The organism is Vibrio sp. Evd11 (assembly GCF_900382755.1).
In the GTDB taxonomy this organism is placed as follows: domain Bacteria; phylum Pseudomonadota; class Gammaproteobacteria; order Enterobacterales; family Vibrionaceae; genus Vibrio; species Vibrio lentus.
Window position 1 is genome coordinate 1 of the sequence record NZ_OSDX01000023.1, and the last position, 57,671, is coordinate 57,671.

Consider the following 57,671-nt stretch of genomic DNA (forward strand, 5'->3'; position numbering starts at 1 on the left):
CCGGACTTTCAGTCCGTAATACTAACCCACCTACTTTAGTAGGTGGTTGTTAAGTGATTTCTGAAGATGGTGAGAATTTAAGAACACGAAATACGCCAATAGCTTTTCAGGCTAAAGGGAAGTTTTGGGTTAATAATCATGCCCATATTTTTTCAGAAAAAGAAGACGGCATTCTTGATTATCTAGAGTATTACTTTTCTGTTCTTAATCTCGGTGCTTACATCACTGGCGCTGTTCAGCCAAAACTTAACAAAGCTAACTTAGATAAGATTGAAATTCCAATTCCCCCACTTGAGGAACGATTAAAGCTAAATTGTGTTCTCAACAGTCTCAGGGACAAAGGCAGACTCAATCATCGAATCAACCAAACCCTAGAGCAAATGGCACAAACGCTTTTCAAATCTTGGTTTGTCGATTTTGACCCAGTCAAAGCCAAAATGAATGGTGCACAGCCAAAAGGGATGGATGCGCCTTTTCTTTCAAAAGAAGTTGCCTCGCTTTTCCCAGAAAAGCTCGTTGAGTCTGAGTTAGGTTTGATTCCAGAGGGTTGGGAACCTAAGCAGCTCAAAGAGGTACTTGAATTAGCCTACGGTAAAGCTCTTAAGAAAACTGATCGCGTTGCTGGCGATGTTCCAGTATATGGTTCAGGAGGACTAACGGGATACCATAATCAAAGCCTCATTGAAGGTCCCGGAATCATTGTTGGCCGTAAAGGTACTGTTGGTTCGGTGTACTGGGAACCAAAAGCATTTTACCCAATTGATACAGTCTTCTACGTTAAACCGAAAACAGGTTATTCACTGAAATACTGTCACTTAGTAGTGCAAAATCTTGGGTTGAAAGACATGAACACGGACGCTGCCGTGCCGGGTTTGAATCGAAACAATGCATATCGTCTCGATGTGATTACGCCTAGTGAGCCTGTACTCAAAAAGTTTGAAGAAATGATGCAGTCTTTCCAGTCAAAGGTTGATTCCAATAATGCACAAAATGCAAGCTTGGAGTCTTTGCGTGACACGCTTCTACCTAAATTGCTTTCCGGCGAAATCGACTTAGAAAATGTGCAAGTAAAAGAAGTGAAAGCAATCGTGGAGTAACCTTTCGTCATTCCAGAAAGTGAGGAACGAACTTATCAGGAATCTCGTTTTTGGTGGTGGTGAAAAGCGAGATCTCAGACACCTCGTCCCTCGGTTCTGAGATGACGAAGGCGGGAATTAGATTAAACTGAAATAGGACAAGTTAAAGCGCAGGTGGAGGCACAATACAATGAACGCAACTAATACTCGTGAAATAAACATTTCTGAACTTACTGCATTGTGTGAAACAAGCACTTTGCAAAAAGGCATCCTGCTTTCGCGTTGTGATGCAGTGCGCAAGCTTAACCTAATGGGTAACACCGCGACCGCTCAGGTAAAAGGCAGTCACAATTATCAAGTGAGTCTCGATTTCACGGGCGAGCTCACTGGCACTTGCACTTGCCCTGCGGCGCAATATCAAATGCTGTGTAAACATGGCGTGGCGGTTGCCCTTTGCCTTCAAGATCAAGAGCAATCGTTAAACCAAAACACTGAACGAGAAACCATAAAAAAGTATCTTCAAAGCCTTGATGAAGAAGCCATGTTAGAGATGCTACTCGGATACCTAGAAGAAGATGAGTATGTATGGAATGCACTGCTGACTAAAATTGAAATACGCGAAAAGCCAGCCGCGTATGGCGAGCTGAAAAAGTTGGTCACTCAAGCCTTACCACGTGAACAGCTATGGGATTGGCGAGAAAGTTATGGCTATTTCAACTCAGCAGAAATTCAATTGAGCATGGTCACTGAATCAATGCAAAGCCTTAACGTTGAGCAGCAGTGGAAATTAATTAACTACCTTACTGAACGGTTGAATAAGGTACTAGAGCAAATTGATGACTCCAATGGCGATCGTTATGGCATTGAAAGCATGATTAACGAACACATGCCAAAAACGCTAGCAAATCTAAATTGGAGTGAGCAAGAGAAAGCGCAGTGGATGTTTAAGCGCTTAACCCATAACGAGTTTGATGTATTCCCTGCGATTGAAGAAAATTTTGAATCGGTTTGGAAATCTAACACTCACTTTCTAACCTTATGCCGCCAAGCGATAGATAAAGCTTCGCAAGATGAGAGTGGCTGGAACTTACGCGCATGGGCCGCTCCGTTAATGAAACACAGCTCAAGTTGGCGTGAAGTGGTGGAAATTAAGCAAAAAATAGCACGAACGTGTGGAAACCACCTTGAAATTGTTGATATTTTTCTCGACGAGAAAGAGCCATTAGAAGCTGAGTTCTGGCTAGCTAAGGCGAAAAAAATGGCGAGCGATTATGAACTTCGTGCGTGTGAACAAGCTCAGTTCCGTCTTTATGTTGAACTAGGTGAAATCCATTCTGCATGGATATTAGCCAACCGTATATTAGAGCAATCACCAAGCTTTCAATATTATCAACAGCTAGCGAAGTTTAAAGCCAATTACCAAATTGATGATGTTGAGTTTATTTGGCGTATCGAGCAGCTATTTATCAACGCCTATCAACAACCAGATTGTTACAACCTAGTTTCTGAACGTACGGATGCCTTGGTGCTGTTCTATATTGATAATCAGCAATTAGACAAAGCGTGCGAATGGGTTGCCGAACATAAAATATCGATACAAGGGCTTGTTTCGCTTGCTGACCATATCGTTGATGATAAACCTGGAAATACGCTGGATTATTACCTGCGAGCAGTCTCATTTTATATCGAAGAGACCAAAAATTCGGCTTACGATCAAGCGATAGAGCTACTTAAGCGTTTAGAAAATATGCTGAAAGCGCATCCTATTCAGTTAGCGAAATTTTATCGTCAGGTCGCAGAGCTTGCCATCACGTACAAGCGTAAACGCAATATGCTAGCTCTAATTCAGCAATATTATTCAAAATATATCTAATTCCACAGAAATGACGATGGTGGAATTCTCAGTTAATGAGATTAAGCAAATCTGAGGTGACGAATCAAAGACACCTCAGATGACAGAACAAAACCGATTTGCACCAAAATAAAATTCAAATAACTCAATCTAGAAAATAATAAACAACGTCAAACAGCAGTAGGAAAAGGCGATGAGCTTAAAATTTACTGAAGCCAAACTCGAACAGGCCATTATTGAGCTATTGGGTGAGCAAGGCTACCCACACGCAGTGGGTGAACAAATAGCGCGTGAAGACAAAGAACAAGTACTCATCTTAGATGACTTACGCAGCTACCTTGCCAAACAGTACCGAGGCGATGGTATCACCGAGATCGAAATCGACACCATTGTCCGTATGATCTCAACGTTGCCTGCCAGTGATTTGTACCATAGCAATAAAACCTTCTGCCAATGGCTAACCAATGGCTTCTTGTTTAAGCGTGAAGACCGCTCAAAGAAAGACCTCTATATTGAGTTAATCGATACAAGACATTTGGCACAAGCCTTACGCTTGATGTTTGTGCCGTTGCTAGAGAATAAATCTAAACCTGATAATACTGATAGAGAAGTTGCTGAAGGTAAGGTTACGTACCTAGAAACAAATCGGTTAAAAGCGACTGACACCAATATCTATAAAATCGTTAACCAGCTAGAGATTGAAGGTGTCGATGAACAAGTTCGAATCCCTGATGGCATCCTTTATGTGAACGGCTTGCCGCTGGTGGTGTTTGAATTCAAAAGTGCTGTGCGAGAGAAAGACGCGACCATCTTTGATGCTTGGAAGCAAATCTGCATTCGTTATCGCCGTGATATTCCTAAGCTGTTCGTCTACAACGCAATATGTATCATCAGTGATGGTGTGAACAACAAAATGGGCAACCTGTTTGCGCCGTATGAGTTCTTCTACGCATGGCGCAAAGTAACGGGTAACGAGTCTACCGAAAAAGAGGGTATTAATTCCCTCTACACCATGATTGCCGGGTTGTTTAACCAAACTCGATTACTTGATGTAGTGAAGAACTTTGTCTTCTTCCCTGATACCTCTAAGAAAGAGATAAAAGTCTGTTGTCGTTACCCGCAGTACTACGCAGCGCGTAAGCTTTACTACAACATCGACAAAGAACGTAAGCCATACGGTAGTGGTAAAGGCGGTACTTACTTTGGTGCAACAGGGTGTGGTAAGAGCTTTACCATGCAGTTTCTATCTCGCCTATTGATGAAAAGCATCGATTTTGAAAGCCCGACCATTGTGCTTATTACAGACCGCAACGATCTTGATGACCAGCTTTCTAAACAGTTCTGTAATGCTTCTGATTACATTGGTGATGAGATGGTGGTGCCAGTTAAAAGCCGTCAAGATTTAAGAGACAAGCTACAAGGCATCAAGAGTGGTGGTGTGTTCCTGACTACCATCCACAAGTTCACCGAAGACATCGAATTGCTTTCAGAGCGTACTAATATCATCTGTATTTCCGATGAAGCGCACCGTTCACAGGTCAACCTCGATAAGAAAGTGGTGATCAAATATCAAGATGGTGTAGCCGTCGATGTGAAAGAGACATACGGCTTTGCTAAGTATCTGCACGACTCTCTACCAAGCGCGACTTACGTTGGTTTCACCGGAACACCGATTGATGCCACCCTTGATGTATTCGGTGATGCAGTAGACAGCTACACCATGACAGAATCTGTTAATGATGAAATTACGGTTCGTATTGTTTATGAAGGCCGAGCAGCCAAAGTCATTCTTGATAACAGTAAGCTTGAAGAGGTAGAGAAATACTACCAAGCGTGCGCAGAAGCGGGCACTAATGAACATCAGATAGAAGAGAGCAAGAAAGCTTCTGCCAATATGAACGCGATTCTTGGCGACCCTGACCGTGTTGAAGCTTTGGCGAAAGACTTTGTTGAACATTATGAAGGGCGAGTTAAAGAAGGTTCCACGATCAAGGGCAAGGCGATGTTTGTCTGTGCGAGTCGTGAAATTGCGTTTGATTTTTATAAGCAAGTCAAAATCTTAAAGCCAGAATGGTTCGAGGAAAAGCTATCGATTGATGGTGCTCTTTCTGAAGGGGCGGAGCTGACTGAAAAAGACAAAGAAGAGTTAAAGCCGCTTGCGATGGTGCAAATGGTGATGACGCGCGGTAAAGACGATGACCCTGATCAGTACAGCCTGCTAGGGACAAAGGAATATCGAAAATCGCTCGACCAGCAGTTTAAGAGTCCTAAGTCGAATTTCAAAATAGCTATAGTGGTCGATATGTGGCTAACAGGTTTTGACGTTCCTGAATTGGATACTATCTACATCGATAAGCCGTTGCAGAAACACAACCTGATTCAAACCATCTCACGTGTTAACCGTAAGTTTGAAGGCAAGGCAAAAGGGCTGGTTGTCGATTACATTGGTATCAAGTCGCGAATGAATCAAGCCTTAGCGATGTATTCAAAGGCTGATGAGACTAACTTTGAAGATATTCGTTTTTCTGTCATTGAGGTGAAGAACAACCTCGATCTATTAAGACAGATGTTCCACAAGTTCGATACGTCCGGTTATTACACAGGAGAGCCGTGTAAGCAGCTAGAGTGCCTTAATCAGTCGGCAGAATACATTCTTCAAACCAAGAAAGGCGAAACCCGATTCATGGCTTTAGTCGGCCGTATGAAGGCGGCTTATGATGTTTGTTGTGGTAGTGAATTGTTATCTCAGCAAGATCGCGACCAAATTCACTTCTATATCGCAGTACGCTCTATCATTTTTAAGCTAACCAAAGGTGATGCACCAGACACGGCACAAATGAATAAGCGCGTTCGTGAGTTAGTGGCAGAAGCACTTCGTGCCGATGGAGTAGAAGAGATCTTTACCATTGGTGATGAGCACGCCGAAGCTATCGATATTTTTGACGAAGATTACTTAGCTCGCATCAACAAGATTAAGCTGCCTAACACCAAAATTCAGCTACTTCAGAAGCTACTAGAGAAGGCGATAAGCGATTTCAAGAAGGTCAACCAGCTACAAGGGATGAACTTCTCTAAGCGCTTCCAATCGCTGGTGGAGCAGTATAACGAACGTCGTGAAAATGATGTGTTGAATGGTGAGGAGTTCGATACCTTTTCTCAAGAAATGACGGACATTATCTTTGATATCGTGAAAGAAATGGGCTCGTTTGAAGACCTAGGCATCGACCTAGAAGAGAAAGCGTTCCTCGATATCTTGAACCACATGCGCAAGAAGTACGATTTCACTTACGACGATGACAAGATGCTCGAACTGGCGAAGGAGATGAAAACTACCGTAGACAATGTCGCCCAATATCCAGATTGGGCAGGGCGCGATGATATCAAAGCCAAGTTGAAAGTGGATTTAATCTTACTGCTACACAAATACGGCTTCCCACCAGTAGCCAATGATGATGTTTACAAAGGCGTGCTAGAGCAGGCTGAGAATTATAAGAAGAATGTGTAGTCGCATTAAATTTGATGATATTTGATTTTTATCAATGAGTATTTCAGCCAAAACAACCGCTTTAGCTGAAATACTCGAATATCGCTCTAACCTCGAATGATCATTTGCTCACGCTCTGGGCCTACTGACACCATCACAATTGGCACGCCCATTAGTTCTTCGATGCGAGTCACGTAATCTTGTGCCGCTTGAGGAAGGTTCTCAAACGTACGGCAGCCAGTGATGTCTTCATCCCAACCTGCCATATCTTCATATATAGGTTTTAGTTCAGCCGTTTGTGGCCAAATTGGGTTTTCAGTGTGCTCACCTGAGTAAGCCGTACAAATCTTAAGTTCAGATAAACCAGACAGGCAATCAATCTTAGTCAGTGCGATTTCTGTTGCTGCTTGTAGGTCAACGCCATTACGAGTTGCTACCGCATCAAAGTAACCCATATCACGTGGGCGACCTGTTGTTGCACCGTATTCGTTAGAGCTTTCGCGGAAGCTGTCTTGTTCTTCCATTGCAGTCACTAGCGTGCCAGTACCTACTGATGAGCTGAATGCTTTAGCAACGGCAATTACTCGTTCAGGGCGCAGGGCAGGTAAGCCACTACCGATACCCGCGTATGCGGCGGTTACATTTGAAGAAGTTGTCCAAGGGTATTCACCGTAAACAAGGTCACGACCTGCGCCTAATTGAGCTTCGAACAGTAAGTTCGCATCTTGCGATTGCAGTGCTTTAAGCGGCTCAGTTACGTTGCAAATGAACGGGCGCCAAGCTTTAGTCACTTCAAGCAGCCATTCTGTCATTTCAGAAGCAGTCTGAGAGAAGTCGCATTGTGGGTACAGCGCTTTAAGTTGAGGCATCTTCCAATCAAGCAGGAATTGAATGCGCTGCTCTAAAATCTCAGGCTGATTTAACCAACCCACAAGAATGCCTTTCTTCATTACACGGTCGCCGTACGCTGGTGCGATGCCTTGACGTGTTGAACCGTAAGCACCATCGCCTAAACGTTCTTCTTCAAGCGTGTCTTCAAGCGCGTGTAAAGGTAGACACAATGTTGCACGGTCTGATATCGCCATCTTCACTTTGATGTCAGCCGCTTGTACTTCTGCGATCTCTTGAGTTAGCGCAGCAGGGCTGATCACCATGCCAGGACCAAGAACCGCTGTACAATCAGGATTAAAAATACCACTCGGTAGTTGGTGTAGTTTGAATGTACCGAAGTCGTTTACTACGGTATGGCCAGCATTGTTTCCGCCTTGAAAGCGAATGCTAGCAGAAGCTTGGTCTGCTAAAAAATCAACGATACGGCCTTTGCCTTCGTCGCCCCAGTTTGCGCCTACAACAACAATAGATGGCATAATTTTTCTCCTGACTGATTGAGAAATCATGTTAGTCCTGCAAAATAAATAAGAGAAATTAATTATCTTTATTATCTTGATAAGTATTTCATATATCTTTAAAGTCTTAACCTACAAGCGAGATTCCCTATCACGTTCGTTCCTCACTGTAGGGAATGACGGGTTGGGGTAGTCCCTCACTGTAGGAAATGACGAGGTGGGCGTAATTCGTAGTAGAGAGTAACGCGATTGTCGCTCATTACAGTTGGAAGTGACATGAGAGAGGGGACATGATGCTCGATATAAATTTGTTGAAGACGTTTGTGACGCTTGCGGAGTACAAGCATTTTGGGAAAGCGGCCAATGCGCTTCATATGACGCAACCGAACGTGAGTTTGCATCTAAAGCAGTTAGAACAACTTACACGTATCAAGTTAATAGAGCGAAGCCCATTTCAATTGACTCAGGCGGGCGAAAGGTTATTGGAAACGAGCCAAAGAACGTTGCTCGAACTGCAGATTTGTCAGGCCGATCTCAATGCGATTAACGACCTTAAAATAGGGACGTTAACCATTGCTGTGAGTGACATCATTTCCCGGTTCTTGTTGATTCGACCGTTCCAGAAGTTTAAAGCGGAGTACCCGGGTATCGACTTAACATTGTTGAATACCACGTCATCTCAGGCATCGAGTTTAGTTAAAAATGCTCAAGCGGATATTGGCTTCGTTATCGCAAAAGAACAACACAATGAATCTCTCTATTTTACCAAGCTTCAAGAGCTTTCATGGTGTGCGTTAGGTGATGGTTTGGATAGGCAAGACTCTGATCATTCAACAGAAAGTGATGTACATGAAGACGGTGTAGATACAGAACTCACTTTGATTCTACTGGGCCACGATACAAGAACCCGTGACTTCATTGATGAAGGTTTACCAAGTTTGAATCTACCCAACCACAGGGTAATGGAAGTAGGGAGTGTGGATGCGCAAATTGACTGGGCAGAAGCGGGATTTGGGGTTGCCATCATTCCTGAGTTTGCGATATCCACCAAGCAGCACCTGAATTCAAAGGTTACGCCATTGACCAATTTCTCTAGCACCAGTCTTGGCTATATTGTGAGACAGAACCAAGTCTTGTCCAAAGCGACCAAGCAGTTATTAGGTTGGGTGAATGATGAGATTACACTGCTACAACGTCAGTAATGCTGAATAACTTGAATGCTTAACGAGTCGTTGTGAAACGATAACAGATAAACCCTAAAATGGATCGACTTGAATAGAGTTGGTCCATTTTTTATTACGGCATTTAAACTTAAGTCCGAAAGTATCAATAGAGGGTTCCTGTTTAAAAACTACAAGTTGAAGTTTGTAATATGGAGTCCAATTCTTGCAGGTTATATGAGCCAAAAAAATGTCATTAAAATCATTAAGATCAATGAAAACCAAAAGTTTTTAATTCCAATGCCTATCTGTCTTGGTTTGGGGTGATATATGGCCCGTCAAATATCTGTCTCTCAGTTTTATACTCTAACTAATGTGCATGTAGCTAAATTGTGTTATTGATTAATTTATCGTTAATGACAATGGCTTTTCCTTGTTTGAATGTAATAGTGGTGTCATTGTCGATGAGCAAGAAAGTTGCAAAAATCGAGCCCATTAATGATAAAAAAATCATAACAATAACCAGATCGTACGAGCCGTATATCCACGCTTTGATGCGATCAATTAGATACTTATAGTTAATTTAGTAAAGACGAGCCACGTATATGAATATAAAGAAAAAGCTCTATTCGCTGGGGATGTTCTCCATCTTCGGCATGATTTCATTGTTGTTTACCACATCACAATTTGCAGACACCACCGCTCAAATGAGCGAAGCCAAACAAATCACTAAAGAACTTGAAGTTCGACTACTCAACCTTCGCCGTAACGAAAAGGATTTCTTATTACGTAGTGATATGAAATACCTCGACAAGTTTGATACAAACTACAACAAGTTTTTAGCGTCTGAATCTGAGCTCAATGCTGTGCTTAATGAGTTAGGTTTAGCGAACAGTACACATTTGCGTCAAGATATCGAAACTTACTACACAAGCTTTGTTAACTTGGTAAAAGCCAGTGAAGTCTATGGGTTAGCACGAGACAAAGGTTTACTGGGGCAGTTTTATTCAGCACTCGATAACATAAACGCTAGCGCCAGTGCCGAACAAAAAATCGAGCTGTACTTATTTAATGACCTGATTGAAAAGGGCGAGTTCGACCCAAGTGTTCTGTCTATTACTTCTAACGCGGGAAGCTCAACTGCTTTGATAGACGCAGCTCGCCAAGTGGTTGAACAGAAAAGAGTGATTGGCTTGAAGCATAACGAAGGTCTACTTGGGCAGGCTCGTTCGGGTTCTCACGCTATCGAGACTCAATTTAAAGAGTTCTCAACCGTATTAGACCAAGAAACCCAGCAAGAGATGGACAAACTATCGCTGATCAACAACATTCTTTGCGTCACGTTACTTGTGTCGATCATTCTGTTCAGCTGGTTAATTGTCCGCTCTATTATCGGCAAGATTGAGTCATTGCTCTCGGTGATTCGTAATATCGTTGATTCTAACGATGTGTCAATTCGTTCACACATTGATGGCAAAGATGAGCTCAGCACACTAGGCCAATATTTCAACCAGTTGCTTGACCAACTGGAAGGCTTAATCGCGGCGTCTCAATCTAAGTCACTGCAACTGACACAAAGTACGTCGAACATGCATGATGAGCTTGAATCGGTCATCAAACAGTTTGAAGTGCAAGCTGACCACACTTCGACTATGACTACTTCAGTGCAAGAGATGGTACTCACAATCGGTGAAATCTCAGAAAGTACATCGGTTGCAGCTGAGGGCGTTCATCAAGCCAAAGTGAATGCCGATAAAGGCCGTGAAGTGGTGGTTGATACGATCAGCAACATTACTCAGTTGTCTGAACGCCTATCAAGCAGCCAAGATTCGATCAGATCGCTGAATCATCATGTGGATCAAATCGGTGATGCAGTAAACATCATCCAAGGCATAGCAGAACAAACCAACTTATTGGCATTGAACGCAGCGATTGAAGCGGCGCGAGCAGGTGAACAAGGCCGTGGCTTCGCGGTTGTTGCTGATGAAGTACGTGCATTGGCAAGCCGAACGCATCAATCTACCACTGAAATCACCAGCGTTGTGACGGCAATTCAAAGCCAAATGAACGCTTCGATGACCGAGATTGGCGAGTGCAATCAGCAAGGTCATCTAACACTAAAAGATTCGGAAGAGCTTGATGCTAGCCTGCAACTTATCTTAAGCGACATGGAAAGTATCCAAGGTAACTCTGAGCGTATCGCATCAGCGATTGAAGAGCAGGGTGCTGTAATGGCGCAAGTCAGCGACTCAATAACTGAGTTGAACACTATCTCGAACGACAATAACGCTTCGGCGCAGCATTGTTTAGTTGAAGTGGATAAGGTTGCCGAGCAAGCGAACGATATGGACCAAGCGGTAGCGCAGTTCAAGACGTCATAAGATTTCTAGAGCAAGCTATAAACCAAATACGTGAACTATTTGAAACCCAAGGCGTGAGTTCTTAGAAACCAAAGGCGTGAATTATTCGCGCCTTTTTTGTGCCTGAAGGATAGGCAAGTGCCTGAATCGATAGAAATAAGAATAAGGCATTACAAAATAGACTTAAGTATCTGTGGAATAAAACTTAAATGATGACAGACTAACGATGAACGAACGCATTGACGTGAGCCAGATCTTTGGCGCGTTTCAAATAAACGTTAAATCTTACGGAAGAGGAATAGCATGCACTACGACGTATTCAATGGAGACGCAGACGGCATCATTGCGTTGTTACAACTGCGATTAAGTGAACCGAGAAAAAGCGTGCTCGTCACCGGTGTAAAGCGTGATATTAAGTTGGTTTCTCGAGTCGCGAGTCAAATCATAGAGCCGAGCAATTCAAATGATGTCTCTTCCGTTACCGTTCTTGATGTGTCGATGGAGAAGAACCTGCCAGCATTGCACTCACTGTTAGATGCCAACATCGATGTGTTTTATTGCGATCACCATCGGACAGGGGACGTGCCAACCTCTGAGCATTTAGATACTCTGATTGATACCGCAGCAGAGAGCTGCACGAGTTTACTGATTAACCAGAAGCTAAATGGTGCACACGTAGCTTGGGCAATCGCGGCGGCCTTTGGTGATAATTTAAAAGTAGTGGCCGCACAGTTAGCTGATGAAAATGGATTCGAACAATCACAAATTGAGTTCTTAGAAGAGCTAGGTACCTTGGTTAATTACAACGGCTACGGTACATCATTGAGCGATTTGCACTTCACGCCAGTTGAGCTCTACCAAACCCTTTATCAATATCCGAATCCGTTTGATCTTTTGGATGACAAAGACTCAGTGTTTTATCGACTACGAGCTGCTTACCAAAATGACCGCCAGCAACTATCAAACCTTGCGCCTGTTTATGAAAGTAAAGTCGCACGTGTGTTTGAACTGCCCGGTGAGACTTGGGCAAGACGTATCAGCGGTGTATTTGGCAATGAGATCGTGAATGAAGATCCAAACCGAGCACAAGCAGTATTAACGAAAAACCAAGATGGCGAATCTTATATTGTTAGCCTAAGAGCACCACTATCCAATAGAACAGGTGCAGATGAAATTTGCTCTAGCTTTGTAACTGGCGGAGGAAGAAAAGCAGCGGCTGGCATTAATCAACTTAGCGAGCTTGATAAGGTGAAGTTTATCTCGTTATTAGATGCTTACTATTTGCCATAAGACAAAAGAACCCATACCACTTGATTACGCTATGGGTTCTATTCGTTCTTAGCTATGAGAGTGCTTTTTAACCGATTAAGTTTTAGTATCCGTTAGATTTTCACGCATGTGATTAGCGCATTACCTGATTTGGTATCCCAAGGCAGCAGCTTGTCATAATCGTGCTCAAAAATATGAACCTCAAAATAGGGCTTCAATATCTCGATCAACTCCTTAAACGAGAATGCCACCATAGGGTGTTCGTCATTCCATACTTGAGTTTCACCCGCAGTCGTTTTTTCGATACTTAGCTTTAACATTTGCTTACTACCTTCGCCAGAGTAGTACCAACCTGAGCGAAAGGTAAAGTCATCATGTTCTTTGTTGGCTGTATGTCGAACAAACAAGTCATTGCTGATCTTCTCTTTATCAACCACGTTGAAGCAGAAGACACCTTCGGATTTCAAAGCTCGGTGCACGCTTGCAATGCACTCTTTTAGTCTCTCAATACCGTCGTTGTAATGGATGGAATACAAGAAACAAGTGATAAGATCGAGCGGTTCTGAGACCTCAAAGTTACTCATATTTTGTACTGAAAAGTTAGCTTCAGGGCAACGAACTTGAGCAATGTCGAGCATGGGTTTATTCAGATCAAGGCCGCTACTTTGATAGCCGTAATCAATAAGATGGCGAACGTGTGGTCCAGTGCCACATCCAAGGTCGAGGTGTGTTTTTCCTTTATTTCCAAAAATCTGATGTAACCTACGAACGCAGTCACTCTGCGCTTGGTAGTCAATATCGACACACATTAAATCATAGTAACCGGATAGGTCGGTATAGAGTGCGTTGGCGGACATGTTTGCCTGTAGCATTTGCTGAAAAAATTGGGGTGGCGCATAGTAAACTAGAACTTAAAAATAACAAGAAAATCTTGGGTCAACTTATAGGCTTAAATGACCTTTTCTTGATGCTTAGCAATTGTTTCACGAGCGACACTCTATACATGCACCTTCGTGGTTTACTGAGACTCTATTTTTTCCGTTGGATTTAGCACGATAGAGCGCGTCGTCTGTAACTCGAATCAACGTATCTAGGGAGTTGTTGGTACGAACGATGCAGCTGTCGGTAATGCCAATACTGACGCTTGATTGAAACTTGGTGCGATTAAATCCCAAGAATTGATGGGTTCGAAATTCTTCGCAAATACGTTGACCAACAATTTTTGCTTGTGAGTATGCCGTGTTGAGAATGGTTCCATGAGTCGTTCGGTTTTTTGGAAAGAAGACGATAAACTCTTCACCTCCCCAGCGGCCAACCACGCCGTTCAAGGCTTTGACGTGCTTCTTAATGGTATTCGCGAGAGTGCGAATCACATCGTCACCAACACTGTGTCCAAATTGGTCATTAATCTTTTTGAAGTCATCAATATCCAACAGTAAACAAGACATCTCAGTTTGTTCTTTTAACGGTTTTTTTAACCAATCGTAAATGGCACTGCGGCTGAACACTTGTGTTAGATCGTCGTGAAGTGCGCGGTGCAATAGCTCTTGTTCTAATATCACCTTGTCGGAAACGTCTTCTATCACCACTTGAATCGCTTTCTCGCCTTCCCAATTAATGATGTTGTCGTAGATGTTGAAGTGTTTTTTACTCCCATCAAAGCATTGGTTTTCAACCACAGAACTGAAGCTTGGTGTATCACCGGCAAGAATACTCTGGCTGCGTCTCATGGCATTGATACGACTGTCCGGCGGAATAATTGAAATGATTGAGTCCATGGCAAGCACTGCTTCTATCGATTTGGCACCCTGCATTTCAACCCAGGCTTGATTAACCATTAGAGGCTTGAAATTTTGGTGGACGAGCACGCCCTGTTTCGAACTATTGAGTAAAGTCCGGTACATACGATCTTTTTCTTGATGTTTACGCTCTGAAGCAACAACTGAGGTAATATCTATGATCATTACACGAAGAGCGGGGCGGTCGTTGACTCTGACCGCTTGAGCAAGGCTAAACAGCGAGAGAAGGCGGTTATTCACCGGAATATCCTTATAGAGCTTTCCCTTTCCCAGTTGGCCTTTAATCGCAGAAAGGTAACGTTCACGGACAGAGCCGTGATAATCTTTGGGTATTAACGAATAGACAAAATCGACGTTGTCGAGAAGTACTTCACGGCAACTGTAACCGAAGATTTTTGCAATGTTTTCGTCGACATCGATGACACGGTGGTCTTGCAGCGTAATATAGCCCTGTGCAGAGTCGAAATTCTGCTTAGGGGTGGCTGTGGTTAAATCTAGTTGGATGCTCATATAGATCTGACTACATATCCTCTCACCAAAAACAGGTGCTTTAAATAAATGGTGGTGTCGTAAATAAATTGTGACTGCTGTATATCGACAAAGCTATCAGATACCTAACACGGCAAGCGTCACGAGACTATGTGATTAAAGTGTGCCGTACGCAACTTTTTGAGGGTAGCGTAATTTTACTGTATCTAAAACGGATAAAAAAATCATTAAGGATAATTAAAGAGTTATGGAAATAAAAATTGATGATTTGTCGGGTGGAGAGGTTATTGAGCTACTCGAAGAGCATTTAGCAGATATGTATGCGACATCGCCACCAGAAAGCGTTCATGCATTGGATCTAGAGGGGCTCAAATCGCCAGAGATTACCTTTTTCAGTGCTTGGAAAGACAGCCAACTGCTTGGGTGTGTCGCCATTAAAGAGCTTGATACGAAACACGCTGAACTGAAGTCAATGAGAACCTCGCAGTTTGCAAGAAAGTCCGGTGTCGCAAGCAAGCTATTACAACACGTTTTGGATACGGCAACCGCTCGCCAATATCGACGTATTAGCCTAGAAACGGGATCGGAAGACTACTTTAAGCCAGCGCGTAATTTGTATCAAAAATTTGGCTTTGGTTACTGTGAACCTTTTGCTAATTATGTGTTAGATCCGCACAGTCATTTCATGAGTATTGAGTTACGTTAAGAGGCTAACCTTTGATGCCGACTTATTTTGCAGGTTTTACTCTTGGGCTTTCGCTTATCCTCGCGATCGGTTCTCAAAATGCGTTCGTTCTTAAACAGGGCTTAAAGAATCAGCATGTGTTTGCTATTTGTGCTGTCTGCGCGATTTCAGATGCATTACTGATCAGCTTTGGTGTGATGGGCTTTGGTGCGATCGTTGAGCAGTTCCCTCAAGTTGAGCAGTTTGCTCGTTACGGAGGGGCTATATTTTTGGGTGTTTACTCATTCTTGAGCTTTCGCTCAGCATTTACCGAAAATCATGCCTTAGAAGCCGGTGTCGAAACCAAAAACTCTTTAACCAAAGCCGTTACCATGTGTTTAGCGTTTACTTGGCTTAATCCGCATGTGTATCTGGATACTGTGGTATTGCTGGGTTCTATCTCTACACAATATCAACCAAATCAAATGTTGTTTGGTGCAGGTGCAGTATCGGCTTCATTCGTGTTCTTTTTTTCACTTGGCTATGGCGCTCGCTTCTTAGCTCCAATGTTTAAGAACCCGAGATCATGGAAGGTGTTGGAGTTTGCTGTAGGAGTGATCATGGCATCTATTTCAATATCACTCATTATGTAGTTTGGTGGAGCCTGAAATTAGTTGGTTTTCACAAGCTTATAAAAGGGAATTATGTCGACTATTTTGGTAAATTAAAGCTATTACCGACTTCCAGTGAGCAGCAATGAAGATTCTTCACACGTCCGATTGGCACCTTGGCCAAAACTTCTACAATAAAAGCCGTAAGAATGAACATGAACGTTTTTTACAATGGTTACTTGAGCAAGTAACAGAACACGACATCGACGCGATCATTGTTGCTGGAGATATTTTTGATACCAGCACACCGCCGAGTTACGCTCGTGAGATGTATAACAAGTTTGTGGTCGATTCAAATAAGATCGGCTGCCAATTGGTGTTGTTAGGTGGAAATCACGATTCGGTGTCTGTGCTTAAAGAGACACAACAGCTGCTCAAATACATGGGCGCAGATGTGATTCCTAATACCAATGAAGATCATGTGACTCAGGTTGTCGAACTAAAAGGCAAGAACGGCGATGTAGAAGCGCTGGTGTGTGCCATTCCCTTTATTCGCCCTCGCGATGTGTTGACCAGCCAGGCGGGTGTTACTGGTGTTGAGCGTCAGAAGCAACTCGGCGATGCAATCAAACAATACTACCAAAGTGTTTATGATGCCGCTGTAGAAAAACGTGCGACGTTTGAAAACAGCGAGTACATGCCGATTATCGCAACGGGTCACTTAACCGCAATGGGCGTTAAGCAGTCTGATTCTGTACGCGACATCTATGTCGGTAACCTTGATGGTTTCGCCGCTGATGGTTTCCCTGATGCCGATTATATTGCACTTGGTCATATCCACCGCCCACAAGTTGTCGCGAAGCGGGAATACATTCGTTACAGCGGTTCACCAATCCCATTAAGCTTTGATGAACTTAAATCTCAAAAGCAGGTATGTGTGGTTGAGTTTGTTGAGGGCGTGCGAACCATTTCTCAATTGCCAGTTCCAACGTTTCAACCCCTAGCTGAAATCAAAGGCGACTTGAGTGAAATCGAATCTCAACTGAATCAATATGTAGGCTTAGATAGCGAACAAAGCGTTTGGTTATCGATAGAAGTGCAAGCGCAAGATTACTTGTCGGATCTTCAAGAACGTATGCGCGCACTAACAGAAGGTTTGAATGTGGAAGTGCTTCAATTGCGCAGAGCAAGAGAACGTCGCAATCAAGCATTAGAGCAAGAGTCAGCAGAAACACTATCAGAATTGAGCCCGATGGACGTTTTTAGCAAGCGTATTGCCTTAGAAGAATTTGAAACCGATTCTGAAAAAGCACGTTTAGAGCGAATGACGGTGAAGTTTAAACAAGTGATGGTTGAAGTGTCTGAAAGCGCTCAAACACCAAACAAAGTAGAAGAGTAACCAGCATGAAGATTTTAAGCCTAGAATTTGAAAACCTGAACTCTTTGAAAGGGCGTTGGAAGCTCGATTTTACCCAATCACCGTTTGCAGAAAATGGTCTGTTCGCGATTACTGGCCCGACAGGGGCAGGTAAAACCACCATTCTTGATGCGATTTGTTTGGCACTGTTCCACCGCACGCCACGCTTAAAGAGCATTGCTAAAGGCAATAACGAATTAATGACGCGTGGCACGGGTGAGTGTTTCGCTGAGCTGGAGTTTGAAGTACAGGGTAAAACGTACCGCTCTAACTTCCATCAAAAGCGAGCACGTGGAAAACACGATGGCGCATTGCAAACGCCAACCTGTGAATTTGCCGATGCTGACACCGATAAAGTCTTAGAAACCATGCTGACCAAGAAGACCAAGTTGGTCGAGCAGGTAACAGGTCTCGATTTCTCTCGTTTCACCAAATCCATCATGTTGTCTCAGGGTGAGTTTGCGGCGTTCTTAAATGCCAATGCGAACGACCGCGCAGAGCTACTTGAAGAGCTGACGGGAACAGAAGTTTATAGCCTGATTTCAGAGCGTATCTACGATCATTTTAAGTCGAGTGAAGAGTCGCTCAATCACCTTAAAGCGAAAGCCGAAGGGGTGAGTTTACTGTCTGAAGAGCAAATCCAAGCGCTGACCGCAGAGCGTGAAACGCTAGAAGTCGAGCAGAAGCGTTTAGCCGAGCAACTAAAAGAATGGCAAGCCCATTTAAGCTGGTGGAAAGACGTGACCAAAGCGCAACACACGATTGCGACGAGCGAGCACGACTTAAAAACTGCGCAGGATGAACTGCAGCATAACCAAGCATCGTTGGCACGCTTGGCAAATAGCGAACCAGCTGAAAAACTGCGACCGTTGCATAAAGATTTAAAGCGTTGCGAACTAGAGGTGAATACCACTCAAGCTAACCTAGATAACAGCACTAAGTTACTTGCCGTTCGTGATGCAGAGAAGCAAGACGCGCAAACTAAACTGACGCAAAGCAGTACAATTGTAGAACGGATAAAAACCGAGCAACAAGATCAAGATAAGATCATTGAGCAGGTTCGTCCGCTAGATAACCAGATTACCGTACTCAAAGATAAGCAAACTGCGGCCGTTAATGCAGCGAATACGCTAAACGAGCAAGACACGCAGCAGCGCAATCAACAGATTGTTTTAGTCCAAAAAATAGATGCACTAAAGCAACAAGATCAACTCAGTACTGAGTACCTAAATACACATCAAGCTGACCAACATCTGGAAAAACACCTAGGTCAATGGCAAGCAAAGGTAGAGCAAGTTCGTACTCTAGAGCGTCAGCATTCAGAACAGTTGAACTCAGCGAAGCAAGCTTTGTCTGCGGTTGATGCACAGCAATCAATTATCAAGTCAGCTCAAGAAGCTAAAGCATCGCAAGACCAAGCATTAGCTGAATTGGTTGTGTTAGAGGGTAGTGCTAAGCAACAGTGGGAAGCATTGCAAGGCAACACCAGTGAACAAGTGTTGAATGCGCAAAAAGATCTGTTTGAGTTTTGGAATCGCAATACGCACTCATTACTTGAGATCAATCGTGGTTTCCTAAATGCCCAGCAACAGTTGCACGCTAAAACTCAAACGCATCAAACTAACACTCAGTTGGTCGACAAGCTTTCGAAAGAACGTGAAGTGTTGGTGGAGCGATATAAAGAGAAAGAGACCTCTCTTGAGCGATTAACGCGATTGATTGACCAAGAAGGCGAATTGGCAAAATACCGCGCAGCTCTGGAGTCTGGAACTGAGTGCCCACTGTGTGGTTCAACAGACCATTCGATTGAGCAGTCGCAAGACATTGCAAATCTGGTTGCACAAAAAGATCGGGAAAACCTAGAGTTATCGACCATCAAGAAAGAAGGTCAAGAGCATCGTCAGCAGTTGGATTCACTTGCCCCTATGATTGCGGCGCTTAACGATGACGTTCAGCGAGCGCAAGCGGATATTCAACAAGCTCAACTGAATTGGCAAGGCGTTGTCGGCAAGCTTCAACAGAGCTTATTGGATTTCGTTGGCACGGCTCCAGAGCTAGCACTGCTAACGGTAAACGATTTAGGCAATGAAGCTACAGTCGCGACCTTTGCTCAGCAGTGTGAACTTCAACTAAGTCAGTTCTCGCAGCAACTCAAAGCGTTGGGTGATGCCAAAGCACACTATGCTGAAGCTGAAAAACAACGCTTATCAGTGAGCGTTATGGCTGACAAAGCGCTATCTAATCTCGAGTTGGCCGAGCAACGCTTCGCTGATTTGAATAAGCAAAACCACAGTACAAATGAACAAGTGGCTCAGATTGCTCAAGCGAAAGAACAGCAATGGAACGCTCTGAAAGAGAGCATTGTTCAAACGGCTATTGAAGCGCCTGAACTTGAACATATTGATGATTGGTTTACTGCGAAATTGCAAGCATCAAGCGCATGGCAGCAAACCAAACAGCAACAGGCCGATATTGAGAAGCAACTGATCACTCAAAATGCCGAATTGAAAACCTTAGATGACAAGCTAAGTAGCGCTGAGAAAGAGCTCGCGACACTGACGCAAGAAAGTGAGTCTCTAGTGTTAGAACTGACTCGTGTAACGGCTGAAAGAACAGAGTTGTTTGGCGACAAAGACATTCAAGCCACCAGCGATGCGATGAAGCACAAAGTCACTGAAGCGGTTAGTGCATTTGATGCCGAGCAGTTGGTGCTTAACCGCTGTGAACTGGAGCATCGAACTGAGCAAACCAAACACACCAGCTTCTCTGGAGAGTTGATCAGCAAGCAGTCAAGTCATACACAAGCGTTGAATGCTTGGTTACAAGCACTGAAAACGAGCCCATTCGAAGTTGAGTCTGATTTTGAAGCGGCGTTGTTAGACGAAGAGGTTAGAACTCAACTTCAAAACCTGAAGAAGTCGTTGGACGAAGCGATTGTCAGTGCGCAAGCTAGGTTGAACACCGCCAAAGCGACGCAAGTGGAGCTACAAAAATACACCAACGCTAAAGCATGGCAAGAGCAAGATCAGCAGCAAGTTGAAGAAGCGACAACTGAGTGCCAAAACGCACAACAAAGCCATGCGACAAAGATCGGCGCGATTTCTGCCAATCTTGAAACGGATAGTCAGAACCGTACTAATCAGCAAGATCTGTTCAAGCAAATCGACGAGCAACAAGTCGAGTTTGATGACATATCACGTCTGAACTCACTTATCGGCTCTAAGAACGGCGACAAGTTTCGTAAGTTTGCTCAAGGGTTAACGTTAGAGAACTTGGTGTACTTGGCCAACAAACAATTGCAACGTCTACACGGTCGTTACGAGCTAAAACGTAAAGCCGATGATGGGTTAGAACTGCAAGTGTTGGATACATGGCAGGGCGATGTGATGCGTGATACTAAGACCTTGTCAGGTGGCGAAAGCTTCTTGGTGAGCTTGGCATTGGCACTCGCGCTATCTGATCTTGTGAGTCATAAAACCAGTATTGATTCACTGTTCTTGGATGAAGGTTTCGGCACGCTAGACAGCGATACATTGGATATTGCACTTAACGCGCTCGATAATCTGAATGCGTCAGGCAAGATGATCGGCGTAATCAGCCACGTTGAAGCACTGAAAGAGCGTGTGCCAGTTCAGCTTAAAGTGACGAAACATTCAGGCCTTGGTGTAAGTGAGATGGAGAAGCAATACAAGGTTATTGCTTAACTGGATTAAGCGGGCTTGTTGAATTGAGCAGAGTCAGTTCAGATAAAGCCGAATCCGTTTCGATGAAGCGGATCCCCGACTTAGTCGTTCCTCCTTCTCTAGGATGACGGAGTCGGTGCTGTTAGCAACCACACCGTCGCCACTCCTTAGAGTCAGGAACGATTAGAATACGACGTGATTCCCTCAAGCGAGGGACGAGCGTAATAGGGAATCTCTCGTTAACGAATAGGTTAATTGATTCATCGGCAAGGAAGCGGTCATGCACAAGAAACAACATCTTCCCACCAAGACATGTCCCGTTTGCCTCAAACCATTCTCATGGCGTAAAAAATGGCAACGTTGTTGGGAAGAGGTGATTTATTGCTCTGAACGTTGTCGTCGCCATAAGACAAAACCCACATAATCTCCCTTCATTTAAGAATCTATTGAGAATAACCACTCATTTAACGAGTTAATATTTTATCTGTCAGGTAACTCATGTATAAAGACGACATGAAGATACCTAAAAGAATACAGCCTTTAGTTGACGATGGTTTAGTCGACGAGGTGAAAAGCCAACTCATGAGTGGCAAAGAAGCGTCAGTGTACATAGTACGCTGCGGCGATACGATCCGTTGTGCCAAGGTGTACAAGGAAATAAGCCAACGTAGCTTTAAAAAAGCAACGGCATATCGAGAAGGGCGAAAGGTCCGCAATAGCCGCCGCGCTAGAGCGATGGAAAAAGGCTCTGGTTTCGGTCGCGAGCAACAAGAAAAAGTATGGCAAAGTGCAGAAGTGGATGCCTTGTATAAGCTGGCAGAAGCAGGCGTTCGCGTGCCTGTCCCTTATGGCTGCTTTGATGGCGTGCTGCTGATGGAGTTGGTCACTGATGACGAAGGTTATGTCGCTCCAAGATTGAATGATGTGGTGATGCCGCCTGAACAAGCGATTGAAGATCATGCGGTGATGATGACTTATGTCGTTAAGATGCTTTGCGTTGGTTTAATTCACGGTGACTTGTCTGAATTCAACGTATTGGTTGATGAATATGGCCCTGTGATTATCGATTTACCGCAAGCGGTCGATGCTTCTGCGAACAACAATGCTGAGTGGATGCTGACTCGTGATGTTAATAACATCCGTGACTATTACGCTCAGTTTGCCCCTGAACTGGCGACCACTGAGTATGCTAAAGAAATGTGGGCACTGTTTGAGAAGGGTGATTTGAAGCCGGACAGCAAACTAACGGGTGAGTTTACCGAAAGCGACGCTTTGGCAGATATTGATGCCATCATGCAAGAAATCGACGCGGCCCGTGCTGAAGAGCAAAGCCGACGTGAGCGCGTGAAGGAAGAAAAAGAAGGTGTCGACGAGAGTAAGTTCAACTGGGCTGAGTAGCGGTAATCGTAAAGTAATGATTAGTTTTGATCCTTAGTTGAATCCTCAGAGAGTCCTTCGTTGAAACGACATTTTTAGTTTCAACCAACAGCTTCGCGTTTACTACTAAACCCAACAGATCCATAGCTTTGTTGGGTTTTCTATTTTTACCACTCATCAAATTTTACTATTCATCAAAGCCCGCGATTGGTATTGCTCATTACCAAGTTAATTGCGAACCATCATACGCATAGAAATGACCGCTTTTATCCGGCGTAGCAGTTCGAATGATGTCCACCAACTGATGAGCTACATAACTAGACTCAAACAACTTACCTTGCGGCACATTGGTCTGAAAGGGCTTAGATAGAGCCGTGTCGGTTGTACCAGGGTGGAGCGCTAACACTGTGCCTTTCTTCAATGTGCGTTGCCATTCAATCGACATGGTTTTGATGAACATGTTGAGTGCGGCTTTAGATGAGCGATAGCTATACCATCCACCCAATCGGTTGTCTGAAATGCTGCCGACTTTGGCCGATATCACTGCAAATTTTGGATTGTCACTGGCTTTGAGGATCGGCGTGAAGTGCTTGGCCAGTAATAAGCTAGGTAGGGTGTTTACCGAGATGTTTTTCAGGAAGAATTCTGGGTCGATAGAGGACAAATTCTTTTCTGGGCCAAGGTCTGGCGTATGAAGCATACCCACGCAATTTATTAACCAATCCAATCGCTCGAATTGAGTGCTTAGTCGTTCAATATCAGCTTCGTTGGTGGCATCGACTTGGTGCCAATTTAAACGGTTATCTTCCAATTCTGGTCGTTGTGAATGATAAGTCGCGTCGACATGTACATCGAGAAAATCAAAGCGAGACAGCTCAGACAATAGGTGCTTAACCACGGCGAAACCAATACCGCCGCTGCCACCAATGACCAATATGTGTAATCTGAGTTGTTCCACCATTATAAGTTCTCCAAGTTTGTGATTCGTTGTTCAGCAGTATCGAGAATCGCTTGTTGTGATTGCTCGTCCATGTTGTCCCAAGAGCGATAAAGCATGCCCATTCGAGGGTTGCGATTTAAGGCCTCGCGATGTTTGTTCATGAAGCGCCAATACAAGCTGTTGAATGGACAAGAACTCTCGCCACTGCGCTCTTTAATTTGGTAATGACAGCCTTTGCAGTAATCACTCATGCGATTAATGTAAGAACCGCTGGCAGAGTATGGTTTGGTTCCGACGATCCCGCCATCGGCAAAAAGTGCCATACCTCGCGTATTCGGCATTTCGACCCATTCAATCGCATCGACGTATATACCAAGGTACCAACTATCAACTTGATCCGGTGCAATGCCCGTAATTAAGCAGAAGTTACCGGTGACCATGAGCCTTTGAATGTGGTGCGCATAAGCAAACTCGAGGGATTGATCAATCGCTTGCTTCATGCAATTCATCTTGGTTTGTCCATCCCAAAAATAATGAGGCAACTGACGGTCTGCTGCGTAGTGATTTTTGTTGGCGTAAGCAGGCATGTTCGCCCAATAAACGCCACGTATGTATTCTCTCCAGCCTAGAATTTGGCGTACGAAGCCTTCGACTTGTGCAATATCGATAGTGGGTGCGCTTGGCTTAGAAGACGCCTGATAAGCCGACAGTGCCGCATCAATCACTTCTTGGGGGCTTAGCAGTTTGCTGTTCAACGAAAAGGAGAGGCGACTGTGATACAAACTCCATTTCGAATCGTGCTCGGTCGTCATTGCATCTTGAAACTGACCAAACAGTGGCAAACAGACTTGGCAGAAGTGAGCAAGTAGAGACAGACTTTGCGCTCGATTGACTGGCCATAATAACTGATCACCAACTTCACCAATGGTTTGAACTTGATGATGCTCGATGCGTTTTAAAATCGCAGAAATGTCGTTGGCAAACATTAACGGTGGCGGCAGGTTCTCGATGTCTTGTTTCTTTAGTTTCTTGCGATTGTTTGCATCGTAATTCCATTTGCCGCCAACCGGTTTGCCATCATCGAGCAGGATGTCAAAGCGCTTTCTCATTCGACGATAGAAATGTTCCATCATGATGTGTTTGTCTTTAGGAAACTGGGTTTCAATCTCGTCAAACGGAAACAGGAAGTGCTCGGAATCGCTACAGCCTTTGGTTACTCCAGTTAACTTCAGCTTTGCCAGTTGTTGGAGAAGTCGATATTCATCTGGCTGTTGGTATTCAAATTTTTCAGCAGCAAACTCGTGGACATAGTGTTGCAATAGAGCATCGAGATTTTCAAATTGAGTCGTGTCATCCAGAGTTAGGTGGAGTACCTGATGACCTTGTTGTTTGAGCTCGTCAGCAAAGTAGCCCATCGCAGAGAAAAAAGCGGCCACCTTTTGGATGTGAGATGCAACGTAGTCTGTCTCTTGCTTAAGTTCGGCAATGATATAAATGACGTCGTCGTCAACCTGTTGAAACCAAGAGTGCTGGATATTGAGTTGGTCGCCTAAGACAAGGCGCACGGTTTTGAAGTTCATAACACATCCTGATTGTTAGTTAAGACAGGTTCTTTGCTGCTCGCATTCCACTTGTTGATAAATATATGGTCTGGGTCATACATATCGGTCTGCCTAGCCAAGTCGAAATGGTGTGATTTGGGTTGTGTTTGGTTGGCATTCTTTTGTTTGTTGGTTTGGGTGTTTACTTGAGAGTTCAGGGCTCCGACTATGTAAGCCCAATTGCCCCAGTTTGATGCCACGTCATAGTCGATAAGTTGGCTCTCAAAATAGGCTGCGCCGTGTCGCCAATCGATCCCTAGTTCGTATATCAAACAGCTAGCGGCCAGCTGTCTTCCTCGATTAGACATGTAGCCTGTTTCGTTAAGTTGGCGCATACACGCATCGACAATCGGGTAGTTGGTATTGCCACTTTTCCATTTGGCGAAATTCAGGTTCGACGTTCCCGCGGAGTTTGGGGTGTTGAGTTTTTGGTCTGAAGAATCACCGAATAACGATGAGCCCAGAGATAAGCATTTCCAATAGAAATATTCGCGCCACAACAACTCAAAGTAGATCCAATAGGTTGAATCGTTACTGCCATGTTCGGCTTCGAACTGCTTCAAATGGCGATAAATTGTTTTAGGCGAAACGCAACCGAGTGCTAACCACGGCGAGAACTTTGTTGAGTTTTCGATGCCGTCAAATGCGTTTCGAGTCTGCTTGTAGTTAAGGGCGTAATCATGTGAAAAGTAGTTTTCTAAATGCGTTAGTCCAGCGTCTTCGCCACCCAAATAATCGTTTGTTACTGCTCTTTCTATATTTGGATAACTGAATAGTGGGGTTGCCGTTACTGGAGTTGGAGTTGGAGTTGGTGCCTGTGTCACTGCTGGTGGAAGGTGTGCAATAACCGTCTCATCGCTATTAACGTTCAAGTGTTCGACTAGCTTTCTAAACTTGGTAAACGAGCTCAGGACTTTTGATAATTCAAACGGTAGCTCATGTGAGCCAAACAAGGTGGAGTGATGTGGCAAGCATGTTATTAAGTCAGGGTGACGACTTTGTAGTGAATGAATCAATTGTCGCTCGTCGTAACCGCAGTGTGCATTGGCGAAAAAGTGGGTGACGTGTTGTGTAGCAATGATTTGGCTGAGTGTTTGCTCGGCTGCGTCTGGTTCTAAATGGTTACTGTGAATGACGACAAGTTGCTGACCAAGCTTAACTAAATTCGATTCTAGGTGAGTTATCGATTGTGAAACAAAAGTCTGGCGATGCGCGCCATAACTTTGCTCTTGCGCGAAATCAGCAGAGAAATGAACCAAAGTGGGTTCGACAATCACGAAAATGAGTTTATCGACGCTCTGTGCAGCGCAATGGAGCAATTGATTGTCGTTGATTCTTAAGTCGTTTGTAAAAAGATAGAGACCAATCTTTTTCATTACTTACACTCGTGATTTGTTAATTATTAGACGCTTACGAGTTGATAAGCCGACAAGATCACAAATGAACTTAGCAAGTGGGTGATAGTTGGATTGGGGCAAACAAGAAAATTGAAGAGGGGATGTAAGCCAACCAATAATACCGATAGAGGCTGGCAATGCAGGAAGTTTTTAAAGTTCGAACGGCAGTATCTAATCCATTGGAACGATTAGAATGTCGACTGGAGATGTGTCGATGATCTGTTTCGAATGGGAAATGATTTTATGCCAAAAATCGTGGTGATGGCCACATAGTAGTAGGTCAACGCCATTTACCTCGATGGTATTTTTGAGCTTATCATTCAAATCTCCCGTTCCCACGAATATGTGCTTGATTGGGTGTTTAGCGTAGGCCTCAAACTCTTTCAAATGTTTAATGGAATCTTCATTGATGGGTAGATCGCCTTCATTCCCCTGAATATCAACGAGTTCAGGGTAAATCTCGCCATGCGTGCCGTCGATATAAACAAACGAAATGCCAGCCTCTAGTTTGTTTGCGAAGAAGGTCGCTCGATCAATCAGAATCTTAGTGTCGTCGGACATTTCAACAGCGACCAGAATATGTCGGTATTCCATAATTAAAGCCTCGTGTTATCAGTTATATAACAAGCATAGTTTTTGTTAGCACAAATGATATCGAAGAGATCTCATATTGCATAAAATCATCATTCAATGATCTTCTAAGCACTATCGTATTTATATCGCTTTGATTGATAAGAAATTTACAAAAGGTTGTTATAGTGGTTGAAGCGCTAGCTTATTCTGTTAGATAGGCTTTACGGTTTAATGCGCCAATAACGAAGAGGCATCAATGACAGCACTACTCACCATTCCCACTAGGACGTTAGGTTTCGACTACGATATTGAGATCCGAGATTGGTCTCAAAAGCTTGTCGGCTTTCATGTGTTTGAAGATGGTCGACGCCCGCTCGACGGTGGTATTGGTTTAAGCCTCAATCTTGTTGAACAATTTGATGTAAATGGTCGTTGGTTAGATTCGTTACCTGATCGTTATCGTGAAATCACCGATGATTTTCCCGAGTATCAATATCAAATGCTTTGGTTGGCTGCTAACACTTATGAGGCGGCTCAACTGCTTGAATTAAGGCCGGTTATCTTGGCGTTAATCTGCATGAAACACAGTGTCGATAACAAGAAAGCATTGGAACTGAGTCGCCTAGGACAAAAGAGAATCTTAGCCAAACTGGGCTTAGACGGAAGTAAAGCGACGCTCAAATTTATCGATAAGCTAGAGCTTAACTATAACGTTGGAGACGAGCTTGACCACATTGTGCGAATTCTCGAACCGCTGCAAAGACGTGTGCTCAAATTCAAACATTACTCTAAAGTAGGCTATACAGCGCTGCGTTTGGATCAGGTTCATCCGTTTTTAACCGGCAGTCGATTAGGTATTGCAATGGTTGAAGAGGGAAGGCTCAATGCGCCTTCAAAGATGGCTATGTTCCAAGACGCGATTTTACTGGGTCAAGATTTGGAGATGGACGATCCATTGCGCGCCATCACCAGTCAAAATTCCTTTGCTATGTTTGAGCAACTGCATGATAGATGGACAGAACAGCGTCAGTTACGCCGTCTAGAAGGAAATCGGCCTGTGGACATGGACATCCCTTATCCAGTTCCTTTACTCGGTAATGACAATATTCATCCGCTTACTGATTACTACGACCTTGAACAAGAGGGCGTGGAACAAAAACATTGTATTGGCGTCTATCACAATCGAATCATGAGCGACCGCTATGTGGTGTTTCGAATGCTTAAGCCTCAGCGCTTAACCATTGGCCTACGTCGTGTTCCAAGCAAAGCCTTTCCGTTTGAAATTGACCAGATTTGTGGGAAACGAAATGCACCGCCATCCGAGTCTGCTCGCCAAGTGATTCATGATTGGTTAGAAGCGAGTAAGCAAAAGTATCCGAAGCAATAGCTGTGAAGTAGAAGGAATAACAGGATGTTTCAACAAGGTGATTTATGCCCGCATTGTGGTTTGATTATTGTGATGCCAACAGATTTGCAAGCGGAGTGCTTGGGTTGTGGTGAAGAAATCAATGAAGACCCAGCAGACAGTTACGAAGAAGAAGAGTAGCTTTATCTACACTGATATAAACCAAGGCTAGGATGGCCAAATTACCCTTTCAAAGGATGGAAAAAATGCAGAAAGTAATCTTTAGAAATTGTGATGAAAGTTCACCTTGTTGGAGTGAATTAGAAGGCTTATTTCAAAGCGAATGGTCTGATTTCAAGTTTAAAGATACGTATAAAGACAGCGTACAACTTCCCTCAGTAATAACAGTACTTCGCGATAATGCGGTCATTGGTGGTTTGGCATATTCCCATTTTCAGGAACCTCATCAAGTGCGGGATGTGGTGTGGATCAACGCCGTGTTTGTTGAACCTCAATGGCGCGGCCAAGGTATTGCGAGTGAATTGATTAAACGAGCTGTTGAACAAATGCCAGACTATTATCAATCCCAACCCTCGAAAGATTCAACGTCTAAGTTGTACGCCTACACCAATATTGCATCTTTGTACCTTTCTCTTGGTTGGTCAATCGTCGAGATTGAAACCGAACCCAATCATCACGTCATGAGCGTTTCGTTTTAGGCTGAATATTCGGAAACAGCCTAACAGACACGAAACTCTCTGCCTTCCTCATCTATCGATTTATGAGCGTATTTTTATAAATGCTTAAACTTCGTTGCGACAGATCTTGAATCAACTTCAGATTATCTTCTCTAAATCAAGCTTCTAACTCTTTAAAATATAGGGATAAATTAGTACGACATTCATTTTAATCTAAATGAAAATCGTTTGCGTTAGCGTTTTTGCAAGTGTATAAAAGCGTGTCTGTTAATGATTTTATGAATATGTTCGTGTTTCATTAATTCTTTAGTGAATGATGTGTTTTAAGGTTGAAGATATGCTCGAAGCAAAGGGACTCGGTTTTAGCGTAGGGGATAAGCAATTGCTCAAGACATTTGATGTGTCGTTTGAGCAAGGAAAAATCTACGCTTTGGTTGGGCATAACGGCTCGGGGAAATCGACCTTATTAAAGTTGCTAGCGAAGCAACAGCACGCCACTTCAGGCGATATTTTCCTGAAAGATAAAGCGGTCGCTAAATGGTCTGATAAGGACTTCGCACAGCAAATTGCTTACTTACCTCAACATTTACCTGCAACCGACAGTTTATCCAGCAAAGATCTCGTTAGCTTTGGTCGCTACCCTTGGCACGGCTTATTAGGTCGACTTTCAAGTAAAGATAAGCAATACGTTGAAGAGGCGATGCAACTTACCAACACAACGCAATACGCTGATCGTTTGGTGGATACCTTATCGGGTGGTGAACGCCAGCGTGTGTGGCTTGCGATGCTGTTGGCTCAACGCACCAAATACCTTTTGTTGGATGAGCCTTTAGCAGCGCTCGATATTGGTCATCAGATTGAAATGCTGACATTGATTAAGCGCCTTAGTGAAACCTTAGAGATTGGCGTGATCATTGTTATTCACGACATCAACATGGCTGCACGTTTCTGCGATCATATTATTGCCTTACATAGTGGCGAGCTATTAGTTGAAGGCGAGGTTGATGAGGTGTTCAAAGAGTCGATATTGAAAGATATCTATGGTGTGCCTATGCACATTACTCAACACTCTGCGGGTTACCCAGTCGCGATGCCTGGTGATTTGGAGCCAGCATGATGCTTAAACAGTCTTTCCAATCAATATTACATCGCTTGCACGTCACTCGTACTCTTATCTCAAGTGTTGTTATCTCTAGCTTACTTGTGTTTTCTCCACTTTCGTCAGCTAATCAAGATACGTCTGAGTTGAATGATGACGATCGACCTCGATTGGTTTCCATCGATTGGACTCACACTGAAACGCTTTTGGCGTTGGGCGTTACTCCTATTGCGGTAGCGCAAATTCCCGATTACAACTCGTGGGTAAAGTCTCCTCAAATCCCCCCAACTGTTGCGGATGTTGGCTTACGAACGCAGCCAAACCTTGAGCGTGTTCATGAGCTCAAACCCGACAAGATATTACTCTCTCCAATGTTTTCAACGTTGGAGACTCAACTTAGCAAAATTGCGCCTGTCACGACCATTGGTTTGTACCGAAGCGGTGATGTCGATTGGTCAGCGCTAGAAACGGTTACTCGAAAGCTAGCAGAGATCTCTGAAAAACAACCTCAAGCTGAAGTTTTGATTCAGAAAGCGAATGCTGAAATGGATCGTTTAAGATCTCAGCTACCCAACAATGCTCCTGAAATGTTGATGGTGCAGTTCATGGACACTAATCACGTTCGCGTCTTTGGGGATAACAGCCTATACAAAGCTTCAGTAAACAAGATTGGCCTTGAATCAGCATGGAAAGGGCAAACCAACGCTTGGGGTTACAGCTTAGTTGGTGTCGATCAGCTTATTGGCGTTAAAGGTCAAATCGTAATTATTTCTCCAATGCCAGCGGGGACTGAAGAGAGCCTTAAAGCTAATCAGTTTTGGCAATACATTGTGAAAGAGTCGGGTTATCCCGCGCTACAAGTACCAGCGGTGTGGAGTTTCGGCGCGATACCTTCTGCAACAAGGTTTGCGCGCTTCATTGTCTCTGAATTGAACCAAGGAGAAGTGCTATGAGAGCTCTCTCGTTTGGTGTTTTGACTCTTTTAATGGTTTCTACATTGGCTCTAATTGGGCAACACTTATCTGTCTCTCAGTTCGGATTGAGCCGACTTTCTAGCTTGTGGACCGCTGATTTCACTTCTCCTGACTCAGTGAAACTGCATTTGGCTTGGTGGCCGAGGTTATTCACTACATTGTTATCTGGCGCAGCGTTGGCAGTGGCGGGTGTCTTGATGCAACAGGTGCTCAGAAACCCTTTGGCTTCACCGTCTACGTTAGGTGTCGCGAGCGGTTCGAGCTTTGCACTTATGTTAGCGACACTCTATGCCCCTTGGCTTTTAGAGTGGTCTTATTCGTTGGTGGCACTTGTTGGTGGCACTTGTTGGTGGCGTCACTACGATTGGTTTGGTGTTTGTTTTGTCTTGGCGACGTGCTTTATCTCCAACCGTCGTGATTGTCTCTGGCTTAGTCGTGAACCTCTATTTTGGCGCTGTGAGTACTGTCTTGTTAATGATGAACCAAGACAAACAGAATGGCTTAATGATTTGGGGCGCAGGTTCATTGGTTCAAACCGGGTGGGAAGATGTTCAGTACTTGGCTCCACGCTTAGCGATTGCGACTCTCATGGCGTTTCTGTTCGTAAAACCACTGAGCTTGCTTCAGTTATCAGAACAGGGCGCTAAGAGCTTAGGTGTTTCGTTACCAAAATTAAGAGTCGCTTGTCTCGGTTTGGCGGTTTTGCTGACGGCTTGGGTTGTGAGTGCTGTTGGTGTTATTGGATTCGTTGGTTTAGCAGCTCCTGCGTTAGCACGCTTGATTGGTGTGCACCGTTTAGTGCCTAAGTTATTGGTATCTATGCTGTTAGGTGGCTTGTTGTTAAGCCTTACCGATCTGCTTATTCAACAGTTGCCGGGCATCATGTCTATGTTTGTCCCGACAGGGGCTGCAACGGCTGCGTTAGGTGCTCCACTGTTGTTGTGGTTGCTGCCCAAGTTGTCAATGAAAAGTCAGTCACAAACACAAACTGTATTAACGCGTCATAAGGAAGTAGCTTCTCGCTTAAACAAGCATTCAGTGGTATTAACCAGCTTGTTTATTGCTCTGTCGCTGGTCGTGTTCAGTTTGTTCTCTGTACAAACTGAAGGCTGGCGTTGGTTATTTCAAACTCAAGACTGGGCAATGCTTGAATGGCGTTTACCTCGATTAACAGCAGCGGCATTGGCGGGCGGCATGTTGGCAGTCGCTGGTACGATCGTTCAGCGTTTGAGTGGCAACCCAATGGCTAGTCCAGAAGTGATTGGTATCAGTTCTGGTACGACATTAGGTTTGATCATCGCAATCTTTGCGGGCTTTGGCAGCAGCATGGTTGGGCTTTATTTCGGTGGCTTTATTGGTGCGGTCTGTACTTTGGGCATCATTGTCTTGCTCAACCAGAAGTTGGGCTTCCAACCGGAAAGAGTGCTACTAACAGGTGTTGCGATAACGGCACTGATGAACGCTGTGCAAAGTTTTGTACTGGCAGGCGGTGACCCAAGAAGTTATCAAGTTCTGGCCTGGTTGGCAGGTTCAACGTATTACGTCACCGAAGCAACACTCGTTCCGTTACTGATATCTTCGGTTGTATTTATCTCGTTAGGTTTTCTCTGTGCGCGATGGTTGGATGTGTTGCCATTAGGGCAGGCGAGTGCCCAATCTCTTGGTATCAATGTATCAATGTATCAAGATCTCGAATTCTATTGCTGGTGCTGGTGGCATGTTTAACCGTGAGCGCAACACTGGTGGTTGGTCCATTAAGCTTTATTGGTTTGATGGCCCCACACATGGCGAGATTATTTGGTTATAGCCGTGCTAAAGAGCACCTGATCTGTTCTTCGTTAATTGGTATGGCACTGATGTTGTTCTCGGATTGGCTTGGTAGACAGTGGCTGTACCCACAAGAGATCCCAGCAGGATTGGTGGCTTCGATTATCGGTGGCATGTACTTGATGTGGGGCTTAAGAAGGTTATAGCAGTCGCTGTAGTCCTTGCTGTCATTGTCGTTACTTATCGCGATTACTGAACACTAGTAACGGGTGTCTGTTGAATTAACGGGTTGAGCTTCTAGAGGCCAAGACTAAACAACAAGATTATCGTACTTGGTTTATACGGGTTTATCTTTTTCTTTATTGATAATGATAATCACAATAATAATTAATTGAATGGTGTATATGAAATGGGATTGATCCTATTGCTGGCTGAAAAACAGAAAAAGTCACTGTTGTTCGTGATCTTATTGAGTATTGCGAGTGCGTTCTTGAGCGTGGGCGTGATTGCGTTTATTCAGCATAAGTTACTTGAAAGCAGTGGTCCACTTTCCAATACCCTAATTCAGTTTACTTTGCTGCTGATTGGTTTATTGGTGACAGCCACCGTTGCTCAAGTCGCTCTCCATAAGCTGGGTCATAAATTTGTTTATAACAAACGTTGTGAACTGGTCTCTCAACTATTGAATACCGATATTGAACAAGTCGAGAAGGTTGGAAGTGCAGGGGTACTCGCGTCACTGAACACCGACATTCGCAACATCACTATCGCGTTCGTACATTTACCAGAGCTGATTTATGGCTTGGTGTTAACGGTTGTGGCTTTGATCTACTTGGCTTTTTTGTCTATGCCTCTGTTTGGTGTCAGCGTTTTAATGCTGTCATTAACCGGTGTCATTGGCTATCTGCTTGTTACGCGCATCACTAAACACGTTAAACAGGTTCGAGAGTACGACGACAAGTTGTATCACGATTACCAATCCTTAATTGATGGTCGTAAGGAGCTCTCTTTAAATCCATTCAGAGCCAAGCGTTACTTTGATGAAACGTTTTCAGTCAATGCTGAAGGTTACAGAAATGAAGTGACACAGGCCGATATCCTAAATGGTTTTGCAGCTAATATGGCGAACACCGTGGTATTGGCGTTGATCGGCTTGAACTTTTATCTGGCGACTGGTTTAGGTTGGGCGACGTTAGAAGTTGCGTCTACATTTGCATTGGTCGTGTTGTTTATGAGAACCCCGTTAATGTCTGCAGTCGGTTCAATTCCAACCTTGATTACTGCCAACATTTCGATGAAGAAGCTGTCGTCGTTAGCGTTGAGTACTGATCGAAGCCTGAATCCGAAATCGGCAAAAACCAAAGTCTTCAATTCACTTGAACTCGTAGGGGCTAGTTATCGCTATCGCTCAGATTCAGATGGCGACGCATTCGGCGTAGGTCCAATCGATTTCAAAATAGAACGCGGTGAACATATCTTCATTATTGGTGGCAATGGCAATGGCAATGGCAGTGGCAGTGGTAAATCGACCTTTGCTCGTTTGCTTACTGGGCTCTACCGACCGCATTCTGGCCAAGTTTATGTCGATGGTAATGAGGTGACTCAAGCGCATTGGCAAGATTATCGCCATCAATTCTCTGCTGTATTCAGCGATTTCCATTTATTCCATCAAATTGTCGATGGTGAAGGTCAAGACATTGATAGCAAAGATATTGACGAGTGGATGGTACGTCTTGAAATGGCACACAAGGTTGATCATCAACAAGGCAAGTTAAGTGACGTTCGCTACTCACAAGGTCAACGAAAGCGACTGGCACTGATGATGTCAGTACTCGAAAAACGCGGTTGTATTCTGCTTGATGAATGGGCAGCTGATCAGGACCCTCGCTTTAGAAAACTGTTTTACCGTCAGTTATTGCCACTGCTTAAACAACGTGGCGTGACTGTCATCGCGATTACTCATGATGACGCTTATTTTGATGCCGCTGACCGTATTTTTAAAATGGATACCGGCAATCTTATTGAATTGAGTAAAGGGAATTTGGCTCAAGCGCACCAAGCACTAGAAAGTGTTGTCGCTTGAGTTTTTAAGAGCCGAGTTAGGCTCAAAAACAAACAATTAAATAGTAAAAATTACAGTGATTGTTTGTGTTTTATTGCAATAGGTTCATAGCCGTATTGAAGGAGAAATATATGAATCGGCACTTTATGCGTACCCCAACAGCACTTGCGGTCGCTTTAGTTGTATCGTCAGGAATGGCTCAAGCTAACGAAGATGAAACCGTTGTTGTTATTGGGCAGCAACTTGAAGACAGCTCAGTAGGTCCTGATTTTAGTTACGTAGGATTAAGCAGTCGAACAGCAACAAAAACAGACGTTGCGATAGGTGAGACACCACGTGCAATTTCGATTGTGACTCGCGAACAAATGGACGACAGAGCGTCAATCAGTATTGCCGATGCTTTACAGTACACGCCAAGTATTCAAGCGAACTACTTCGGTGAAGACAACAAGCAAGATTGGTTTGTTATTCGTGGTTTTAAGCAAGCAGGCAGTGGCTTGTATCAAGACGGAACGCGCTTGTACTCATCTGGCTTCTACAGTTGGCAAATCGACCCGTTTGGCTTGGAACGAGTAGAAATCTTGCGTGGTCCAGGCTCTGCGCTATACGGTCAAACGCCTCCGGGCGGTGTAATCAATGTAGTTAGCAAACGCCCTCAATTTGATGGTGGCTCGGGTCAGTTTGCGATTGAATACGGAACAGACGACCGCAAGCAAATCAGCTTAGATGTGAACTCTGAAATCAATGAAAAAATGGCATTTCGCCTACAAGCACTTGGTCGTAAAAATGGTAGCCGTGTCGATGGTGTAGAAGCTGAACGCATTTTTATCGCTCCTTCTCTGGCTTATAAATTTACAGACGGCACAAAAATCACGCTACTAACGAGCTACCAGAAAGATGATTCCGACCCATACCTGCAGTTCCTACCAATGGAAGGAACGCTAACGTCGAATCCAAATGGAAAAATCAGTGATAGCACTTCGGTAGGTAATACAGATTGGGAAACGTTCGAGCGTGAACAACTGTCATTAGGTTATGAATTTGAACATCATTTCAATGACAGCACTTACTTCATGCAGAACACGCGTTACAGCAAGATGGACATCAACCTTCGTCAAATGTACTACGCTCAATACGTTGCAGATTCTCTCATTGTTGGATTAGACCCCCAACCTTCACGGTCTTCAATTATTAGAAAAGCATCTACTGAAGAAGGTACATCAGATGCTTTCAATATAGATAATCGTTTAATACATAAGTTCAAAACAGGAGTCATAGAACATACTTTGTTAAGTGGTATTGATTATCAACGTGTTGATATTGATAGTAAAGATTATGCGGCTGACCCAATAGTAGGTGACGGAAACGACCTTCGATTCATTCCTGGCTTAGGCAATGTGCCCAACCCAATGTTTAATATTTTCAGTCCATCATATACTCACAATATTGCTCTCCTGAATAGTAGTTTTGTTGAGACTAATGAGTCTGACCGCCAAACGACTAAGACGAAAAACAATCAGCTAGGCCTGTATCTTCAAGACCAAATGATGATAGCTGACAAATGGGCTGTTCAGATTGGTGTTCGTTATGATGATTCTGAAAACACGACTCATAACTCCACGACAGGTAAGAAAACTAAGGTTGATAACGAAGAGTGGACAACCAACTTCGGCGTAGCTTACCTAATGGATAGTGGTTTTACACCTTATGCAAGTTACGCACAGTCGTTTAACCCTATCATTCAGCTTGATCAAATTGGTGACCCAGCGAAGCCAGAACGCGGCGAGCAGTACGAAGTGGGTTTGAAATACCAACCGCGTAGTTTCGATGGCTATTTCAACATTGCCGCATTCGAAGTCTCAAAAGAAAATTTAGCACGTCATGTAGCGGGTCAGTTGACACAAATTGGTGAAGTCCGTAACCGTGGTATTGAACTAGAAGCCGTGGCTAACGTAACAGAAGAGCTAACGTTAATTGGTAACGTGTCATTCATCAATTCTGAAATAACAGCAGATTCGACAAGCAGTAATGTAGGTAACACGCCATCACAAATTGCTGACCAACTCGCTTCAGCTTGGGCAAATTACCGCTTCCTAAATGGTCCATTAGATGGCTTAACGATTGGTGCAGGTGCTCGTTACGTTGGTGATTCGTATGCGGATAATACAGAAACTAACGTTGTTCCGTCTTACACATTGTTTGATGCGACACTGAGTTACCGAATCGAAGATTACAAGTTCCAAGTTGCAGCGAAGAACTTAGCAGACAAAGAGTACGTGGCTACGTGTGACTTCTATTGCTTCTACGGTGACCGCCGTAACGTGATTGCGAGCGTAGCTTATGACTGGTAACGTAACTTTATAATCAGTAATTACTAGTTTATTAGCACTCAGTCCAACGGGCTGGGTGCTTTTATAAAGTTCATCATCTCCCTTTACCCACAACACATAACTTTGTTCAACTTTCGTTAAAAATCATGTCTATATCGCCTTTAAATCAAACAACTCGCTGTTGATTAAAACGATCAAGACGATTTATTGCAGCAGTTGTTGAGCACAAAGCCTATATTGACTAGAATGACGCACTTTTTTTATTTACGTACATACAGGTAATGAACATGAGCGATACTAATTCAAGACCAGCTTTACCAGATCATCTTGCAGGTAACCCACGCAGCCCACACCACGTGGCTGAGTGTTTCGAATACCCAATTGGCATTCGTCTAAATGGTAAAGAGCGTACTGATGTTGAAGAATACTGCATCAGCGAAGGTTGGGTTAAGATCCCTTCTCCAAAAGCGCTAGATCGTTTTGGCCAGCCAATGCTTATTACTCTTAAAGGCACAGTAGAAGCTTTCTACATCGAAGATTAATCACTTCGTGTAACTCGATAATGTCGAGTACAAACGCTGTTATATAGAAGGGTCTAGAGAAATCTAGGCCCTTTTTTTATCCTTATTTACACCGCCTACATATAGCTTTAATCGATTCAACAGTCGTTTAGATGAATCTCGCATTACCAGTTTAACTCTTCTCCTGTTCGTTATTTGTTCATTCGAATTACTGAGCGTCTCTAGATAACCTTCCAAAAGTAAAATACGCAAACGAAAATATGAAGCGTAGTCTAATTAAATGAAACTAAAATTCTGTATTTAAAGTTATTTTTTGTTAATGGCTATCTCTATCACAGAAATTAATCCTGAAGCACATACAATGCCCTGACTTTCGAATGAGCGCTTGATTTTTTCGTTCGAGCATTTTTATTTTTATCGCCCAATACACATGAGGTTCCTATGTTTGGAATATTCAAACCTATGGCGCATATCGATCGCTTGTCTACCGATAAGATCGATAGCACCTACACACGATTACGATGGCAGCTTTTTCTCGGCATCTTTGTTGGTTATGCGGGGTACTATTTAGTCCGCAAAAACTTTAGTTTGGCGATGCCATATCTTATTGAACAAGGGTACAGTCGCGGAGAGCTCGGGGTTGCTTTGGCCGCAGTTTCCATTGCTTACGGTCTATCTAAATTCTTAATGGGTAGCGTTTCTGATCGCTCTAATCCTCGTTATTTCCTCAGTGGCGGCTTGTTAATGTCGGCATTGGTCATGTTCTGCTTTGGTTTCATGCCATGGGCGACAGGCAGCATCACTGCGATGTTTATCCTACTGTTCTTGAATGGTTGGTTTCAGGGCATGGGCTGGCCAGCTTGTGGGCGAACCATGGTTCACTGGTGGTCGCGTAAAGAACGTGGCGAGATAGTGTCGGTATGGAACGTTGCTCACAACGTCGGCGGCGGTTTGATCGGTCCAATGTTCTTATTGGGTCTTTGGGCTTTTAATGACGACTGGCGAACCGCTTTTTATGTTCCTGCATTTTTTGCCACGCTCGTTGCTATTTTTGTTTGGTTCACCGTAAGAGATACACCTCAATCTTGTGGCTTACCGCCGATTGAAGAACACAAAGACGATTACCCAGACGACTACGATAAGTCTCATGAGAAAGAAATGACGGCGAAAGAGATCTTCTTTAAGTACGTTTTCTCTAACAAGTTGTTGTGGTCAATCGCGATTGCTAATGCGTTTGTTTACCTTATCCGTTATGGCGTTCTTGATTGGGCTCCGGTCTACTTGAAAGAAGCAAAAGACTTCTCAGTAGATAAATCTTCTTGGGCTTACTTCTTGTATGAGTGGGCGGGTATTCCTGGAACACTACTGTGTGGTTGGATTTCAGATAAGTTGTTTAAGGGCCGACGCGCACCAGCAGGGATCCTGTTCATGGTTCTCGTTACTGTCGCTGTATTAGTGTACTGGCTAAATCCGGCAGGTAACCCAACGGTTGATATGCTGGCACTTATCGCGATTGGTTTCCTTATCTATGGACCAGTAATGCTAATTGGCTTGTATGCACTTGAACTTGCACCTAAGAAAGCGGCAGGTACGGCTGCAGGTCTTACTGGCTTGTTTGGTTACTTAGGTGGCGCAGTTGCTGCCAATGCCGTGCTTGGTTTCATGGTTGACCATTACGGCTGGGATGGCGGCTTCATTATCTTGGTCGGTGCTTGTGTTGCTTCAATAATTTGTCTGCTTTACGCCTTCTTAGGAGAGCGTGAACATCACAAACAAAAAGAACTCGAACAACAGAAAGAAGCATTAACTCAATAGTTCGTTAACTGGACAACGTCATACTAATAAACAACAGAGGCAGGTATATCCTGCTTCTGCTTTATCAAGGGAAACAATAATGAAAACAACGTCACTGTCTCTGACTTTATTAGCACTTAGCTTATCTGCCAATGCGTTCGCCGATCCTTTAGTGATTGCGCATCGCGGTGCTTCTGGTTATTTACCCGAGCACACACTACCTGCTAAAGCGCTCGCTTATGCCATGAAACCCGACTACATCGAACAAGATGTCGTGATGACCAAAGATGATCAACTGGTGGTATTGCATGATCACTATTTAGATCGCGTCACCGATGTTGCTGACCGCTTTCCAGATCGCGCACGAGCAGATGGCCGCTATTATGCGATTGACTTTACGCTTGCTGAGATCAAATCATTAAAAGTGACAGAAGGTTTTAACCTAGATAAGCAAGGCAACAGAGTGGCAGGGTACCCAACACGCTTCCCTATGTGGCAGTCAGATTTTCGCGTTGCTACTTTTGCGGAAGAAATTGAACTGATTCAAGGCTTAAACAAAACGCTGCGTTATGACGTGGGTATCTATCCTGAGATTAAAGCACCTTGGTTCCATCGTCATGAAGGCAAAGATATCTCGAAAGTGGTGCTTGCCACCTTGCAGCAATATGGTTATCTATCAAAAGACGACAAGGTATATCTACAGTGTTTTGATGCCAATGAGCTGCAACGTATTAACGATGAATTAATGCCGGCGATGGAAATGGATCTTAAGCTCGTTCAGCTGATGGCCTATACAGATTGGAACGAAACCATGACTTACAATGGCGACAAAGCCACGCCGTACAGTTATGATTGGATGTTTGAGAAAGGCGGCATGGCAAAAGTTGCTAGCTATGCTGATGGCATTGGCCCTTGGAAACCTATGCTGGTGGATGATGCATCGACCAAAGATAACATCATTATTAAGCCATTGATGAAGTCAGCAAAAGACGCGGGCTTAGACGTTCACCCGTACACTTTCCGTGCTGACCCAGGAAGAATACCAGCTTATGCTGATAACTTTGATGGCATGTTGGATGTCTTTTACAACCAAGTAAAAGTCGATGGCGTGTTTACCGATTTCCCAGACAAAGCGGTCGACTTCTTAAACCATTAATTTCCTGCTCAGTTGAGAGATACTTGTAACTAAATACGAAGAGCTAAAAGCACAGTCTTAAGTCGCTTTTAGCTCTTCATGTCTTAGTCTTAAAATCCTACCCACATTCTTCTTTCTCAGCCCACATTTTCATATTCACTCAGTTTACAGCAATAACGCGGCTTGATAGGTTACTTCCAATGCAGTCAAACGCTTAATCTATAAGTATTTATCGACTCAGCCTTATATTGAATTTGGAAAGATCATGGAAGAAAGAAGCAAAGCTTATCTCGAGAGCTACCTCAACACATTACCAGCAGACGTTGCATCTCAATACACCTCCTTTAGTGCTGATTATTACTGCGCCGACGAATACAACGCCAACCTCTGCGCACAGTTGATACTCAAAGGTGAGAAGCAAGCATCTTGTAGCCTTGAATATTGGTACAGCCATGAAGGAGAAACGAGACCCATCGATGGTCACTTGCAAGTCGTCACTGATTGGGATGGCAAACCAGTTTGTATCGTTGAAATTACCTCTGTTTCTTCGTGTCCGTACAACGAAGTGACTGCCGAGTTTGCTGCCGCCGAAGGAGAGGGCGATAAAACCTTAGAATGGTGGCGAGAAGCGCACTGGAACTTTTTCTCTCGTGAATGTGAAGAACTCAAGATACACCCGAGTGAAGACATGATGCTGGTACTTGAGCGTTTCAAAGTCGTTCATCAATAAACTGTGAGTTTGACAAGTGTCCAAGGATTAATTGAATCTTAACTCGTGGCACTTAAAAGTGTGCAAAGTGGTTAAGCGATACAACAAGGAGTGTGTAGTGAAAATAGCGATACTAGATGATTATCAGAACGCAGTAGAAAGCCTTGAGTGTTATAGCAAGTTAGAACAGCATGATGTTACGGTATTCACAGAAACCTATCCTGAAGATGAACTGGCGTTAAAACTGCGCGAGTTTGATGCTTTGGTCCTTATTCGCGAACGAACGGACATTACAGAGTCACTGCTTTCAAGGCTTCCAAACTTAAAACTGATTAGCCAAACGGGCAAAGTCAGTAATCATATTAACGTTCAAATGTGTGAGCGTTTTGGCGTGAAAGTATTAGAAGGGCGCGGTTCACCTGTCGCACCGTCTGAACTGTGTTGGGCGCTTATCATGGCGGCGTCTCGACACATTCCAACTTACGCTTCAAACCTCAAGCAAAACCAATGGCAAGATTCAGGCTCATTAGGGTTAGGTCGAACTTTGAAAGGGCTAAAGCTTGGCATTTGGGGTTACGGGAAAATCGGTAAATGCATTGCACAATATGCCAAAGCATTTGGGATGTCTGTAGTGGTGTGGGGCAGCCAGCAATCAAGAGTTCAAGCGCAGGCTGACGGATTTGAAGCATCAGCAACCAAAGAAGACTTCTTTCGAGATGTTGATGTGCTCTCTTTGCACTTACGTTTGAACGATGCGACGAAAGGGTGTGTTACTGCAAGCGACCTTCAGCTAATGAAATCAGACTCGCTGTTTGTGAACATCAGCCGTTCAGAATTAGTTGAACCACAAGCTCTATACCGTGAATTATGTGAAGTTCCGACTAAGCGCGCCGCGGTTGATGTGTTCGATTGTGAGCCAGCAACAACAGACGCTGAACCTCTATTATCCTTACCTAACGTCACGGCAACTCCACATTTGGGCTATGTTGAACAAAATAGCTACGAACTCTACTTCGATATCGCTTTCGACAACATTCTGTCCTATCAAAGAGATGGCATGTAGCGATAGAATCTGCCCAAAGCAATAAAAAGGTAGAGAAGCATGAGCTTAACAATCAGAGAAGTAACAGTAGAAGATGCACAAGGCATTATTGATGTCTTGAATCCAATCATTATCGAAGCGCGTTATACGATCTTGGATCAGACTTTTACTGTTGATGAAGAAAAGGCATTCATTGAGTCGTTCCCTGAGCGTGGTGTGTTTAGCGTTGCAGTTAACGAAGCTACGAGTCAGTTACTTGGCTTCCAGAATGTCGAACCATTTGCTACTTATACTAAAGCCTTTGACCATGTTGGTATCATTGGAACCTATGTTGATGCCAATAGCCGTGGGCAGGGTGTCGCAAAGCAGTTGTTTGATTACACATTCAAATCAGCGAAAGCCAAAGGTTATGAAAAGCTGTTCGCCTATGTAAGAGCAGACAACGAGCGCGCATTATCGGTTTATCTAAAGCAAGGCTTTGAAATCGTCGGAACGGCTAAGAAACACGGTAAGATTGGTGACCAGTACTTTGACGAAGTTCTTATTGAGAAGTTCTTATAGGCTCGCCTAAACGCTAGAAATTCATCGTATGCAGGAGGCAAGATGACAAAGCTAATCGAATTAACAGAAATAGTCTTATTTGACTGGGGCAATACGCTGATGGTCGATTTCCCAGAAGCACAAGGGAAAATGTGCGACTGGGAAGTTGTCGAAGAAGTTGCAGGGGCGCGTGAAGTGCTGGCTGCGCTTTCGAAACAGCACAAACTCTATGTTGCAACCAACGCCGCTGACTCGACAGAACAAGACATTATCCAAGCGTTTGAACGAGCTGGTCTGTCTCAGTATCTCTCCGGTTACTTCTGTAAGGCGAGTCTTGGCGTATCCAAATACGATTCTGATTTTTATCCTGCCATCATTAAACAGTTAGGTGTTCAAGCTCAGGATGTAACGATGATTGGAGACACTCTCGAAAAAGACATTTATCCTGCGTTAGCGAGTGGTTTACACGCTGTGTGGTTGAACACGGAAGGCACTGTTCTTAAATCAGAGCATCCGAATATCGTACAAGTTCAAAACCTAAGCGAACTGTTAGGGAAGCGCCATGGATGACCATTCAGAGATCTGGCGTCAGTATTACCAAAAGGCACTAAGTAAACCTCATTTAAAGAGAACTGAGTTCGCAATTAAACTGAATGAGTCAGGCTTAAATGTTGCGATTGATTGTGGTTGTGGAACAGGTAGTGACATTGCTTTTTTAGAACAGCAGGCGTATCAAGTGTATGGGTTCGACGTTAATCCTGATGCCATTGCACTATGTCGGGATCGTTTTGGTCGCAAATCTTTGGTCGAGATATCTGAAAGTGGGTTTGAACACTATGATTACACGAAATCTGGTGTAGTGATCGCTAATTCTAGTCTGTTTTTTGCTGACCCAACCTGTTTTGACGAAGTTTGGCACAATATTGAAAATTGTCTTGAAGTGGGTGGCGTATTTGCGGGTGATTTCATGGGCGTTGATGACAGTTGGGCCCGTGGGTATCGAACCCCAACAACACCGTTAACGAAAGCCAAAGTACTTAGCTTGTTCAATGATTTCGAGATGGTTCGATTTGATGAGCGAGACGAACAAGCACTCACGTCGTTGGGTAGGATGAAGCATTGGCACACTTACTCGGTCGTTGCGATTAAGCGTCGTTAAATGGTCAGTAACTAAAACTCGTTTGGATGCTTGTCCGTTTTGACGCAAGCCTCTCATCTCTTTGCTGTCTAATTCTCTAAGCTATCTCTAGTTTCCACTATGAGGGCTAGGTTATGAGTATCGAACGTCACGGAATATCGGTTGGAATTGAGCGTGTGGGCGGTGAAACTATTGTTGTGTTCAAAGCGAAAGGCAAACTCACACACGATGACTATCAAGCAATGATACCTATTCTAAATACCACACTAGAAGAACTCGATTCGTCTGAACTCAAAATGCTGGTCGACATTTCTAGTTTGACGGGTTGGGAGTTACGCGCTGCTTGGGATGATTTCAAGTTGGGATTGGAACTCAATTCGAAGATAGACAAAATCGCGATTTATGGTGACAAAAGCTGGCAGGAATTCGCCTCAAAAGTAGGGAGCTGGTTCGTGTCTGGCGAGATTAAGTCATTCGAAGACCACGACTCTGCACTTGTGTGGTTGGTCGATTGATACTATTCGTGTGCGGTTAGCGAACAATCCGTAAACTAGAGTAATGACAGTTGACGAGCATAGTGCTCAAAGGCTGTCATTTTTCGTTTTGGTTATGAATTTCCCAAGCGATTCAATAGAGTATATTCATTTCAACGTGTAACATACGTTGGCTTTGTTTGGTCGCATGTAATATCGCGGACAAACCCAGTCATAACGAGAACTAAAATAGAAATAAGGTCTAACGACATGCATAAGGTAATTGATAAGCTGGCTTGGATATTCATTAAAGATGGCAAGCTGTTGATGGTGAGATCAAAAGGCAAGGAACTGTTCTACCTACCGGGTGGTAAACGTGAAGCAGGGGAAAGTGATGAGCAAGCACTGGTTCGCGAAATCAAAGAAGAGATCTCGGTAGATTTGGTGCCTGATTCCATCAAATACGTTGAGACGTTTACAGGCCAAGCTGATGGGAAAGCGGAAGGCGTATCGGTGCAATTGACTTGTTATCTTGCTGATTATACTGGCAAACTGTCTCCAGATGCCGAAATTGAAGAGCTTAAGTTTGTGGATGGCAACGACAGAGCGGTATGTTCATTGGCTGCTCTTGTTGCGCTTGATTGGTTAGAAGCAAACCAGTATTTACCACTTATCAGTAAATAATGGCTCGTTAATACAGAACGACTGTTTAGTCAGGATCTTTATAGATCAGTGCTTACGAATAGCTTGAAGGGCGGCTGTCTTTCATCAACAGGTCGAGTTTCCTTTGAGCTTTCTTCGTGTCTTGTAGATCCACCACCTCAATCATCTCGCATTCATCTCTTACCATCTCATTGATTAAGCTCGGATAGTGGCGGCAATCTTCAGGTCGGTCTAAGTAAATGCTGCACGTATATTTCGCTTGAGCAGTCTTATCTTTCGTTGGAACAACTTCTAGGAAAGGGCAACGACTTAAACGTTCGCCAGATTTAGGATCAAACCAGATCTCACTACCGCGAACATATTCAAATATGTCTGGGTTGAACAACTCCCACAAATCAATCTCTTCTTGAGTCGCGGCGAGGTCACCATCTCCGTATTTGATACAGCATTTCCCGCATTGATTACAATTTTTCATTAGTGACTTCATTGGTTGGTGAGCTTTTATCATTTTACCACTGATAGGCGTGGCACGTTGATTTTGTTGTCCATCACTCGGAAACTCAAAGGAGCCACCTCATTTGATATTCATTTATCTAAGTCACAACACTGCAAACGGGGCTGTAAACAGTGATACAATTTGCGCCTAGCAAGTTATTAAAACAAAGGCATAAAAATGAGAACCGTATACACCACTGAAGGCGACATTAACGCAAAGAAACAGAAAGACGCTTACCCAAAGTTGGCGCTATGTGATAACTGCGTTCGAGACTATGTGGTGATTGCTCAAGGTGAACGCACCTATAAGCCTTGTGCGAAATGCGGCGCAGACGATTAATGCGCCTTGATAAATACCTTTGTAAAAGCACAGAACTAACAAAACTCGAAGCCGTTCAGCGAATCCAAAATGGTGAGGTGAGTGTGAACAGTGTGGTTGTGTTAGACGAATCTACTCAGGTTCATGAAAGTAACACTATCTTGCTTAATGGTGATGCCTTAACGCTACGAGAGTTTCGATACCTCTTAATGCACAAGCCTGCGGGTACTATTTGCTCCAATATCGATGAGGTTTATCCTTCGCTCTTTAACTACATCGAGATAGAAAAAGCATCAGAACTGCACATCGCTGGGCGCTTAGATGCCGATACCACAGGTTTAGTATTGATTACCGATGATGGACGCTGGTCATTCAATATCACGCTACCTACTAAGTCATGTAAGAAGGTGTATCGCGTGACATTGTCACGAGAGATCAAAGACGATGTCGCTGATAAGTTCAAAGCGGGTATTCAATTGCAAGGCGAGCAAAAACTGACGCGTCCGGCAGAGCTTGAAGTGATTACCAGTAAAGAAGTGCTGTTGACCATTACAGAAGGTAAGTTTCATCAAGTAAAACGTATGTTTGCAGCGGTAGGTAACCGAGTGGTTGGCCTTCATCGCGAACAGATTGGTGATGTTGGCTTAGATGTTGAAGCAGGTCAGTGGCGTTATCTAACTAAAGCCGAGGTCGATTCATTTCAGCAAGACTCTGAATAAACGCTGTAACCACTTAAAGCGTTAAGCGTGTCAGCGCCGGAATATCTGCACTAAAAGGATGTAGGATGGAAAACCTAAAAGTCTCAGAAATTTAGTCTTTCGTACCCGCGAAAGACTTCGATTTATCTAAGCGTTTTTACCAGTCAATCGGCTTCGAAGTGATGTCTGAATTTCATGATATCGCCTATCTGCGTCACGGCAGTTGTGCCTTCCTTCTACAAAACGTTTATGAACCTGCGCACTGTCACAATTACATGATGCACTTGCTGGTTGAAGACGTAAAAAGTTGGTATCAACACATCCAAAACTCTAATGTAGTGTCGGAATTTGAAGTTACCGTTTCCGAGGTTGTTGAGCAGCCTTGGGGAATGCTTGAGTTTTGTATCACTGACCCAAGTGGTGTGCTGTGGCGTGTGGCTGAAAACATTAGGCCGAGTTAATTCATCCAACTTGCATTAAGGCCAGTGAAAACTTCAAATTATCCATCTGTTTCTTTATTTATGCCGACATGAGGCAATGATCAAATAGGTTCAAACATGGATATAAAGGCTAAAATGCACAGCCAAGACGTTTACTACTGTGACGATATGAGCTTGATGCCTACCTCATACCGGATTCGCTTTACTCACAGTTTTGCGAGCATTTCGTCACGTCTTAATACGGCATTATCCTTCAGGGAGGAAAGTTCATTGAAAGGATTCAGAATTAGTTCAAATCACAGTGATTTGGACGTTGATGTTATCTATCAGTTTATATCTCAAAGTTATTGGGCTTCTGGAATTCCTAGAGTGACTTTAGAGAAAGCGATCTCAAATTCATGGTGCTTTGGTGTGTTTGAGGAAAATGGAAATCAAGTTGGTTTCGCAAGACTCATCACAGATAAAGCTACATTTGCCTATTTGGCCGATGTCTTTGTTATTGATTGTTATAGAGGTAAAGGGTTGAGCAAATGGTTGGTTAAGACAATTATTGAACATCCTGAAGTTCAGGGTTTAAGGCGTTTAATGCTGGCTACTAGGGATGCGCATGCCTTGTATTCGCAATATGGCTTTCGATCTGTTGAGAACCCAGAAATATTAATGCAAATTTGGCAGCCAAATGTATACCATGATCCAGTTGAATAACCCGCAATTCAAACAGACTGCCAGTTTCAACTCGGTTTGTGACTAGTTAAAAGAGTTACTTAATGTTGGTTATTACTTAGGTTACCATTTAATTCAGTATTGATTTGATATACAAAATTTTTGGACGAAGGTTATCAGAAAAATAATATTAAACATTGTCTTACTATCGGTGTTTGTTGCGTCTTTATTTCTAACAATTTCATCAGCAATAGACATTTCAAAAGAAGTGACAGTAAAGCTCCATGAGTTTGATTGGAGTGGTGTCTCCGGTGTAATGGTCATGGTTATTCTAACTTTAGTCTGACTGGTTGGACTGAAACAAAGTCCCGATTTCAGGCGCTCTAGGTAAGATATATAGTTTTTAGCTAATGTAATACTGAAATTGGGAAGTCTCCTGACTCTGCCATGCTGACCTGCATTAATTCACTTTGTTGCCTAGATTATCTTTAACCTAATGCCTTTAGCGACAGCTTGGGTGATCGTTACACAATCAAATTTGTGTCTAATCGTCTTTATATAGCTTCTAACGGTATGCTCGGAAATTGAGAGTATCAGTGCTATTTCCGAATTACTCTTACCAATTGAAGAATAGTGGAGGCATTCTTTTTCTCTTGATGTTAACTGTGGGTTCTTTGTCGATGAGCTATAAAATTCTTTAGTGATTTTATCATGTAGTGCTGGTAATACAGTTTCAAAGGTAGGTTTTACAATTTCGATATAACTGACCCAATCGTTGTGTTCCATATTAGAATTTAGGCTTAATATTGAACCGATACCTACGGCATCTTTGTGGACGAAACTATACCCAGAATGTCCAATTCCAAACTTTTCTGCTTTCTCAAATAATACAATCGACTCAGGTGTTAATGGCACGTCACTCCAAAGCACGGTTTCTTTAGTCTTTGTTATGTGGTTAAAAACAGGGTCTATTTTGAGATAATTGTTTAACAAGTATTCTGCAATCCATTCCTTAGGGTATGTCGACCGTACAAAGAGGTTATCCAATATTTGATGCGGGTTCGTGATCAACTGAATTGTTGTGTAGTTGTGTTCAAATAGTTTCTCTACTATCTGAATTGCCTCTTGAGTGGTCTCAGATTGTTCGATTTGGTTGGTGATGCTCGCTATTGACATTAATTCTATTTAACCCTTGAAATTGCAAAAGAATATTCAACTGATCGTACATTATTTCTGTGTGTATTAGTTACCTGTTGTAGAGAAAGTTGAAATGTGTCGCGTTATTTTCTGAACGTGGATCTTATTAATTCAATGAATACAACCCCCTAAATTTAGGGGGCTAACCTTGGCACGTCGTAAGCGGGGATACCGTAAAGTGTCGATTTATACGATTATTTCCTCAGACCAGAAAGAAACAAAAATACTAATCTAAAGGAAATAATAATGACTAACGTACTATCTCTAGACCGCAAGCAAATCATCCGTCAAGCAATCGAAGAATTCCGCAATGGACAATTTCTTCTTGTGTCTGATGACGAAGGGCGTGAGAACGAAGGTGATCTAATTGTTGCTGCTGAACACGCAACTCCCGAAGCTATCAATTTTATGATTACCCACGGTCGCGGCTTAGTATGCCTTGCCATTTCAGAAGAAATAGCAAAGAAGAAGCAGCTTTCACCTATGGTTCAGGATAATAAAGACCACATGGTGACAGCATTTACAGCAAGTGTAGATGCGACATTAGAGTATGGAGTTACCACTGGTATTTCCACATGGGACCGCGCAAAAACGATCGAAGTTATCATTGGTGATGAATACAGTCCGCAAGCTCTTCAAGCCCCCGGTCATATGTTTCCGCTTGTCGCAAAAAATGGATATCTTGCGACTCGCCAGGGCCACACTGAAGCAGGTGTTGAGCTATGTCGACTCGCTGGGCTTGAAAGCGAAGCCGCAGTGATTGTCGAGGTTATCTGTGAAGATGGTCAAATGGCTCGACGCCCCGATCTTATCGAAATGTCTAAAGAATTCGGGATTTCTTATATCACTATTGAAGAACTATGCCTCTACATTGAACAGGTTGAAAACACTCGAGCAGCAGCGTAGCAACGGAGGAGTGTTCCATGTTAGCTATTTTAGGCAAAAGAACTAAACATTTTGTTCGCATGGCTTTTCAAAAAAGTTTCTTTCGTGGGTTGATGCTTTATATAGATAGTAAATTGGAAGCTCACTTAAATGGTTTTGTCGGTTCCGTAAATATTCCTAAAGAGGGACCCGTTATCATTGTTCCAAACCATCAAAGTTATTTCGATGGTTTTGTGATAACAAACCTCTTTTGGAAACTCGTAGACCGACAGGTGAAGATTCCCACTAATGTAAAGGCATTAAAGAATCCGATAGTTAGGGAGGTTCAAGTTGCTGGCGGTGCTGTCCCAATCGATCCCAAGAACACGGATAGGACATATGCCACGATCACCGAACTGTTAAATAGTGGTAGAGCAGTAGTCATGTACCCCGAAGGCACCCGATCTGACGGACAGTCATTACATGCATTCAAATACGGAGCGTTCAACTTAGCGGTAGAGCACAGTATCCCAATTCTACCAGTAGCAGTAAGTAACTTTTCAAGCGTACTGCCTCGTGGAAGCTTAAAGTTTTCAAAAGGCGTGAAAGGCCAAATAACTTTTGGCGAGCTTATTCGGCCTAATGATGAACGATTCAAAGGCTATGAGCCAAAAGACGTAGCGCATCTGATTAAAAGTGAAGTGTATGGCTGGATCTATAGCAAGGCTATTAACCAAGAGGGCAGTCATTTGGTTAATAGGGAAATTAAAAGTGTTTCATCTAGAGTGAACGATGAGCTTGAGCTTCTTTTAGATCAGAATGTTGAATTAATCTCAAAAAATGATGTGAAAAAAGTATCAAAGATTGGGGAAACTGCGCGGATTCTTCCTCAATCGAGTTTTGATATGAAGCTTCAGGAAGTCCGATTAGAAGGCTTTCGATTAAGCACAATGCCCAAAGCGCTAGCTTTTTTGAGATTGAGAAAATACACAATGATGCTTAACCATTTATTAAGAGAGGACAAACATCATCCTTATCTTAATTATTGCAAGGGGCTTTTGAACCAAAAATTGCCTGCATTCTACAGGAAGGGAACTTTGCGTGATGAACTTAAATACTTTAAACGCGCGTACCTTTACTCAAATCAATACGGGTATCCAGTAGAGCGGTTCGTACACGGTTTAGCAAGCTCACTATATGCGAACGGTTTGGCCACTAAAGCCCTAACTCTATTGAAGCATTCTTTTGAAAAACCGGAACAAACGGACGTGATTCGTCAACTAAGGCGAAGGGATAGAGGGCTAGGACTAATGAAAAAAATTGAACGTGAATTAAAACAGGACGCAAAGAACTCAACAAGACCACTACAAGGGTTCGAATCATTTATGGCTCAATCAAGAATATCTGATGTTGTCATAGGACAGCTTGAAGGCATCGAAAGTTTTGACCAAATCCGCGAAGCATCAGTAGCCCTTCACAATCGTCACCCGAACCTTCGAGCTAAAGTAATTTGGCCTGATGGTCACAACGCCCGACCCGCATTCGAGTTCTTGCCTGTCAACCCCGAAAAGGTTCACGTTGTTGAGCGATACGCACACGCTCTCAATGAACCTAACTTAACGCCGTTTTGGAAGTTAGTTGCAGAAGATGAAGTTAATCATACATTTGATTTATCTGGTGGCTATATGTACCGAGTTACATGGCTACCAGAATCGGGTCACATCATAATTAATGTGCAGCACTCGTTGGTTGATGGTGGCTCCTTGATGAACCTGTTGAGTGAATTTGTGGCTCATTGCGGGGGACAGGATCTTGGGAAGCCGCTACTTCCAACGCCTTCAGCGCTCGAAGTTTCCCCTAAGATTGGTTTGCTCGAAAATATACTTGGAACGCTACATAGAGAATCATTCTTACGTGCTCGCAGTAAATTTAATACTTGGGCAGAAATTAAGCCTCAGGGACGTTTACAGCCAAGAGAAAAATTGAAAACTAACTGTTTTTTCGCAAAAAGTTCTAAGGGTATTTGTCAAAACGTAATCTCAGAATGCAAAAGCCAGGGTGTGACGGTTGGCGGGGCATACGCAGCGGCTGTCCAGTGTGCAGTTTTGCATTTTTCCGGTGCCAAGTTAGATGTTGAAGACAGATACACGCTCCCTATGGACTTCAGTCTTCGTCGATATTTTGAGGGCGACGAAATTAGTTCCGATGCAATTGGTTATCTATCGGGATCTGGTGCATCTAACGTGATGGTGAATCCAAACGATACATTTTGGGACCTGGCAAAATCATTTAGTGAAAGTGCTAAGTCAGAGGTCGATATGAAATCGCCATTAATTTTCCATAAAGTTTTCGACAAATTTTGGAACTCTGAGAAAACATATAAAAAGTACAACTTAGATTGTGCTGAGAGTGGTGGAGCTGGCGCGACCGTAACAATGAGTAACGTTGGTCGATACCAACACGATACGCAAATCGGAAAGGTAAAACTTACGAGTATCTATGGTATGAGCGCTTCACAAAAGGCTGGGGCAATGCTTTATTGCTGGCTTCGTTCAGCAAACGATAAGTTTTTTTATAGCTTTACGTCTATCACCCCGGCTCTAAGCCGAGAATACTCGGCAGAATTCTTCGGTTATGTCGTATTCCTTATGAGCTATTCAACCTCTGAATCGGCAAAGAATAAACCGGTAAAGGAATACATTCCTCTGAGCGCTCAAATTTACAAAGACAATAATTTTGTTGCTGAAATTACTGATCACCGAATCGATATGGCGGCCTAAATGAATAACCATATTTTAATGGATCAATTTGAAAATTTTTCCGAACTAATCGCAATTCAACATAAAGACCGTTCTCTTAGTTATCAAGATCTGTTTAAGGAAGCTTGTCGCATAGCGAACGGAGTCGACAATCTTAAAGTTAAAGGGGGTGTTGGAATCATGCTTCCAAATATTCCTGAGTTCGTTTCAATAGTTTACGGTTTGTTCCTAGGCGGTTATGTCGCGTCACCAATCAGCGTTCTCTTAACGCCAAAAGAAATCAAACATATTGTTGAAGACAGCAATCTAGGCTTGATTTTCGTGCATTACTCACATGTAACCACGGTAGAAATGGCTATTAAGGATTGTCAAATAAAACCAGAGATTGTGGTTGTGGGCAACACAAGCGACGAGCACAACACATTCGACTCGATTCTTGGTGACATTAAGTACAGAGATTACGCTGATGACTACAACCAGCACTGTCTTACCATGTATACGTCTGGAACAACGGGCTCGTCAAAAGGTGTGATGATGTCCAGCAAAGCATTATTTGCACAGTCACAGATGCTAAAGATGGCATTTAACGTAAAGCCCAATGATCGAATTTTATGTGTTTTACCTTTGTTTCATGCATACGGCTTTAACGCGTTGATTGGCACGGCGTTAATGTCTGGCGCAACGGTAGTACTTCACGACAACTTCAAGGTTCAAGAGTGCATAAATAGCCTCGAAATGGACAAAATCACGCTTTTTGCAGGTGTCCCAACCATGTATGCAAAAATATTAGATTTCTGTAGAGACAACATAGGCGATATCAATTTTTCTCGTCTTGAAACTTGTTTAACGGGAGGTGCGCCGCTTGATGTGCAACTTCAAAATGAGTTCGAAACTGCCTTTTCAACTCAGATACATGAAGGCTATGGACTTACAGAGACTATCGTAAGCGTGTGCAGTAACAGAGGAGGAGAAGGAAACCGAAAAATTGGTTCGGTAGGTCGCCCTTATCAAGGGATCACTGCGAAAGCTGTAGATTTGCAAGGAAAAACGTTACATGCCGGAGACGTTGGAGAACTCGTATTTAAATGTCCAAATATCATGCTTGGGTATATGAACCTTCCCAAGGAGTCCCAAATCGTTTTGAAAGATGGTTGGCTTTACTCGGGTGATCTCGGGTACATCGACGAAGATGGTTTTTGCTTTATCGCAGGTAGGCAGAAAGACCTAATCATTAAGAGCGGATATAACATTTTTCCAAGGGATGTAGAGGACGCAATTAGAGCGGTAGATATTGTCAAAGATGTGGCTGTATTTGGTGTACCCGATAGGATTCGAGGTGAAACAGTTGTTGCGTCGGTAATACTTAAACCAATCAATAGCAATAGTGAAGCTAGACCGCATATCGAGCGCGCACTCAAAGCCAGTCTAGCGAAGTACAAGCACCCAAACGACTTAGTCTTTCTAAAAGAGTTTCCTATAGGGCACACAGGGAAAGTGACTAAAAGCATCCTACGTAATAGCTATTTGAACCAGGCATAGATGGAAAGGAGATAACATGAAAAATTCTTATAAGGACAAAGAAAACCACGAATTTCCAGTTTACTCAATGAAATTTGTCAACCTTCTTGCTGCTAAACCCGTATTAGTAATGATCTTAAGTTTACTTATAGTCGCGTTCACGTTTGTAGGCCTTGGTCGTTTAAGTGCTGACTTCACTCATGCCGGTTACTTCTATAAAAATGACACATGGCTGGTGGAGTTTGACAACTTTGAACAAACTTTTGGTAATGATGACTCAGTCATTATCGCAGTAAAAAATGATGATGGGCTATTTAACAAAGACTCGATCGAATTATTACAACATTTAACCAATGAAATGTGGCAGTTACCCGATGTAATTCGCGTGGATTCAATCACGAACTATCAACGTGTATATGCTGAAGGTGATGACATCAATGTTGAGCCTCTTGTGTCAACTCTAAAATCATACACAGAGAACGATATTGAAGAACTGAAGAGAATCGCTAAAAAGGATGAGATTCTAACTGGCTATCTCTTATCTGAAGACACATCGATGACTCTGCTTGTCGGTACTCTGAGGCCAAGTAATGGTAAAGAGTTAGATATTAAACCCGTTGTCACCGCTGCCCGCGATTTACTGGCAAACACTATTCTTGAAGGGCATGAATTTCACTTAGTTGGCGCACCTTTAATTGTTCAGTCATTCGCCGATGCGTCAGAAGCGGACAACGCTAGGATTATTCCAGCGCTACTGTTCGCATGTATTGTCATTATGTACTACGTGCTTCGCAACGCTTGGTGTGTGTTCTACGCGATGGTAATTGTCGTGTTTTCATCTATGGGCAGTCTTGGCCTTGCGGGTTGGTTAGGAATCCAGATGACTTCAATTACAACTGTACTTCCGCAGATAACTATTGGTCTAGCTGTCGCGGGGTGTATCCACATCTTAGTGACATATCGTATAGCACAGCAGAGTTATTCAAACAAAAATGCAGCAGCAAAGTACGCGTTGACTAAGAATGTTAAGCCGACTCTACTTACCGCACTAACCACTGCGATTGGATTTTTGAGTTTCAAATTTTCTGACATAAAAACCATTGCTGACCTCGGAATTGCGGCTTCAGTTAGCGTGTTATATGCGTGGACGCTGACATACCTAATGCTTAGCTCTCTATTGTTTATCTTGCCATTTGGTTACAACAAAAAGCAGCCACTTCAAGTTTCAAAAAGTACAGTGAGTAAGTTTGTAAACAAAGTATCAAACAATAGAAAAGGTGTGTTGATTGCATATGTAGCGTTTGTCATTGCAAGTGTTGCGGCTACGACGATGGTTAGGGTCGATGCAGATCCCATTGGATACTTCGCAAAGGGGCACGAACTGCGTAAAGGTGTGAATGAAATTGACCGAACTATCGGTTCGGCAAGAAACATTGAAATTATGATCAATGCGGGCTGCGAAAACTGTGCACAAAAACCAGAGTTCCTGAACAAAGTCGCTGAACTTGAAGGCTTTATTGAGAGCCGTAAAGAAGTCGCTCAAGTTGTATCAATTGTCGACATCCTTAAATCGACAAACAGAGCATTGAATTATGGTGATGACAGCAGTTACCGTTTGGGTGAAACGCAGAAAAGTATTGCTCAACAACTTCTATTTTACACCATGGGCTTGCCAAAAGGGCTATCTCTCGATAATCGAGTTTCTAGCCGCAACGATGCAATTCGACTCACTGTTTTTTGGAGAGTAGACAGTTCTGCAAAAGCACTTGAAGAGATTGCGATTATCAATGCCGAAGCTAAACGTCTCAATTTAGATGCAACTGTTACTGGTAAGTATTCGTTGTACCAAAGACAAGAAAGTTATGTTGTTAGCTCATTTCTATCGTCAGTTGGCATTGCGTTTTTACTCATAACAGCCGTACTTTGTGTCGCTTTTAAATCTTGGAAACTGAGTCTTATAGCACTTTTACCAAACCTAACGCCACTGTTAGTGGGAGGGCTAGGTCTTTGGGTAATGGGGGAGAACCTAAATGTAGGTACCGTTTTGGTTGTCAGTATCACCTTGGGTATTGCGGTGGACGACACGTTACACATTATTACTGAATATCAAAGACAAAAGTTAAAAGGACAGTCACCTACTGCCGCATTCACACAAGTATTTAGTGAAACTGGTATCGGGCTATATGGAACAACTCTAGTACTTGTATTTGCTTTCGGTGCGTCACTTCTTTCTACCTTTGCTCCATTCCAAGTCTTCGGGATCTTGGCTGCAACAGTGCTTGTAACAGCATTAGTGATCGACCTGACGGTTCTTCCGGCAATAATGCTTCGAAAACCAAAGGGCCAAGCAATACAAAAAAACGATGAAGAACAGGAAGACAAGAAATTCGAAACAGTTAAACAACAATGAAAATGGTGGGTGATCATGAAACTTAAACAATCAAAAAGTCTATTGCTGCTGGCTATTACGACGTGTTTGTCAACTTTTTCAAATATTGCTATATCAGATGATACAAGTGAATATTCTTTGAATGCAGAAGAGGTAATGAACCTGAGTCGTGAATACCAACGCGGTTTAACAAACTCAATGTCTACCGTTACCATGACTATTAAGACACGAGATAGTCAGATTGTCCGCATAATGGAACAGTACATTCTTGAATCAGAAGATGCCGGTAATAAAACCATAAATGTGTTTTCACAGCCAACGGACGTCAAAGGAGTGTCGGTATTAACACATACAGCAATGGACGGGAACGACCAACAATGGCTTTTTCTACCAAGTATAAATAGGACAAAGCGAATTTCATCATCGAATAGAGATAGCTCGTTCGTAGGAAGTGATTTTGCATTCGAAGATTTATCTTCACTTGAATTAAGTAAATACGAATTTGACAAAGCTAGCACTGTTGAAATATCCGGTCAGAAACTAATAAAAGTGACTTACAGACCAAATTACAATGGATCTGGATACTCTCATATTGAAACATATTTAAATAGTTCAAATTATCAGCCGAAATTAAATAAGTATTTTAATAGTCGTGGTGAGCATTCAAAAACATTGCACTTAAGCGATTATGTTTCATATTCAGAAGGAGGAGCGTGGCGGCCACATATTTTAAAAATGGAAGACCATATAAAAAACAGTGAAACTGAAATAGTGTTTGGAGAGTTTGCCACAGACTCTACTAATAAAAGTAGCTTCAGAGCAAACTCATTTAATCGAGTGCAATAATTATGGTTCCAGATATTGCAAAAATAGTTTCGTTATTTGCTCTTGCATATGGATTTAATGTTCATGCAATGAACTTACACGGTTTTTTAGGCATC

At 43.3% G+C, this 57,671-nt stretch carries 47 protein-coding genes and 2 pseudogenes (1 of these 49 running past the window's edge); 40 read left to right on the forward strand and 9 right to left on the reverse strand.

Features of this window, described 5'->3' with window-relative positions:
• The first annotated feature begins 53 nt into the window (after positions 1–53).
• The 3 genes from ED652_RS11785 (at position 54) to ED652_RS11795 (ending at position 6,433) form a co-directional block, all read left to right on the forward strand.
• A complete protein-coding gene (locus ED652_RS11785; RefSeq protein WP_122054866.1) occupies positions 54–1,097 on the forward strand; it encodes a restriction endonuclease subunit S in 1,044 nt (347 codons plus the stop codon).
• Between the two features lie 169 nt (positions 1,098–1,266).
• Complete coding sequence (locus tag ED652_RS11790) at positions 1,267–2,949, forward strand: SWIM zinc finger domain-containing protein (RefSeq protein WP_122054868.1); 1,683 nt, start codon at positions 1,267–1,269, stop codon at positions 2,947–2,949.
• Positions 2,950–3,121: 172 nt separating this feature from the next.
• Positions 3,122–6,433: a type I restriction endonuclease subunit R gene (locus ED652_RS11795; protein ID WP_122054869.1), complete on the forward strand. Its 3,312-nt coding sequence runs from the start codon at positions 3,122–3,124 to the stop codon at positions 6,431–6,433.
• An 86-nt stretch (positions 6,434–6,519) separates the two neighbouring features.
• On the opposite strand, the gene ED652_RS11800 is transcribed toward ED652_RS11795, so the two are convergent.
• A complete protein-coding gene (locus tag ED652_RS11800) occupies positions 6,520–7,779 on the reverse strand; it encodes an adenylosuccinate synthase (RefSeq protein WP_122054871.1) in 1,260 nt (419 codons plus the stop codon).
• Between the two features lie 269 nt (positions 7,780–8,048).
• On the opposite strand from ED652_RS11800, the gene ED652_RS11805 reads away from it, so the two are divergent.
• The 3 genes from ED652_RS11805 to ED652_RS11820 all read left to right on the forward strand — a co-directional run bounded on the left by ED652_RS11805 (position 8,049) and on the right by ED652_RS11820 (position 12,568).
• Entirely contained in the window at positions 8,049–8,960 is a 912-nt protein-coding gene (locus tag ED652_RS11805; RefSeq protein ID WP_122054872.1) for a LysR family transcriptional regulator, read from the forward strand.
• 614 nt (positions 8,961–9,574) lie between these two features.
• Positions 9,575–11,299 carry a methyl-accepting chemotaxis protein gene (locus ED652_RS11815; protein ID WP_122054941.1) on the forward strand — a complete coding sequence of 575 codons (1,725 nt, stop codon included), beginning with the start codon at positions 9,575–9,577 and terminating at the stop codon, positions 11,297–11,299.
• Positions 11,300–11,581: 282 nt separating this feature from the next.
• Positions 11,582–12,568, forward strand: coding sequence for a DHH family phosphoesterase (locus tag ED652_RS11820; RefSeq protein ID WP_122054875.1), 987 nt, complete (start codon positions 11,582–11,584; stop codon positions 12,566–12,568).
• A 92-nt stretch (positions 12,569–12,660) separates the two neighbouring features.
• Here the strand turns inward: ED652_RS11820 and ED652_RS11825 are convergent, their stop codons facing one another.
• Together ED652_RS11825 and ED652_RS11835 are read right to left on the reverse strand one after the other, a co-directional pair.
• Positions 12,661–13,404 carry a class I SAM-dependent methyltransferase gene (locus ED652_RS11825; protein WP_122054877.1) on the reverse strand — a complete coding sequence of 248 codons (744 nt, stop codon included), beginning with the start codon at positions 13,402–13,404 and terminating at the stop codon, positions 12,661–12,663.
• 126 nt (positions 13,405–13,530) lie between these two features.
• Complete coding sequence (locus tag ED652_RS11835) at positions 13,531–14,856, reverse strand: sensor domain-containing diguanylate cyclase (RefSeq protein WP_122054878.1); 1,326 nt, start codon at positions 14,854–14,856, stop codon at positions 13,531–13,533.
• A gap of 226 nt (positions 14,857–15,082) precedes the next feature.
• On the opposite strand from ED652_RS11835, the gene ED652_RS11840 reads away from it, so the two are divergent.
• From ED652_RS11840 to ED652_RS11865, 6 genes are all read left to right on the forward strand, one after another.
• Positions 15,083–15,541 (forward strand): GNAT family N-acetyltransferase, encoded by a 459-nt coding sequence (locus ED652_RS11840; protein WP_122054880.1) that lies wholly within the window; start codon positions 15,083–15,085, stop codon positions 15,539–15,541.
• 14 nt (positions 15,542–15,555) lie between these two features.
• Positions 15,556–16,152 (forward strand): LysE/ArgO family amino acid transporter, encoded by a 597-nt coding sequence (locus tag ED652_RS11845; RefSeq protein ID WP_122054881.1) that lies wholly within the window; start codon positions 15,556–15,558, stop codon positions 16,150–16,152.
• 103 nt (positions 16,153–16,255) lie between these two features.
• Positions 16,256–17,509 (forward strand): exonuclease subunit SbcD, encoded by a 1,254-nt coding sequence (gene sbcD / locus ED652_RS11850; protein WP_122054883.1) that lies wholly within the window; start codon positions 16,256–16,258, stop codon positions 17,507–17,509.
• Between the two features lie 5 nt (positions 17,510–17,514).
• Positions 17,515–21,231: an AAA family ATPase gene (locus ED652_RS11855; protein WP_122054885.1), complete on the forward strand. Its 3,717-nt coding sequence runs from the start codon at positions 17,515–17,517 to the stop codon at positions 21,229–21,231.
• Between the two features lie 259 nt (positions 21,232–21,490).
• On the forward strand, positions 21,491–21,634 hold the full coding sequence (locus ED652_RS11860; protein WP_102307268.1) for a DUF2256 domain-containing protein: 144 nt from the start codon (positions 21,491–21,493) through the stop codon (positions 21,632–21,634).
• Between the two features lie 89 nt (positions 21,635–21,723).
• A complete protein-coding gene (locus ED652_RS11865; protein WP_280136710.1) occupies positions 21,724–22,608 on the forward strand; it encodes a PA4780 family RIO1-like protein kinase in 885 nt (294 codons plus the stop codon).
• A 199-nt stretch (positions 22,609–22,807) separates the two neighbouring features.
• On the opposite strand, the gene ED652_RS11870 is transcribed toward ED652_RS11865, so the two are convergent.
• The 4 genes from ED652_RS11870 to ED652_RS11885 all read right to left on the reverse strand — a co-directional run bounded on the left by ED652_RS11870 (position 22,808) and on the right by ED652_RS11885 (position 27,119).
• The gene (locus ED652_RS11870) at positions 22,808–23,548 is read right to left on the reverse strand and encodes an SDR family oxidoreductase (RefSeq protein ID WP_122054887.1); all 741 of its coding nucleotides are present in this window, start codon (positions 23,546–23,548) and stop codon (positions 22,808–22,810) included.
• On the reverse strand, positions 23,548–25,107 hold the full coding sequence (locus tag ED652_RS11875; RefSeq protein ID WP_122054889.1) for a cryptochrome/photolyase family protein: 1,560 nt from the start codon (positions 25,105–25,107) through the stop codon (positions 23,548–23,550). The genes ED652_RS11870 and ED652_RS11875 overlap by 1 nt, the downstream gene beginning before the upstream one ends.
• The gene (locus ED652_RS11880; protein ID WP_122054890.1) at positions 25,104–26,504 is read right to left on the reverse strand and encodes a DASH family cryptochrome; all 1,401 of its coding nucleotides are present in this window, start codon (positions 26,502–26,504) and stop codon (positions 25,104–25,106) included. Before ED652_RS11880 ends, ED652_RS11875 begins: the two co-directional genes overlap by 4 nt.
• A 192-nt stretch (positions 26,505–26,696) precedes the next feature.
• Positions 26,697–27,119 (reverse strand): universal stress protein, encoded by a 423-nt coding sequence (locus ED652_RS11885; RefSeq protein ID WP_122054892.1) that lies wholly within the window; start codon positions 27,117–27,119, stop codon positions 26,697–26,699.
• 235 nt (positions 27,120–27,354) lie between these two features.
• Between ED652_RS11885 and ED652_RS11890 the strand changes: the two genes are divergently transcribed.
• From ED652_RS11890 to ED652_RS11970, 18 genes and pseudogenes are all read left to right on the forward strand, one after another.
• Entirely contained in the window at positions 27,355–28,485 is a 1,131-nt protein-coding gene (locus tag ED652_RS11890; protein WP_122054893.1) for a PcfJ domain-containing protein, read from the forward strand.
• A 24-nt stretch (positions 28,486–28,509) separates the two neighbouring features.
• Positions 28,510–28,644 (forward strand): hypothetical protein, encoded by a 135-nt coding sequence (locus ED652_RS24105; protein ID WP_017107965.1) that lies wholly within the window; start codon positions 28,510–28,512, stop codon positions 28,642–28,644.
• Positions 28,645–28,709: 65 nt separating this feature from the next.
• Complete coding sequence (locus tag ED652_RS11895) at positions 28,710–29,162, forward strand: GNAT family N-acetyltransferase (RefSeq protein ID WP_122054895.1); 453 nt, start codon at positions 28,710–28,712, stop codon at positions 29,160–29,162.
• Between the two features lie 316 nt (positions 29,163–29,478).
• The gene (locus ED652_RS11900; protein ID WP_065112669.1) at positions 29,479–30,258 is read left to right on the forward strand and encodes an ABC transporter ATP-binding protein; all 780 of its coding nucleotides are present in this window, start codon (positions 29,479–29,481) and stop codon (positions 30,256–30,258) included.
• The gene (locus ED652_RS11905) at positions 30,255–31,193 is read left to right on the forward strand and encodes an ABC transporter substrate-binding protein (RefSeq protein WP_122054896.1); all 939 of its coding nucleotides are present in this window, start codon (positions 30,255–30,257) and stop codon (positions 31,191–31,193) included. Before ED652_RS11900 ends, ED652_RS11905 begins: the two co-directional genes overlap by 4 nt.
• A pseudogene (fhuB, locus tag ED652_RS11910) lies at positions 31,190–33,187 on the forward strand (Fe(3+)-hydroxamate ABC transporter permease FhuB). The gene ED652_RS11905 and the pseudogene fhuB overlap by 4 nt, the downstream one beginning before the upstream one ends.
• A gap of 203 nt (positions 33,188–33,390) precedes the next feature.
• Positions 33,391–35,064, forward strand: a complete 1,674-nt coding sequence (locus ED652_RS11915) for a multidrug ABC transporter permease/ATP-binding protein (protein WP_122054898.1) — start codon at positions 33,391–33,393, stop codon at positions 35,062–35,064.
• A gap of 125 nt (positions 35,065–35,189) precedes the next feature.
• Positions 35,190–37,394: a TonB-dependent siderophore receptor gene (locus ED652_RS11920; protein WP_122054899.1), complete on the forward strand. Its 2,205-nt coding sequence runs from the start codon at positions 35,190–35,192 to the stop codon at positions 37,392–37,394.
• Between the two features lie 266 nt (positions 37,395–37,660).
• Positions 37,661–37,915, forward strand: coding sequence for a DUF3297 family protein (locus ED652_RS11925; RefSeq protein ID WP_029223190.1), 255 nt, complete (start codon positions 37,661–37,663; stop codon positions 37,913–37,915).
• A gap of 420 nt (positions 37,916–38,335) precedes the next feature.
• The gene (glpT, locus tag ED652_RS11930) at positions 38,336–39,709 is read left to right on the forward strand and encodes a glycerol-3-phosphate transporter (protein WP_122054901.1); all 1,374 of its coding nucleotides are present in this window, start codon (positions 38,336–38,338) and stop codon (positions 39,707–39,709) included.
• Between the two features lie 79 nt (positions 39,710–39,788).
• The gene (glpQ, locus tag ED652_RS11935) at positions 39,789–40,844 is read left to right on the forward strand and encodes a glycerophosphodiester phosphodiesterase (RefSeq protein WP_122054903.1); all 1,056 of its coding nucleotides are present in this window, start codon (positions 39,789–39,791) and stop codon (positions 40,842–40,844) included.
• 244 nt (positions 40,845–41,088) lie between these two features.
• Complete coding sequence (locus tag ED652_RS11940) at positions 41,089–41,553, forward strand: ASCH domain-containing protein (RefSeq protein ID WP_122054904.1); 465 nt, start codon at positions 41,089–41,091, stop codon at positions 41,551–41,553.
• 97 nt (positions 41,554–41,650) lie between these two features.
• Positions 41,651–42,595, forward strand: coding sequence for a D-2-hydroxyacid dehydrogenase family protein (locus ED652_RS11945; RefSeq protein WP_122054906.1), 945 nt, complete (start codon positions 41,651–41,653; stop codon positions 42,593–42,595).
• Between the two features lie 39 nt (positions 42,596–42,634).
• Positions 42,635–43,135 (forward strand): GNAT family N-acetyltransferase, encoded by a 501-nt coding sequence (locus ED652_RS11950; RefSeq protein ID WP_065103520.1) that lies wholly within the window; start codon positions 42,635–42,637, stop codon positions 43,133–43,135.
• A gap of 42 nt (positions 43,136–43,177) precedes the next feature.
• Complete coding sequence (locus tag ED652_RS11955) at positions 43,178–43,684, forward strand: HAD family hydrolase (RefSeq protein WP_122054908.1); 507 nt, start codon at positions 43,178–43,180, stop codon at positions 43,682–43,684.
• Entirely contained in the window at positions 43,677–44,273 is a 597-nt protein-coding gene (locus ED652_RS11960; protein ID WP_122054910.1) for a class I SAM-dependent methyltransferase, read from the forward strand. Before ED652_RS11955 ends, ED652_RS11960 begins: the two co-directional genes overlap by 8 nt.
• A gap of 113 nt (positions 44,274–44,386) precedes the next feature.
• Positions 44,387–44,767, forward strand: coding sequence for an STAS/SEC14 domain-containing protein (locus tag ED652_RS11965; RefSeq protein ID WP_122054911.1), 381 nt, complete (start codon positions 44,387–44,389; stop codon positions 44,765–44,767).
• Between the two features lie 228 nt (positions 44,768–44,995).
• Positions 44,996–45,409: an NUDIX domain-containing protein gene (locus tag ED652_RS11970; RefSeq protein WP_102474433.1), complete on the forward strand. Its 414-nt coding sequence runs from the start codon at positions 44,996–44,998 to the stop codon at positions 45,407–45,409.
• Between the two features lie 52 nt (positions 45,410–45,461).
• Here the strand turns inward: ED652_RS11970 and ED652_RS11975 are convergent, their stop codons facing one another.
• Positions 45,462–45,863, reverse strand: a complete 402-nt coding sequence (locus tag ED652_RS11975; protein ID WP_102474434.1) for a YkgJ family cysteine cluster protein — start codon at positions 45,861–45,863, stop codon at positions 45,462–45,464.
• 198 nt (positions 45,864–46,061) lie between these two features.
• Between ED652_RS11975 and ED652_RS23765 the strand changes: the two genes are divergently transcribed.
• The 4 genes and pseudogenes from ED652_RS23765 to ED652_RS11990 all read left to right on the forward strand — a co-directional run bounded on the left by ED652_RS23765 (position 46,062) and on the right by ED652_RS11990 (position 48,045).
• A complete protein-coding gene (locus tag ED652_RS23765) occupies positions 46,062–46,223 on the forward strand; it encodes a hypothetical protein (RefSeq protein WP_012604036.1) in 162 nt (53 codons plus the stop codon).
• Positions 46,196–46,921, forward strand: a complete 726-nt coding sequence (locus tag ED652_RS11980; protein ID WP_122054913.1) for a pseudouridine synthase — start codon at positions 46,196–46,198, stop codon at positions 46,919–46,921. Before ED652_RS23765 ends, ED652_RS11980 begins: the two co-directional genes overlap by 28 nt.
• A 65-nt stretch (positions 46,922–46,986) precedes the next feature.
• A pseudogene (locus ED652_RS11985) lies at positions 46,987–47,361 on the forward strand (VOC family protein).
• Positions 47,362–47,610: 249 nt separating this feature from the next.
• Positions 47,611–48,045 carry a GNAT family N-acetyltransferase gene (locus ED652_RS11990; RefSeq protein ID WP_122054943.1) on the forward strand — a complete coding sequence of 145 codons (435 nt, stop codon included), beginning with the start codon at positions 47,611–47,613 and terminating at the stop codon, positions 48,043–48,045.
• 435 nt (positions 48,046–48,480) lie between these two features.
• On the opposite strand, the gene ED652_RS11995 is transcribed toward ED652_RS11990, so the two are convergent.
• Positions 48,481–49,179 carry an autoinducer binding domain-containing protein gene (locus ED652_RS11995; protein ID WP_122054914.1) on the reverse strand — a complete coding sequence of 233 codons (699 nt, stop codon included), beginning with the start codon at positions 49,177–49,179 and terminating at the stop codon, positions 48,481–48,483.
• Positions 49,180–49,446: 267 nt separating this feature from the next.
• Between ED652_RS11995 and ribB the strand changes: the two genes are divergently transcribed.
• The 6 genes in view from ribB to ED652_RS12025 are tightly spaced (at most 17 nt apart) and all read left to right on the forward strand, a layout consistent with a single transcriptional unit that may run on beyond the window.
• Positions 49,447–50,106, forward strand: coding sequence for a 3,4-dihydroxy-2-butanone-4-phosphate synthase (gene ribB / locus ED652_RS12000; protein WP_122054916.1), 660 nt, complete (start codon positions 49,447–49,449; stop codon positions 50,104–50,106).
• Positions 50,107–50,123: 17 nt separating this feature from the next.
• Entirely contained in the window at positions 50,124–52,844 is a 2,721-nt protein-coding gene (locus tag ED652_RS12005; RefSeq protein ID WP_122054918.1) for a lysophospholipid acyltransferase family protein, read from the forward strand.
• On the forward strand, positions 52,845–54,362 hold the full coding sequence (locus ED652_RS12010) for a class I adenylate-forming enzyme family protein (protein WP_122054920.1): 1,518 nt from the start codon (positions 52,845–52,847) through the stop codon (positions 54,360–54,362). It begins immediately after the preceding gene.
• A 16-nt stretch (positions 54,363–54,378) separates the two neighbouring features.
• Positions 54,379–56,751 carry an RND family transporter gene (locus ED652_RS12015; RefSeq protein ID WP_122054922.1) on the forward strand — a complete coding sequence of 791 codons (2,373 nt, stop codon included), beginning with the start codon at positions 54,379–54,381 and terminating at the stop codon, positions 56,749–56,751.
• A 15-nt stretch (positions 56,752–56,766) separates the two neighbouring features.
• The gene (locus tag ED652_RS12020; RefSeq protein WP_122054924.1) at positions 56,767–57,576 is read left to right on the forward strand and encodes an outer membrane lipoprotein-sorting protein; all 810 of its coding nucleotides are present in this window, start codon (positions 56,767–56,769) and stop codon (positions 57,574–57,576) included.
• A gap of 2 nt (positions 57,577–57,578) precedes the next feature.
• A protein-coding gene (locus ED652_RS12025) for a hypothetical protein (RefSeq protein ID WP_122054926.1) crosses the window boundary here: on the forward strand, positions 57,579–57,671 show its 5' end (the start). 1,083 nt of this gene lie beyond the right edge of the window; only the first 93 of its 1,176 coding nucleotides appear in the window; the start codon lies at positions 57,579–57,581; its stop codon lies beyond the right edge, outside the window.

Bases quoted from the DNA above. Each gene is read 5' to 3' on its own strand.
- ED652_RS11905 (WP_122054896.1), top strand. From the start codon at position 30,255: ATGATGCTTAAACAGTCTTTCCAATCAATATTACATCGCTTGCACGTC.
- ED652_RS11975 (WP_102474434.1), bottom strand. From the start codon at position 45,863: ATGAAAAATTGTAATCAATGCGGGAAATGCTGTATCAAATACGGAGAT.
- ED652_RS11860 (WP_102307268.1), top strand. From the start codon at position 21,491: ATGCACAAGAAACAACATCTTCCCACCAAGACATGTCCCGTTTGCCTC.
- ED652_RS11885 (WP_122054892.1), bottom strand. From the start codon at position 27,119: ATGGAATACCGACATATTCTGGTCGCTGTTGAAATGTCCGACGACACT.
- ED652_RS11915 (WP_122054898.1), top strand. From the start codon at position 33,391: ATGGGATTGATCCTATTGCTGGCTGAAAAACAGAAAAAGTCACTGTTG.
- ED652_RS11960 (WP_122054910.1), top strand. From the start codon at position 43,677: ATGGATGACCATTCAGAGATCTGGCGTCAGTATTACCAAAAGGCACTA.
- ED652_RS11875 (WP_122054889.1), bottom strand. From the start codon at position 25,107: ATGAACTTCAAAACCGTGCGCCTTGTCTTAGGCGACCAACTCAATATC.
- ED652_RS11865 (WP_280136710.1), top strand. From the start codon at position 21,724: ATGAAGATACCTAAAAGAATACAGCCTTTAGTTGACGATGGTTTAGTC.
- ED652_RS11805 (WP_122054872.1), top strand. From the start codon at position 8,049: ATGATGCTCGATATAAATTTGTTGAAGACGTTTGTGACGCTTGCGGAG.
- ED652_RS11900 (WP_065112669.1), top strand. From the start codon at position 29,479: ATGCTCGAAGCAAAGGGACTCGGTTTTAGCGTAGGGGATAAGCAATTG.
- ED652_RS11970 (WP_102474433.1), top strand. From the start codon at position 44,996: ATGCATAAGGTAATTGATAAGCTGGCTTGGATATTCATTAAAGATGGC.
- glpQ (WP_122054903.1), top strand. From the start codon at position 39,789: ATGAAAACAACGTCACTGTCTCTGACTTTATTAGCACTTAGCTTATCT.
- ED652_RS11840 (WP_122054880.1), top strand. From the start codon at position 15,083: ATGGAAATAAAAATTGATGATTTGTCGGGTGGAGAGGTTATTGAGCTA.
- ED652_RS11855 (WP_122054885.1), top strand. From the start codon at position 17,515: ATGAAGATTTTAAGCCTAGAATTTGAAAACCTGAACTCTTTGAAAGGG.
- ED652_RS11940 (WP_122054904.1), top strand. From the start codon at position 41,089: ATGGAAGAAAGAAGCAAAGCTTATCTCGAGAGCTACCTCAACACATTA.
- ED652_RS11995 (WP_122054914.1), bottom strand. From the start codon at position 49,179: ATGTCAATAGCGAGCATCACCAACCAAATCGAACAATCTGAGACCACT.
- ED652_RS11815 (WP_122054941.1), top strand. From the start codon at position 9,575: ATGATTTCATTGTTGTTTACCACATCACAATTTGCAGACACCACCGCT.
- ED652_RS11965 (WP_122054911.1), top strand. From the start codon at position 44,387: ATGAGTATCGAACGTCACGGAATATCGGTTGGAATTGAGCGTGTGGGC.
- ED652_RS11835 (WP_122054878.1), bottom strand. From the start codon at position 14,856: ATGAGCATCCAACTAGATTTAACCACAGCCACCCCTAAGCAGAATTTC.
- ED652_RS11950 (WP_065103520.1), top strand. From the start codon at position 42,635: ATGAGCTTAACAATCAGAGAAGTAACAGTAGAAGATGCACAAGGCATT.
- ED652_RS12005 (WP_122054918.1), top strand. From the start codon at position 50,124: ATGTTAGCTATTTTAGGCAAAAGAACTAAACATTTTGTTCGCATGGCT.
- ED652_RS11825 (WP_122054877.1), bottom strand. From the start codon at position 13,404: ATGTCCGCCAACGCACTCTATACCGACCTATCCGGTTACTATGATTTA.
- ED652_RS12015 (WP_122054922.1), top strand. From the start codon at position 54,379: ATGAAAAATTCTTATAAGGACAAAGAAAACCACGAATTTCCAGTTTAC.
- ED652_RS11880 (WP_122054890.1), bottom strand. From the start codon at position 26,504: ATGAAAAAGATTGGTCTCTATCTTTTTACAAACGACTTAAGAATCAAC.
- ED652_RS12010 (WP_122054920.1), top strand. From the start codon at position 52,845: ATGAATAACCATATTTTAATGGATCAATTTGAAAATTTTTCCGAACTA.
- sbcD (WP_122054883.1), top strand. From the start codon at position 16,256: ATGAAGATTCTTCACACGTCCGATTGGCACCTTGGCCAAAACTTCTAC.
- ED652_RS11800 (WP_122054871.1), bottom strand. From the start codon at position 7,779: ATGCCATCTATTGTTGTTGTAGGCGCAAACTGGGGCGACGAAGGCAAA.
- ED652_RS11920 (WP_122054899.1), top strand. From the start codon at position 35,190: ATGCGTACCCCAACAGCACTTGCGGTCGCTTTAGTTGTATCGTCAGGA.
- ED652_RS24105 (WP_017107965.1), top strand. From the start codon at position 28,510: ATGTTTCAACAAGGTGATTTATGCCCGCATTGTGGTTTGATTATTGTG.
- ED652_RS11820 (WP_122054875.1), top strand. From the start codon at position 11,582: ATGCACTACGACGTATTCAATGGAGACGCAGACGGCATCATTGCGTTG.
- ribB (WP_122054916.1), top strand. From the start codon at position 49,447: ATGACTAACGTACTATCTCTAGACCGCAAGCAAATCATCCGTCAAGCA.
- ED652_RS11870 (WP_122054887.1), bottom strand. From the start codon at position 23,548: ATGGTGGAACAACTCAGATTACACATATTGGTCATTGGTGGCAGCGGC.
- ED652_RS11895 (WP_122054895.1), top strand. From the start codon at position 28,710: ATGCAGAAAGTAATCTTTAGAAATTGTGATGAAAGTTCACCTTGTTGG.
- ED652_RS11925 (WP_029223190.1), top strand. From the start codon at position 37,661: ATGAGCGATACTAATTCAAGACCAGCTTTACCAGATCATCTTGCAGGT.
- ED652_RS11845 (WP_122054881.1), top strand. From the start codon at position 15,556: ATGCCGACTTATTTTGCAGGTTTTACTCTTGGGCTTTCGCTTATCCTC.
- glpT (WP_122054901.1), top strand. From the start codon at position 38,336: ATGTTTGGAATATTCAAACCTATGGCGCATATCGATCGCTTGTCTACC.
- ED652_RS12020 (WP_122054924.1), top strand. From the start codon at position 56,767: ATGAAACTTAAACAATCAAAAAGTCTATTGCTGCTGGCTATTACGACG.
- ED652_RS11890 (WP_122054893.1), top strand. From the start codon at position 27,355: ATGACAGCACTACTCACCATTCCCACTAGGACGTTAGGTTTCGACTAC.
- ED652_RS11955 (WP_122054908.1), top strand. From the start codon at position 43,178: ATGACAAAGCTAATCGAATTAACAGAAATAGTCTTATTTGACTGGGGC.
- ED652_RS11790 (WP_122054868.1), top strand. From the start codon at position 1,267: ATGAACGCAACTAATACTCGTGAAATAAACATTTCTGAACTTACTGCA.
- ED652_RS23765 (WP_012604036.1), top strand. From the start codon at position 46,062: ATGAGAACCGTATACACCACTGAAGGCGACATTAACGCAAAGAAACAG.
- ED652_RS11795 (WP_122054869.1), top strand. From the start codon at position 3,122: ATGAGCTTAAAATTTACTGAAGCCAAACTCGAACAGGCCATTATTGAG.